Below are 47879 nucleotides of genomic sequence, written 5' to 3'. Positions count from 1 at the left end.
AGCATACTCCTTAACCATATGGAACACCTAGAGTGTGTTAATATTATAATGAGTATTAAACAGTTTTCATATTTAATTGAATATTTAGTTATGTTTTGAAGAGTGTTTATGCAATTAATCGTCATGTTGTTGAGTATTGGCAGAGCATTCTGTTCAAGCGGGGTTAAATGCATTGTTCTGAGCGTGTTAAGTATCTAGGTTTATACTGGTCAAAATTTAATTCTCTTGATATCGTCTTCTCTAATTAGGTTTTTGTGAAGCTTTTTGTTTTGGCTGTGTTTGTAATCTTTTTATGTCATATTTGGATATGAAATTTTAATTTAGTATTGGATTGTTAGAATTAAGGTTAATATATTTCAAATATTATGATATTAATTGTAAGTTGTAGGTGTGATGTTATGTCAAATAGCGAAGGGGAACTGAATTTAGCGAAGATTGAATCTGAGCTTAAGGGAAAAACTCTTTTGGTTTATTGGTATATTTTGAAGTCTGCAAAGTCAACTGTTGGTGTACGTGAGATTCAGCGTAAATTGGGTTTTTCTAGTCCAAGTGTAGCTGCATATCATTTGGATAAGTTGATGTCTCTTGGCTTGGTTGAGAAGACTAGAACTGGTGAGTATTATCTTAGGAGGGAGGTTAAGGTAGGTATTTTACAGTTTTTTGTTAGGCTTGGTAGATTTATGCTGCCTAGATATGTTTTTTATTCAATTTGGTTTACTACAATGCTTGTCTTGTATTTGATTTTTTATGGTCATACTGGGAGTATTCATAATATTGTTGCCATAATTTTTGGTTTAGCTGCTTCACTTGTTTTATGGTTTGAGACTATTAGAATTTGGAGGGAGAGGCCGTTCTAAAATGTAGAATAAAAAGGTTGATTTTTAAATTTTAATGTGAGGTTGTTTGCTTTGAGAAGGCTGCTGATAGTTTATGTGTTAGCTGGACTCTTTTTGGCTTTCCTCTTTATGTTTGCCCCGTTATTCTTGATTTCATATCAGCTTGCAAGCATGGAGAAGAGTCCTCCGGAAGCTTACTCTGAAGTTGAGCAGCCTACTAATGTGTCTAGGCTTCCGGATTTTAAGAGTCTTACTCGAATGTCTGAGTCTATATTTGGTATTGAGGGTGCTAAGCCCTATGACTATATGAATCTATTTTTGATGATTGTGTTTAGTTTGTTTTCTGCTTTTATGATGTTTTTTGCTTTGAGGAGAAGAATTGTATGATAACTGTATTTTCATGATATGTTAAATTTGTTTTTTATAAATTTATTTATAGGTGGTTTTATGATTGATGAAGTTCTGAGTAGAGCTGGGTTGAATGAGGGATATGTTGTCGAGTTGACTAGGCGTTTAATTAGGATTCCTAGTGTTAATCCACCTGGGGATGAATCTGAGGTTGCTTTACTAGTAGGTGAGGAGTTGGAGAAGATTGGATTTGATGTAGATTATGTTGAGCCTTCTCCTAAGCGAGTGAATGTTGTTGCTAGATTGAAGGGTGAGGGTGTTGGGAGGACTCTGCTTTTTAATGGGCATTTAGATGTTGTTCCTCCAGGGGATCTGGATAATTGGCATTTTGATCCCTTTGAAGCGGTAGTTAAAGATGGGAGAATTTATGGTCGTGGAGCTTGTGATATGAAGGGTGCTATTGCAGCTTTTATTGGTGCAGTAAAGTCTATTGTTGATGCAAATGTAGTTTTAAAGGGTGATGTTGTTATTCATGCTGTTGCTGATGAAGAGACTGGTGGTAGATTGGGTACTGGATATTTAGTTGATAGGGGTTATGCTAGGGCTGATGGTGCAGTTGTTGGTGAGGGTTCTGTTTTTAATGGAGTTATTTGTTTAAGGCCTGCTGTTAGGGGGTTGTGTTGGATTGAACTTGAGACTAGGGGGAGAGCGGCTCATGCGAGTAGGCCTTGGGCTGGTGTTAATGCTGTTCTTCATATGGCTATGATTTTAATGGCTTTGAAAGATTTTAGATTTAAATGTCCTCCACATAAATATCTTCCAGCCCCAACAGTTTCACCTGGAACTATTATTAGGGGTGGAGTTAAAACAAATGTTATCCCTGATAGATGTATTGCTCATCTTGATGTTAGGATAAATCCAGGCTTGGATGATAAGCTGGTTTTGGATCAATTGAATAGTTTGCTTGTTGCATTGAAGAGGCAAGATCCTAGTCTTTCAGTTTCAATGAGGATTTTGAATTATGCTCCTCCTGCTGAAATTCCTGAAGATTCAGAGTTAATTCAATGTGCTAGGTGGGCTTTTGGATATGTTACTGGAGGCGAGTTGAAGTTGAGGGCTGGTTATGGCTCTAATGATTCTCAATATTTGATAAATAAAGCAAGTATACCTACTATATGTGGATTTGGACCTGGTGACCATCAGTTAGGTAATGCTCATGGACCTGATGAAAATGTGAGTATAGATATTCTAGGTGTCTTCACTAAGATTTATGCATTATTAACTTACAAGTTTACTTCATCCTAACGTTAATTAGTGCATATTAACGTTATTTTTATTCTTGTTGTTGATTTAAATTTTAATGTCGACGTTATTATTTCGTCTTGTCTATTCTTTTATGTCTATTATGCCTGTTTCATCTATTTTGAAGGTGCATTCTGCTTCTGGATGCATGGGACTATCGAATATTCTTGCTATACGTTTATTTCCTTTAGCTTTTCTAAGCCATACTCTATAGGTGCAATTGTGGGCTAATACGTGTCCTCCTGCTGGTTTATTTGGGTTTCCAAAGAATATTGCTGGATTAGCCATTACTTGATTTGTAACTATTACTGCTAAGTTATATGCATCTGCTAGGGATAGCAGTTGCCTTATGTGTCTATTTAATTTTTGTTGTCTTATGGCTAGGTTTTCTCTTCCTGGGAATTCTCCTCTAAAATGTCCAATTAAGCTGTCAACTATAATTAGTCTTACATCATGTTTCTCAATTATATTTGATGCTTCATCTATGATTAGCATTTGATGGTCACTATTATATGCTCTTGCAAAGACAATTTTTCTTAATACTTCTCTTTCGTCTAGATTAAATCTGTATGCTATTTGGATTATTCTTTCTGGTCTAAAGGTTCCTTCAGTGTCTACATATAGTGCTGCTCCTTCAAGTCCTCCCTCTTCTTTCGGTAGTTGGACTGTTACTGATAATTGATGTGCTATTTGTGTTTTACCTGTTCCAAATTCACCTGTAAACTCTGTTATTGACCCTGTTTCAATACCTCCATCTAACAAGTTGTCTAGTGCTTTGCATCCAGTGGTTATTTTTCCAACACTTAATCTGCGTTTTAAGTATTCATCTGCTGTCATGAAGGTTATGTTTAATAGTTCACGTGCATTTCTACAAATTTGGATTGCAATTTTCTCACTTATTCCTGTTGCTTCGCTAATTAGTCTTGGTGGAGTTACAGCTAGTGTTTCAACGTTACTTACACCTATTTCTCTAAGTTTGGAGGCTATTGTTGGGCCTATTCCATTAACTAGTTCAAGTGGATGTGTCATGTTTCATCAAGTAGTTTCTGAATTAAAATTTATATAAAGAATGGATGTCTATGTGGGGGGAGGCCCCCTCATAATTTATTTGCTAAATGTATTCTACTTTTTTTAGGAATTCTATGAAGAATCTGGTTTTAGGGTTTTCTAGGTTTATTTGGTATAGTTTTATTCTGCCTAGGTCTAGCATTTTGATCCAGTTTATTTCCATTAGTTTTTCTATTGCTCTTGAAACGTCTCTTTCATTTAACATGGTTTCTTTTCTTAGAGCATATTTTGAGAATGTTTTGGTTGGCTGTTTACTCATTGTAGCTAGAACTCTTAGTGTACTTATACTGCAAATGGCTTTTTCAATTTCCTCTCTACTTTTCATTTTATTCCTTCCATGTTATGTGATACTTTGCTTCATTCAAGGATTTATTTCGGGTTAATTTAATTCTTCCTGTTTTATTCATAGCTTGATTCAATTTTTATTTGTTTTCAATTATTTTCTTTATTCTATTTATTATATCGTCAATGTAGTGTAATAGTGTTTCTGTGGTTACACCTGATATTCCAATTTTTGTGAATCCTTTAATTGTTATTATTTCTCTTGTTGCTAGGTCGTCTAGTGCTTCGTATAGGTCTTTTACTGGTTTTATGTTATTTGTTTCGCAGATTACTTGATATGTGCTTTTTATTTCATTGAAATGTACATAGGGGGTTTGATTATTTTTTAGTGTTTTTGCTATTGCGAATAGTAGGTATAGTAGTTTTGGTGGTAGTTCAATTATGTCTTCACTTGTTATGGTTGGGCATAGATTTGAGTGTACTAGTCTTACATGTTCTGCTTTTATTGTTGTTGATCCTTTTTGTTCTGCTATTATTCCTGAGTATAATAGTAGGTCTAGTGCATATCTTGCGTCGCCATTTATTGGTGGTGTTGATGATACGTCTGCTATGAAGTCTATTACTTCTTCGCTTACTGCCCCTGGTTTAAAGGCGATTTTACATCTTTCTATTAGTATGTCTTTTAATTGTTTTGAAGTGTAGGGGTTGAATTTTATTTGTATTCTTCCAAGGCTTGATTTTTCTGCTTCATCTAGCATTTTTGTCCATTTTTGGTCTCTGGCTATGAATATTACTCCTATGATGTTGCTGTATCCCTTTGGGGTTGTTTCATCTAGTCTTGTTAAGTCGTATACTATTTTTTCTCTTCCATATTTTTTACAGTGATAGTCAACTTCATCTACTATGATTAGTCCAATTTTTCCTGTGGAGGTTAGAAATTTTATTATTGCATTTAGTATTTCTTCTGGTCCAAATCCTCTTACTGAAATTTCCGGTGTTAATTGCTCTGCTATTGCATTAAATATTAGAAATCTTGATGGTCCTTGACGTCTAAGATTTATGTAGGCTACTCTTAATTCATTTCTCCATTTCTCTGCTTCTTCTATTAGTATTTCACTGAATCTTTTAGCTGTTGCTGTTTTTCCACTTCCAACTCCACCTACTAGTTGTATACATCTTAAATGACTCTTCCATTTTACGGCTTCACTGAATAGGTTTAATAGGAATTTTAATTGCTCTTCTCTGTGTGGTAGTTTTTTGGGTATATAGCTTGGTGATAGACTGTCACGGTTTATGAATATTTTTTGCATTAAATCACCTAGCTATCTTATTTAGTGTTTTTAAATGTAATTAATTTAATTTTACTTCAAGTATTTGCTTGGATTTCTTATTATTTCAACTGTAATCTTAATCCAGCCTATTTCATTGGCTTTTAGCACAATTTTTTCCCAGTCTATTTTTATGATTAGAATTAATAATGCCATGGAGAGTATAATTGAGATTAATCCTGATAAAATTGGATTTTCACCTGTTATAATGCCTAGTCCTCTACCAATAATCACAGTGGCTCCAACTATTATTGTTTTTCCTAGTAAAACTGCTATGAAGAATTTATATGGATTATACTTTGAAATGCTTAGTGGAACATATAGTATGTCGTCGGGTAATGGTAATGCTGCGAAGAGGAAGATTGCTGTGAATAGGCTTTTCTCAAATAATCTACTAAATTTTTGAATTCTTCTTTTTACTTCTTCTGAGAGGAATATGTTTAGTGTGTAGCCCATTAACATTATAATCATTTTTCCAATTGCTGATCCAAGTCCTCCTAGTAGTATAACTGCTATGATTTCGTTTAATGAAAGCTTTAAAACTGATGAATATTCTACTATTACAAGTAAGTATGGTAGTCCAGCGTAGGGTGTAGCGTTACCGATGAATGAAGCTAGAAATATTCCTATTAGGCCGAGGGTTTTAAAGTAGTTGGTAAGGTCGTTTAAGTTGAATTGTATTGAGTTTATTATTTGAAGGCTACTTAAATTATAGTTTCTATTTAGGTAGTTTTTAAAGGTTAAGAGTAGGATTGTGGAGACTGTTAATGCATCCACTTTTCTATGTTCAGCTAAATTGTCTTTAATTTGAAGTGCTATTGGTATTAGAATTATGGCTTGTGTGATGGATATTATGTTTATTATTGTTGCTATGTTGAGTGTGAGTAGAGTTAGAGTTAACATATTTAGTAGTGTAAGTGATTTTTCTAATCCTATTCTTATTGTAGTTGTTTTGTATCCTGCCGTTAAATCTGCATTATAGTCTTCCATGTGGTTTCTTAGTTGAAGTGTTATTGAATAGATTGAGATTAATATTACTATGTGTATTATTTCTAGGTTTATTTTATCATGTGACAGTAGATATCCATGGATGAATAGTTGGTTTCCGAAGAAGAAGGAATGTGAAATTAGGTCTAGTGGAGGTTTTTCCTTGAATCTTATGGGTGGAGCTGAATATAGGATGGCTAGAATAGTCATTGTTAAGTAGTTTATCTTTGATGTTAGGCTTGGTGGGGTTGTGTATAGTCCTGTTATGAATAGTGCTACTGTTATCGTCCATATAACTTTCTTGTTGACTGTTTTTTCGATGAATATGTTATATTTTCTTAGTTGTGGATTTATTTTATCGCTTTCTATATCGTATGCATTGTTAATCCAGTATGATATTGAGAGGTAGCATGAGGTTGAGATTAATAGTTCAGTTATGTTTTTTGGTGTAACTTTTATTTCTGGGATTGAGTAGAGGAATCCAGTTAGTGTGAAGAAGATATATACTCTCCATTCATGTGGGCGGAATGATTTGAATATATGGTTAAGTGTTTGTTTAATAAGTTTCCTCAACACTAACACCGTATATTTTGTTTTGATGGATTGTTTTTTCCTTGGTGACTTCTAGGTATACGTTTATAATTTTTTCAGTTATTATATCCCAGGAGTATTTTTCTACTGCTATTTTTCTTCCAATAGATCCCATTTTTCTAGCTAGTTTCCTGTTGGATAGTAGTAGTATTATTTTTTCAGCAAGTATTTTTTGGTTGCCGGGTGGTATTAGGAATCCATTTTCTCCATCTTTAATTATTTCTGGTAATCCTCCGACTTTTGTGGCTATAATGGGTTTTCCAGTTGCCATTGCTTCTAATGCAACTATTCCAAAGCTTTCTCTGTATAGACTTGGAATTACTACTACTCTTGCTTTTTGATAGTTTTTTAGCAGTTCTTTTTCTGTTACTTTTCCGAGGAATTTTATTTTTTTCTCCAATTTTAGTTGTTTAGCCTTAATTTGTAGTAGTGGTTTCATGTAGCCGTCTCCAATTATTATTAGTTTTGCTTCTGGTATTTCGTTGATGACTTTGGAGAAGGCTTTTACTAGTATATGGGCTCCTTTTCTATGAACTAGTCTTCCAACGAATAGTATTATGGGTTTGTCTTCTTCGTTTTTAGGTGGAGTGAAGCGTTTTATATTTACTCCGTTTGGAATTATTATGCTCTTAGTTTCATTGCCGAGTAGGTTTTCTATGAAGGTGGCAGCGCATTTGCTTACTGAAATTATTCGGTCTGCCTTTGAGATGAAATATCTTAGGAACATTAATCCTTTACATGAAACTAGATGTAAAATTGATGTTGTAGAGTTTCCAGCTATACTGTGATTTGTCAGTATTTTTGGTATTCCTAGCTTGTCTGCAATATGTAGTGTTAGTAGTGGTGTTGGGGTGAAGGCGTGGTGAATGTGGATTATATCTGGGGAGTTTTCTAGGATGGCTTCCTTTATTTTGCTTAGGCTTGGTGGTGTTAATATGCTTTGTATTGGTGTTATGGCTTCAACTTCAATTATTGGTAGTGTATTTTTATTTTCATTTAATTTCTTGTTGTTTGCTTTAGTTAGTATGATTACTTCAAATCCTTTTTCTATGAGGTGTGTTGATAATTCATATACATGTCTTTGAACGCCGCCTATTGTTAGTGGATGCCATTCTGTAACCATTAGTATCTTCAATTTTTCACCATTTATCATACGGAAAACGAATATATATAAGATTTGAAATCATTTACTTGTTGTGGGGAGATTTTAATGAGTAATGGAGATGTATTTCGTATTGAATGGGTGATGTTTAGGGGGATGTTTAGAGTTTTAATTTTGTCTTTGCTTGAAAAGTCGATGATGAGGGGATATCAAATATTAAAGGTTATTCGTGAGTTGACTGGTAGGAGGCCTAGTATGAGTACTATCCATGATATTTTAACTGAGCTTGAGAGAATGAATCTTATTAATAGTATAATTACTCAAACTAGTGAAAAGTATTATCAAATTACTGATCTTGGTGTTAAGGTATTAAATGAAATTAGGGTTAAATGTAAGTCTAGGATTATGAATTTGTTGAATCTAATTTTCGAAACATAAATAGCTTCTCAGTATATATTATCGATGCAATTTAATTGTGACTTGTTAGGGTGATTGGATGTTTACCTTGTCGCCTTTAAGTTTACGTTTAATTTCAATTATATTGACTACTTTAATCTCCTTAGTTTCATCTTCAGTTATACTTTTTCATGTAACTTATTATTGGATTGGAAGATTGAAGTTTAGGGGTAGGAAGACTGTTTTCAGTGAACTTGATTCTTATCCATTAGTTTCTATTGTTGTTCCAGTTAAGAATGAACCCTTAAATATTATAATTAGATTGTTGAATTCTATTGTTAATCAAAATTATCCTAAGGATAAAATTGAGGTTTTAATTGTTAGTGATGATGAGGAGGATTATTTTAAAGTTATTTCATCTAGGATTTTCGATTTCAGCCGTAGATTTGGATTGTCTGTTAGGGTTTTTAGGCGTGTTGTAGGTGTTGGATTTAAGGCGGGGGCACTAAATTATGCTTTACATAGGAGTAGAGGGAAGTATTTTGTTGTTTTTGATGTGGATGCTGTTCCTGAGCCTAATTATTTGAAAAGTGTTGTTTCATATTTGGAGGCTAATGATGATGTTGATGGATTGGCTGTTAAGTGGTCTTCGTTAAATATGGATTCTTCTCCTATATCTGAGGCTCAAGCCGTATCTCTTGACTTTTTAACTTCAATTTTCTTTGATGGGAGGTCTAAGGTTAATGGTCCAATTATTGCTCCTGGATGTGGATGTGTTTTTAGGAGGCAGATTTTACTTGAAATTGGTGGTTGGGATGAAAATTGCTTGGCTGAGGATGTTGAATTGTCTATTAGGCTTTTAATTAATGGTAGGCGTATTGACTATCTTAATAACACCTTTGTTGAGGTTGAAAATCCAGAGACTTATGAGGCCTTTAAGAGGCAGCAGGCTAGATGGATTTATGGTACTACTCAAGTTTTATCTAGGTATTTCTTTAAAATTATTGTTTCTAAAATTCCTATCATTTGGAAGCTGGATTTGATTTTATATTTACTTCAATATCATGTTTTGTTGGCTAATTTTGCTTTTATTCTTTTGGCTTTAGCTTCAATTATAGTTAAAGTAGATTTATTGTTACCTAGTGTTTATTTTTCACCACTGCTTTTGATCTTATCTACTATTCAAGCTTTTTCATATTATAATACTGCTAGGCGTTTAGGTTTTAAGCCTATTGAGAGTATTGTTGTTATGGGTAGATGTACTGCTATGGCTGCAGTTCTTGCCCCAGTAGTGTTGCTACAGAATTTTAAGCTTTTAGCTGGATTGCGTGAGGGATGGTATATTACTCCTAAGGGTCCACTTGCTAGGAGGATTGAGAGTAGGAGTTTGAGTTGGCTTGAATCTTTATTTGCTACCTTCGGTATTTTAATTGGAGTATTACTTCTTCTGTTTGGCTTACCTATATCTGCATCTTGTATTTTCACCTTTAGTATACCCTATGTTTATGTTAGCTGGAAGACTCGTAGGGGTGTTTGGTGATTTAGGAATCAGGACGGTTATATTCCTAGTATTTTCTTTATTTTTTCTCTTGCTTCTAAAAATTTCTTGTCAATATATTTTAATGGTAGTCTTTTTTCGTCTCTAATTATGTTTTGGATCATTCTAATTAATTGTGACATTTCACTTCTAGCATCTACTTCGTCTGGCGCGAACATTTTATACGTATTTCCTATCATGATTTTTGTTGCTAGATGGATTATTGGTAGTTTGGATTTATCTATAGTTTCATTGATTTCGGAGCAGAAATTTCTTATGGTTTCTTCTTTAACTCTTTTACTGAAGTAATGCCATATACATGTGGAGTCAAATCCTAGGGTATAGCATTTGGTTATAGATTTTATATTTTCAATTGATTTTTCCAGCTTTTCATTTATGTCACTTTTCTCATTTATACATTTTAGATTTAGGGCTAGGAGGATGTAGTCGTCAATTACTTTGTTATAGTCACTGTATACTAGTATTAAGTCACATTTCTCTAAGCACTTTAATTTTTCTTTTCCAATTTCTCTTTCTAATCCTATTGTTTTGAGAAGTTCTTTGACAATGTATACTTCATGTAGGTCGAGTACTCCTGAGCTTTTCATTGCATCGTATAGGAGGAATATTAAACGTGATATGTTATTTTTATTCATTTAAGCACCAGGAACATTAGTGTTGGGTTCCATAAAAACTTTGCTTAACTTAGCTGAACTTTCCTAAATTTAAGCTTATGATTCTAGTTGGGCTATGGAAATTATTTGAAGTTGTTTTTTAATATTGATTGGTGGTTTTAATGACGTTGAATGCTGAGGTTTTAAGGTTTGCTGACGAGATTATGGTGAAGGCTCAGTTGGCTTCATGTCTTGAGGTTAGTGGCTATCCTAAGCCTGGTAATGTTCATAGGCTTAGGGATTTTCCTGATACTAGGTTTGAGCATTTTATTGCGGGTTCCATTGCTATTGGTCCTAGTATGCGTTCTTCAGTTTTGAATGGTTTTAGGGCTGGGTTAAATGGGATTGACTTGGTTGATGTGAATGTTGGTTTATTGATTAAGCGTGCAGTTATGGATGTTAAGTGTTTTCATAGTGGTGGTAATACTCATTTTGGAGTTATAGTTTTATTTGTGCCTCTAGCTGTTTCTGCTGGTATGTGTTTTGCTAGGAAGCGTTTTCTTAGTGAGGGAGGGCTTAGAGAATATTTTGTTGAGATTGCTAAGTCTACAACTGTTGAAGATGCATTGAATTTTTATGAGGCTTTGAAGATCGCTGGAGTTGGTGGTTTAGGTAGGCTTTCTTCTCCTGGAATGCCTGATGTTACTTGTGATGATTTTAGGGATAGGATTGTTAAGAGTAATGTTACTTTGTATGATTTAATGAATTTTTCTTCTAGTTGGGATTCGATTGCATTTGAATTTGTAGGTGGATTGGAGAATGTTTTTGGGATTGGTTATCCCTCTTTCATTAATTTTTATAACATGTTTAAAGATGTTAATGTAGCGGTTGTCCATACATTTCTTAAGCTTCTCTCTTTGAAGCCTGATACTCTTATTGCTAGAAAGTATGGTTTACAGTTTACTTCAGATATTATTGAAGCTTTTAATATTGGCTTACAGTTTTCTAGGAGTGTTTCTAGGAGGGCTGCTAGAATATTGGAGTTAGGTGGATTGAAGAGTCTTGAGGGTAGAGAGGAGCTTTATAGATTGGATGAGGAGTTGGCTGAGATGGGTTTGAATCCAGGTTCTACTGCTGATATTCTTGCAACCTCTATTTTCATTGCTCTCTTACTGGGATTTAAATTATAGTTTAATTTTCCTCCATTTTTATTGTCCCTTTAACTTTAAGTGTACCTATTTCTATTCCTGAGAATAATAGTTTTATGTCTAAGTCTAGTTGAAGCTTCTTCCCCATGAAGAAGCCTAATATTTCAGCTATTCTTATTCCTTTAGATATTTTACTCATTTTCTCACCATATAATTTTGTTGCTTTAAATTTTATTATACCTTTAAACTTTCATCTTTACATAATTTAGGGTAATAGTTTTACTCTTTTCTTCACTGTTATTGATGATGTTGACATGATGATTCTGCATTCTTCACGCAGTCACGTAATGTCTCTTCTACTATTCCTTCTGATGTTGTGTCGTTGTCGTGGATTTTGTGATTTTCAACTATGTATGCTTTTACATCTTCACCTAGTTCGAATATTTGTGGGCATATGGTGGCACATAGTCCACATCCAATGCATGTTACTTTATTTATTGTGACTTTATATTTAGTCATGGAGTCCCACTGTTAACTGTATCTTAAATTTTGATATAAGTTTTATTAACTGTTAGTATTAGGTTGGATGGACAACTTTATAACTGTAAAGCCACTAAGTATTAGAGTGTCGATTGATAGGTTTGCTAGAAAAGAGCTCTTCAGTGTTCCTAGAGGTTTTATTAGGTCTGGGAGGCGGCCTGATATTAGCTTAGCTGCAGGCGATCCTGACTTTAATCAGCCTAGATTTATTGCTGATGCTATTGCTAGGGCAGTTTTGGATGGATATACACATTATACTTTTGATGGTGACCCTGAATTTAAGGAGGCTATTGCAAACTATTATAGTAAGTATGGTGTTAATGTTGACTCTAAATCTCAGATATTGCTAACTTCTGGTGGTTCACCAGCTATTTTTAGGGTTTTAGGCACCTTTGTTAATCCTGGTGATCAAGTGATTATAATGGATCCAACTTTTCAAGCTTATGAGCGTTGTATAAGGTATTTTGGCGGTGAGGTTGTTAGGGCTCCTATGGTTAAGGGTGAAGATGGATATTTTAGGCCTAATATTGATGGTATTAGGAAAGTTATTAGTGAAAAGACTAAGTTGCTTATTATCTGTAATCCTGATAATCCCACTGGATGTGTTTATACTGGGGATGAACTTAGACAGATTGCTGACCTCGCCATTGAACATGACTTTCTAGTTATGTCAGATGAAATTTATACTGAGTTTATTTGGTGTGATAGACCTCATGTAACATTAATGTCCATTTCCGGCATGGAGGATCGCTCTATAATTGTCATGAGTTTCTCTAAAATGTTTGCCTGGACTGGTCTCAGGGTTGGATTTATTATTTCTAGTCCAGAAATTATTAGTTTGATTAAACGTGTTCCCATGGGTGTCTGTCCTATTGCTGTTCCTATTCAGAGGGCTGGAATTATAGCATTAAGGGAAGGATGGAATTTTGTTGATATGATGAGACAAGAGTATTTAAAGCGAATAGAATTTTGTGTTAAGAGATTAAATGAAATACCTGGAATTCATTGTGTAAAGCCTGAAGGAACTTTTTATGTTTTTCCAGACATTTCTGAGATAAATTTAAGTTCTAGAGATTATTGTGAAAAGCTACTTGAGAGTGAAGGTGTTTTAGTTGTTCCTGGTTCAAATTATGGTAGTATGGGTGAGGGTCATATTAGATTGGCACTTGTGAAGCCCATAGAAATCCTTGAGGAGGCTCTTGATAGAGTGGAGAGATTTACAAGGAAGATTGTAGGGTAAAATTAGGCTTAACTTAAAATACTGCCTTTTCCTATTAGTTGTGTCGTATTCTATTGAAAATATTTTCTTTATCTTTTATTCCAAAAGGAATATAAGCTTTTTAGAATTAATTTTACCTATGCTTCCAAATTTGGAGGAGATAGCTAGGAAGAGGAAGATGCTTGGTTTAACTCAAAAGGAATTGGCTAGATTGGCTGGTGTTAGTCAATCTTTTATTGCTAAAATTGAGTCTGGGAAAATTAATCCTTCCTATACTAGGGTTAAGGCTATCTTTGATGTTTTAATTCAATTGGAGAATAAGATGAGTTTTCGTGCTAAGCATATTATGCATGAGAGGGTTGTTGGTGTTCAGAGGGGGGATTCTGTTTCAAGGGCTGTACAATTGATGATGGATTATGGTTATTCTCAACTGCCTGTTTTTGATGGTGATAGGGTTATTGGAAGTATATCTGAGAAGACTATTTTGAATTTAATTGCTTCTGGCAGGGATATAGTTGAAATTTCAAGTGCTCCTATTGAGGAGGTTATGGATGAAGCCTTCCCTCAAGTTGATGAGAATACTCCTTTAACTCTAATTTCAAGTTTACTTCAAGTTTATCCTGCAGTTTTAGTTTTGAGAAGGGGGAGGGTTGTTGGAATAATTACTAAGGCTGATCTTTTGAAAATAATTAAATGATTACTGGCCATGGTTTTTCATTAATTTTTCTCTAATTTCTCTGTATTCCCTCTTTCTTTTAAGTGCTAACATTAATTCTAGGTATAGGTATTGTTTATGGTGGCTTGATTGTAAATTGCCATACTTATCGTATATTCTTATTTTCGCTGACCATGGCTTCTTATTTTGTTCAACAATTAAAATTCCTTCTCTAGGTGGGATTGGTAATAGTCTTCTTAGTTTCCCACTTTTTAATATTTGCTTCCTTGTGAATATAAGTTTGGTCATTATTTTCTTCTTAGTTGTTTTCTCTTTTATTTTCTTCTAACTTATGTTGGCTGAGTATTATTTTTAGTTAAAGTCCATGCTATTATAGTTGTAGCTATACAAATTATTAATGCATATAGGCTTGCAATTCTAGATGGAATTTTAATTAAGTTTGTCATTAACCAGTATGAAAATATGAATGTTAATGCTCCAATAGACCATATGTTTCCATGGGTTATTATTTTTAGTTTTTTAAATTTCATTTTTGCCCATTTACTCTTCTTTGTCAATAGTTTCTGGAATTTTAGGGCATTTCCGTATTCCTTGAATTTAGCTTTATATGTACTTCCATCATTGAAGACTACTTCTACAATATATTTTCCTTTAACCTTTTTTGGATACTCTACTTTGAATACATTTGAGTATAGAATATTGTCTACTATGTATAGTGTTGGAGCCATTTGAAGCATTGTATAGTATATTTTTTTGATTGTTGATTTTGGTTTTCTTTTTTCGTAGATTGCCTCGTATATTTCTGGGTCCATTAATGTTGCTGTTTGATGTACATCTCTGAATATTACTATGTTTTCACTGTCTTTGATTACTTCCTTTGGTCTGAATTCAACTTTATATTTTTTAATTATTTCTTGGAAGTTTAATCCTCTAAGTATGTCTACTAGTGTATTGTATAGTCTCTCTGCATCTTCTCTGTGTAGTTCAATTATTATTTTATCTGTCTTGTATAAAACTCCGCTTTTATTGATTGTTCGCCAATAAATGGCAACTTTATTTTCATCGTGTAGGTCTATTCTTTCTAAGTTTTCTAGTGGAATTGTCTTTGTAGGTATTCTTTCTTCTATCATTAATATTAATGGTATCATTATTGCTTCATATCCAAGATATATTCTTATCTCTCTGGAATTTAGTTCAACTATTGCTTCTTTACCCCAAAATTGTAGGGTCTCCATATTCATGTTCTTTTCACTTGGTATTAGCTGTTCCTATATTATCCTTTGCTTTCTGAAACTGTTAAATATTTGCAGGTTGTATGGAGATTCCATGTGGAGAGAAAATTTCAAGTGTTTCTATATTTGTATTCGGTTTACTAAAATCTATGTAGGCTGAATCCTACCTTCTCCTATCAGTATTGAATTTCTATTTTAAATGTTTAATAGTAGTTGTTTCTATTTGTATTTGGATGGATATGTATCGGATTTTAGGTAGGACGAATTTAAGGGTTTTTGTTATTGGTTTTGGTGGTATTCCTATTAGAGTTCTCAGTGTTGATGGTGCAGTTAAGGTTGTTAGACGTGCTTATGAGCTTGGAGTTAACTTTTATGATACCGCTAGGGGTTATGGGGATAGTGAGCGTAAAATTGGATTGGCTTTAAGTGATGTTAGAGAGGATGTTATTATTGCTACTAAGACTCCTTCAAGGGATTATGATGGTGCTATGAGGGATTTGGAGAAGAGTATGAGTGAGCTGAATGTTGATTATATTGATGTTTGGCAACTTCATAATATTAGTAGATTGGATGTTTTGGAGAGGGTTTTATCTGATGATGGTGCCCTTCAAGCGTTGAGGGATGCTAGGCAGGATGGGAAAATTCGATTTATAGGTATTACTGGTCATAATATTGATGTCTTGTTAAGGGCAATTGAAGCATTTCATTTTGATACTATCCAATTTCCATTTAACTATATTGCTGATGATGCTAAGTATAAGCTTATTCCTAGAGCTAGAGAGTTGAATATTGGTGTTATTATAATGAAACCATTAGCTGGAGGTGAGCTTTCATATCCAATTGCAGCTCTAAGGTATATTTTGAGTCATGATGTCTCTGTGATTATTCCAGGTATGAAGAGTATAGTTGAAGTTGAGGAGAATGTTAAGTCTATTCTTGAGAATCCAGTGTTGAGTGATGAGGAGTCAAGATTAATTGAAGAGGAGCGAAGTAGACTTGACAAGGTTTTCTGTAGAGGTTGTATGTATTGTATGCCATGTCCAAATAATATTCCAATTTCACAGTTACTTAGAATTCAACAGTTTATTAATAGGACTGGTTTCTCAGATCTAGTTTTAAGGATTTATGAGAGGGCTAAGCAAACTGTTCCAAATTGTACTCTCTGTCTTCAATGTGAAGATAAATGTCCCTATGAATTACCTGTAACTAAGCTTATTAGAGAAAGATTCAATTGGTTTGAAGGAGAGTTAAAGTCTAGGGGTCTAATTTAAATTTAATTAAGCTTCCCTTCTCTATATTAAGTGTTAATTTGACAGTGTTCAGTTAAGCTTAATTTACTACCCTTATTATTGTTTGACATACACCATATTCCTCAGCTTTTACATGTATGATGTAGTTGCCCTGCTTTTTCGGTAGTTTCTCTAACTTTACACTCCAATTTCCATTTGAATCTGATATTCCAATGAGTTTTTCTCCCCATGTAGTTGAAACTTGTACTTTAATATTTCCCGCTGGTTTTCCCCTTGAGTCGAAGATTTTCCCTTCAACACTTACTGATATTGGTATTTGATGCAATCTAATCATGTTGGGTTTAGCTGAACAAGTTATAATCATCGAGTATCACTAGTTAATTGTTACTCCCATACTTAAATCTTCCTAATTTTAAATGGATGATTAATTATTTCAATTCATGAATTAACGAAAAGATTATAACTTCATTTACCTTATAATTTTGTTTATCCTTGTGCTCAACATTTCAATTTACAGGCCTGTGAGTGGAATGGTTGAGCTAAGGAAATATGAGGTTGAAGACATTATCTTAAAGACTCTTCTTGTCTTTGAAGTTGAATTTGTTGATGAAGACGGTAATCCTATCCCCAATGTTGAATATATCCTATATTTGCCTGATGGAAGTATTAAGTGTGGTAAGACTGATGAAAATGGTTTGCTCAGGGAGGAAAACATTCCTGAAGGTGACATTATTTTAGAGTTAGCTGATGGAAGATGTATTATACCAGCTAATTTATGAGGGGATTACATGTCGGATATAGTTTATACAGTTCAGAAGGGGGATAACTTATCTAAAATTGCACGTAAATTCTTACTCAGAAGTTGGAAGTCAATTTATTATTATGAGAAGAATAAGGAATTTAGGGAGAAAAGACCTAATCCCAATCTAATTTATCCTGGTGATAAATTGATAATTCCTCCAAGCGATTCTAATCAAATTAAATTTTCAAAGAAGGTTATTCGTAGATCTAGGGAGAAGAAGCCTAGGGTAATAGTTTTGTCTGAATTGAAAATTGAAGGTGCAGTTTCTCCCATTAGTGAATCTATTGTTAATTATTCAGATGAAGTTACAAAGGAGTTTGGTTCAAATGATTTTTCAAGCTATATTTTTCATGAATCAGTTGGTATTGGGAAAGTTGTAATTGACGGTATATCAGGGGTTGACTCTATTTTCTTTTTATCTGATAAACTTGCTAAAAGAAGTATTGAAAAAAGTAGTCGAATACTTCGTACCCTTAGTACTTCTCTAACTATTATTGGTTTTATAGATGGATTGTTATATGTTTACGATATTCTCTCTGGCCTCTACTTAATAGGTAGAGCTGGTAATTTTAATGAAAGACTTGCTTTTCTTGAGGGTTACGTTCTTACACTGGCAGATCTGGCTGAGGGTTATGATCTTGACAAGGAGCCTAGACATAGAATTTGCACTTCTACTTTATTGACTAGTTATAAGGCTGCTAAGAGAGGGGTGAAGGCTGCTAGGAAGGATGTGGAGAATGCTAGTAGAAGTGGTAAGGTTGATTTTAATATGGCTAGGGTTTTCGCTAGAAAGTATCCTACACCACAGGATAAAGTTAACATATTATGGAAGAAGCTTACTGAGAAACAATTAAGTAAAAATGAGTTGGCCATGGCTCCAGGTCCGCCTAGCTTTTTCCCTCGGTGAATTCGATTAAATTTGAGATTAAAATTATTGCTTAATGCACATCACTAAATTTAAATCTTAGACCTGTATATGGTCTTTCCAAGTATCTTGAAATTCACATTAGATTGACAAGTTTAGGTTTGATAATTCATCTAAAATTTTGTTAATTAATTTTTTAGTCTTTCTATTTAACTGTAAGTCTATTCTGCTTCTACCTTCTAATAAATCTCTAAATATTGTTTCAATAATTTTTACTTCCTCTCTGGGGAAGATGTTTTTGCTTTTAATTATTTTGATTATTTTTATTTTTGATGCTGTCGGGTATCCTTTATAACATAAGTAGAATCTTAGGAGTGGGAATAGTATTGATGCTAATTGATGTGAATTTACTTTATCCAATAACTTCTCATTTTTAATTTTATTTAGATGTTTCTCAAGGCTTTCCTTGAATATGATTATTGATGCTAGAATTTCATCACGACTTGGCTCTACAAGAAATTTTGTAATATCTTCTCCATAGAGTAATATGAAGCTTCTTACTAGATTGTAGTATTCACATCCAGCTCCAAGCCATCTATACACATCTATGTCCACATCTATCCAGAGACTTAGAATTCCTGTTCCTCGAATAGTTTTAGGGTGTTTAGCGTTAATTTTCTCGATTATTCTCTTTACTTTTTCTATGATCTCCTTATTTTTAGTAATTACTAGAATGTCTATGTCACTCCATTTGTTAATAAAGTCTTCTTTGCGTGCTATTGATCCAACAATTGCTATACATTTAATTTCATTTAGGTAGGGTTTGATTTGTTTTAGAAAGTTTTTGAGGGCTTTCTTATAGATTTGAGGAAGCCAATCTAATTTTTCATGTATATTAACCATTGCATTTATCATTAATTATCTTAATTTTTCTTAACTTATATAGTCTTTTAAAAATAGCCTTGATATGGTGTTGTTTATTTTGAAGTGTAGGTTTTCTTATCCAGCTGTACTAGTGTGTATTTGAAATTAATTTTTAATTTCGCTTTGAGTAAGATTTAATGGAATTAAATTTAAGGTGTATTTCAATGTTAGTTGAATGTGGATTATTTGAAGATTTCATGTTGAAGTTGAAGAGTAAAATTGTTGAATTGTTAATCATTTTTCTTGTGATGATTTTAGGTGTTGAGTTATGGGTTTACCATTTTTATATGTCTATTCCAAGAGTTGAGGTTTATCCTGGTCTATCTATTGCTTATTATTTTGAGTTTAATCGATTACAGATAGCTATTTTAATATTTATATTTTTGATTTCACCTTCTTTAAGCTTATTTTTAAGTAGGATTGGATTTCTTCTCAATTCTAGAGGAGTTTCTAGGCTTCATAGATTTATCATAAACTTACTGGTTATGCCCATATGTCTTTACTTTCAATTCTATTTTTTGTGGAGTTTTTTGAGTTGGCTTTTAAAGATTTCTCAAAAACCTAGGGGTTGGCTTATATTTTTAGTGGTTTTTATGGGTGGGTTTATGGTTTTGCTTACTTTAACTTTATTTTCATGGATTTCTTCATGGAAACCTTTTTGGAGAAGTGGGGTTTATAGGAATTTCAGAGGATTATTTATCATGTTCATTATATCTATGGCTGTGTTTTCATTTCTTCTTTTTGCAGTTGTATGTGTCTTTTCATGTGAATACCATCTAGCTGATAGACTAGATTTAAGAGAGTTGTATTTAGAGAATCCCTCATTAGCTGATGAGGTTAAGAGAGAAATTATGTTTTATACGTCTTCTGTGATTGTTTTGTTCACTTTCATTTTCATTGTTTTGTTTATGATGTTATTTCAATTCCTTTATGTATGCTTTTATGCTAGTTGACATTCTTTATTGGGATATGTTATTTCTCTGATTTTTAATTTGTTAAGATTTAGCCTAATGAAACTGTTGTAGTTTTCATAGGCATTGATATCTGTTAATAGATTTTTATGCTCTTATTGCTAGGAGGTATGCCGAGGTTGTATGTATGTCCAATCCTAACTTTCTGCTTAGTGGTATTGCATCTATGGATGTATATGCTGAATTTACAAAGTGAAGTTTACCGCCATACCTTGGAATTAATGTCTTCAGATGTGTTATGCACCCCTTTAATGCAAGCCTCGATACCTTCCTATTACCGCTCTTTCGCTCCTACTTTAGTCTTTGGTTTACTAAGTTTCTCAGCTACGTAATCCGTTATACCATGGTGATATGCATAGTCAGCTATTTTTGCTAGAGCTTTTAACCGTATGTTTCTCGCCTTCTCTTTAGGAGAGCCATGTGAGGTAACCTCTGGGAAGTGCTCATTTCTAACATCTAGGATTTCTCCTCTCCTATTCTATGTGGGTTGAACTTTATGAGTTTTCGTTGGTTAGCGATTTAACTCTATTCGTCATTATCTATATTTGGGTGATATTTTGGATGGGGGATACGTGTTTGTAACTGGTGGTGATCGTGGTATTGGACGTGCTATTGTGCTTAAATTTGCTTCTTCAAGTTTTAATGTAGCATTCTCATATTATAGGAATAGGGGTGCTGCTGAGGAGACATTGAAGATTGTTAAGGAATTGGGTGTTGATGGATTCTATATTCAGATGGATGTGGCTGATGTTGATAGTGTTAAGGATGGTTTCAGCAAGGTTTCAAATAGATTTCCATATTTAAATGTACTTGTCAATAATGCTGGAGTAGTTTTCTTTGGAACTATTGATGAAACAAGTGTTGAGGATTGGAATAGGGTTATTGACATAAACTTAACTGGTGTATTTTTGACTACAAAGTTCTTTCTACCCTTATTGAGGAGGGCTTCTTGGGCTAGTATAGTTAACTTGGCAAGTATTGCTGGTCAGACTGGTAATGTTGTTGCCTCTGCCGTTTATTGTGCTTCTAAGGCTGGTGTTATAGGGTTAACTAGGAGGTTGGCTGTTGAATTGGCTCCAAGAATTCGTGTTAATGCTGTTGCTCCAAGTTTTGTTGAGACTGATATGGTTAGAGAGTTTATTGATACTCCTGAGAAGAAGAGGAGGGTTGCAGATTTACATCCACTGCGTGATATTGCTAGGCCTGAGGATGTAGCTGAGGTAGTCTACTTTCTAGCTACTGAGAAGTCCCGCTTTATAACTGGTCAGATACTTGGAGTTAACGGTGGAAGATTTACTTATTAGTTTTAATAACTATTGTTGAGGTTTATGGTCTTGAGTGAACTTTCCAACTTGGAGGTTAGAATTCATACTGCCTTACATGTAGTTAAGGGTGCTGTTAGAAAGGTTTGGGGGCTAAGTGGACTGCCTCCACTTATGTTAAGGGTGGCCATGGCTGCTTAACAGTTCATTTTGATAGGAAGCCCACTGAAGATGAGTTGAGGGAGATTGAACGTCTAGCCAATTTAAAGGTTAGAGAGAATATCCCAGTTATGGTTGTTGAGATGGACAGGTATGAGGCTGAAAAAGTTTTTGGGGATGAAATGTACGATTTATTCCCTATTCCAAGTAATGTTAGGAGGCTTTCAATAGTGGTTATTGAGAATTGGAATATTAATGCTTGTAATAAGAGACATACTAGGACCACTGGTGAGATTGGCGTTATTCACTTGAGGAAGGTTAGGTTTAGGAGGAGTAAGGGGCTTTTAGAGATAAGCTTTGATGTAGTTGATTAACTTAGCCGAAGGTTGCTGAGATCCAGTCTCCAATGTAATGGGCTAAGACTACCACTATTAATGCTGTTAATACATGTTCTCCAACTATTTTCCATACATCTCTCCCTTGCTCCCTAGCCATTTGTAGGCTGAATATGCTTAATAGTAGTAGTCCCCAAACTACACTTACAATAATTGATGTTGTCAACTCGAATATTAGGACTGGTATGACAAATGTTATTGAGAATATGAATTTGAATAGGAAGGTGAATATGGTTGCCTCCCATATCTCCCCTGTGGTGTGTATTGCTTCAGCTTCCTCCGACATGTGTATGCCCAGTGCATCTGAGAACGCATCTGCAACTGCAATGGTTAATATTCCTCCTATTACCGCTAGTTTAGAATGTGTTCCTGAGTGTAGACCCACCATTAAGCCTAGAGTTGTTATGATGCCTGATGTTGACCCAAAGCTCATTCCAACTCTGAATGAATGCTTCATGGTTGAAATCTATCTAAAATATTATGGATATAAGATTTTCCTCTCGAAGCTTTGATCTATTTTATGAGGGTTGAAATGAATATTAATGGTGCAATCGCTATTATTGAGAGGAGTAATACTATTGTCGTTATATAGCTTAATGGCGGTATAATGCACATTATGAAGGTTAGGGCTATCAATATTAATGCATATCTTGCTAAGTCTGTTCCGCTATAGATTTCATTGATTTCATTCTTCCAACTCTCATTTCTAATTGGCTTTGATTTTTTGATTAATATTATTGTCATTATATAGCATGATATTATTGAAATGAATGCCATTGGATTCCCCGGTATTCTTTCAGGTAGTATTAGGATGTAGGTTGATATGTACAGAGCTGATAGGTATATTGCTGTTATGATCATGCCTTTTCTTCCTAGTTTTATTGATTCTAAGCTTTTCCTTCTAGTTAATAGGTGTAGTGTGCTTATTATCATTATGCTTCCTATGATTGAGCCTAGTGCTGTTTCTAGGTTGTTCTTTGAATTTGTGCTTTGGAAACTTGCTCCTATAATCATAATTAAAGTTATCAGTAATGTTTTCTTTTTACTCTTAGCCAGATATTTTCTATGTTTTGGTAAGTAGTCTTTGCTTAGAATTTCATAGGTTAAAATAGGGATTATGAAGGACATTATTGGATGCCAAAATAGGACTAGTGTTAGAAATTCAGCCCATGCTATTCCTAGAATTTTTCCAAACATTGCCCTCCCTGTTTCAATGTAGCCGGCCCATAGGACTTTTGTTATCCATGATTCATATAATCCGAAGATCATTCCCCAATGGTATAGTTGTTTTAGTGATGTTCTCCCTGTTTTTATGGCTAGGTTTAGTAGGAAGATGGTGTGTGATAAATATAGGGGCATTGTTAGTAGTAGTCCCCATGGATCTATAAACCATAGGTGTGATGCACCTGATAGTACTTCTGCATAGAACATTGATAGTGTTCCTATTAGGAGGATTGCCATTATGCTCGCCATTACTATCCATTCCATTTGTTTTTAGATTGGCTTTGATGGAATGACTATTATTTATATTTATGTTGGTTGGACTTTATCATTGTTCCCTTTAACTCTTTTGTTTTCCTCATTTTTATGTCCATGTAATAGTATATGGGTGTTCTTCTATTGGAGGCGGCCCACGTATTTCCATTCTTATCCATGGCTATGCAGCTTACTCCTCCAAATTCTTTTAGTGAGTTTATGTCTTTAATAACTTGTATGCATGCTTCCTTTACGCTTAATCCATTCTTCATATAATCTATTATGCTTTTAGCTGTTGACAGTCTAATTGTTAGTTCTCCTCTGCCTGTGCATGCTGCTCCTCCATATCTATTGTCTGCATAGTTTCCAGCCCCAATTATTGCTGAGTCCCCTATTCTTCCTGACAGTTTTAGTGCTGTGCCACTTGTTGATACTCCTACGCATACATTACCATTTGAGTCTATTGCTATTACATTTACTGTTCCATGATGTTCTAGGGCTAGTTTTTCATACCACTCCCTTAACCTATAATTTTTAATGTATTGTTCAAGGTATTTCTTGTATCTGTTGAAGCTTTCATCTAGCTCTTGAATGGCATCTCTTAGGAATGCATCATAAATTTTTCTTGAACGCTCTGTTAATAGTTCACATTTCTTGAATCCCATTATTTCAGCGAAGAGTTCTGCTCCTTCTCCAATTAATAGGACGTGGGGTGTAACTTCCATTACCTTTCTAGCTATTGATATTGGATTTTATAGTGCTTCACTCCAGCCACTGCACCAGCCTTTAATGTTCTTCCATCCATGATTGATGCATCTAGTTCCACTTCACCCAGCAGGTTTGGTATTCCTCCATAGCCAACAGTTTGCTCTAGTGGATTGTTTTCAACTGCATTTACTGTTGCTTCAACTGCATCTATTGCTGTGCCACCATTTCTTAAGATTTCAGCACCAACATGAAGCGCCCTCCTTGGTATTTCTTGTTCCAATAATTCTTGCTAAAGTCATTGTCGGGCACCATCGATTAAGTAGACTCTCTCAATATTAAACTGTAACGAATATATGTTTCAGTATAATTGTTAAAATATTGTTATTGGTTGAAAAAGATTATGTAGGTGAATTGAGTTTATATTGATGTGGATGGCTTTACAAGTCGCTTTAAATTAGTTTTAGCTTTAATTTCATCTCTCACTTTACTCTTAGCTTATCTTCTTTTCTTTTATGTTTATGTTGTGGATGTTAGGGTTGATGTTTTAATTTTGGGTGATGGTGCTGTTTTTATTGATGGTAGACTTTTTTCATCCAATTGTACTCTGACTTTTAAGTTGGTTAAGTATGGTTTTCTAGGTTTCACGGAGCCCTTAACTTTGAGGGTTAAGGCTAAGCCTGGGGAGGGTTGGATGATTGGTAAAATGCTATTTAATAATAAGTCTTGTGCTGATGGTTTTATTGAAGTTTCAGGTGATGGTGTTCTTCTAGTTGACTTTGATCGAGCTGTCTCTATTGGCTATCCTGGTGATTTGGATTTTGCTGGTTTAGATTTGGATGGTGATGGTGTATTTGACTTTATTATTGAAATTAACTTGTGGAATACTCGTAGTGTTAATGGAACTGTTAATATGACCTTTAATCTTGAACGGGGCATATTATATTATAGTCAGTGTTTATGGGATTTAACTCCAAAATATCCTGAAATTAAGATTTTTGGTTATCCTGAAATTTGGTGTGGTAATAAGCCTTGGAATGAATGTATGGCTTTAGATTCACCTATACCTATCCCTAATAGAGTGTCTAGTTTAAATGACTTCTATGTAACCTTAAATTACTCTTTAAACCATAATCCTGAACTTTCAATTAACCTTGCAGTTGAATCGTGGTTTACGAGGGATAAGTTTAGATTTACAGGTGTTTTTAATGGTGAAGTGGAGGTTATGATTTGGCTTTATTGGCATAATCTTAATCCAGCTGGTTTTAAGGTTGATGAATTAATGGTTCCACTTGAAGTTAATGGTGAAATTGTTAATTACATCTTTGAGGTTTGGTATGCTAATATGACTTGGCATTATATTGCATTTAAAATATCTAAGCCAATTAAATTTGGAGTTGTGAGGTTTAATTATGCTTCATTCATTAGATGGGTTTATGAGTTTATTGGAGAAGAATTTAGAGGCTTATATCTAGAGGATGTGGAGGTGGGAGTGGAGTTTGGTGGATCTGCTATTAAAACTGCAATTATAGACTGGATTTTATATGAATTCTTCATTGAGTACACTGATGAACGCTTATTGAAGAGTTGATACTAATCTAATTGGATGAATGCTTATTTTAATTGGCTTGTAATAAAATATATTAGCTATTTTCTGGAGAATTATTCTTATGAGAATTATTCCTAGGAGAATAGATATTGAGAGAATTCAAAGTGCTGGTCCATGGAAGATGATCTATGGTAGGAGAAAGACTGGGAAGACTTTTCTGGTTGAGAATTTTTTGAGTTATGATCGCTTCTTTTTCGTTAATAGGGATGGAACTTTGATTGATAAGAGGAACTTTGAGAAATATATCTATAGTGAGTTTATTAGATTGTTTAGGGAGTTGATTGATGAGAAATTAATTGTTATTGATGAGTTTCATAGATTGCCTGAGGATTTTCAAGATTTCCTTCATTTTCTAGGTGTTAGAGGGAGGTTGATTTTAATAACTTCGACTTTATGGTTAGCTAAAAAGCTTTTAGGGAAGGGTTCTCCACTATTGGGCTTGGTTTATCCAATTAGAATTGGATTGATTGATGAGAGGGACATTTTATTAGAGTTGTCAAAGGAGTTTAGTGGGAAAACGCTTATCGAGGCTTGTGTATATCTTAGGGAGCCAAGTTTAATTCCCCTTTTTAAGCCACCTATAAGACATTTTGTCCCAAACTTCCTATTTGAGAATAGATTTTTCATTAAGGAGCTTATAGGTGAAATTTTCACTGAGGAGGAGAAGGAGTTAACTAATGTTTATGAGGGAATTTTGAAGGCCATTGCCTCCGGGAGAAATGTAAGCACGAAGATTTCAACCCTCCTTTTTTCGAGGGGATTGATTTCCAAAGACAATCCTGGAGTTCTACAGAAGTATTTGAGTATTTTAGTGGCAATGGGTTTGCTTAGTAGAGTTAAGGTTTATGGGAAGAAGAAATTTAGATATTTCCATGTTTCCCCTATTTTAGACTTACATTTCTACTTGGAGGAGAAATATTCCTATACTGAGCTGGATGTTTCATTGGATTTTATAAGGAGAGTTGTTGAAGTGAAGCTTCCAATTCATGTTGAGCAGTATATTAGGAATCTACTTTCAAAGGTAATGGGTTTAAGTTATCAGAGAATTGAGGAGAGAGATTTTGAAGTTGACATTGCACTTTTTGAGTTTAAGAGGTTGAGGTTAGTTGGAGAGGTTAAATGGAAGGATTATGTTTCGAGAGGTGAAGTTAGAAGGTTGGAGGAGAAGTTGTGTAGATTTAAAGGTGTGCGGAGAATAATTTTTGTGCCAGATATTAATGTTCTGGAGAGGGAGCCTGAGGGAATTGAAGTTTTAGATGTTGATGGAATTGTCGAGTTAATTTCTAGTGAAGGTTAAGGTGGCTATAGATGTCCTGAAGAGTTTTTATCTGATTTTAGGGTTGCTTGACTATTTTTTGAGCTTTTACTTCAAATTGACAGTATGAGTCTCCTTTAGCTATACATTTGATTTCCCTTACTTTTACTCCCTTTCTGAATAGTTGGCTGAACCATCCTGCAATCATTCCCCTTATTAGGTGTGATTCTGGTTTATTCGATTTCTTGAAGAGTTCGCATTCGAATGAGTCGTATACTCTTACTTTTGCTTCACCCAACTCCATATCTATTTCTTCTAATTCTATTCTCCCATATCCTAGGTGTTGAAATAATGTTTTTCCCAGCTTAATTAGCTTTTCAGCATCTTCTCCAGCTATTTTAACATATTCCTTGAATGCCTCTACACTTATATTGTATCCTTCTAGGAATAGTGTTAGCTCGTAGTTTGATCCCAACTGTTCTCTAGCCTTTTTAATTAAACCCCTATATCCTCTCTTTAGGAATATTACTCCTCTTTCTTCACCTACTTTTAATGGGAAGAAGTATGGGTCGAAGACGAATCCATTGAATGTTGGTTTTAACAGTTTTACATTCAAGATGTGTGGATATCTTCTAAGTTCCAATAACATTTCATCAATGTTTACGTCTATGCTTTCAGTTAAGTCGATGAAGACTACTGCATGGCTCGGTCCCTTTATGGTGTATGAGATGGCTAAGTGAATTATTGGAATTCCCTTTAATGCAAAATTCCTTGTGATTGTGTCGAAGACTCCAATCTTATACATTGCACTTGGATCGAATATTAGATGTAATCCAACTACATTTCTATCTGGAGAATAGACGAATAATTGGAAGTTATATGGTGCTAATTCATCTTCACTAATCTTCATTAGATCACCGAATGTAAGTACTGTTTAAATTAAATAAGTCTTGCCTAGACTCAAATTTAACTCAAATTTTACAAGTTACCATGAATTCTAAACTATTTAACGCTTTTTAATTATCATAATCTTATTTTATTAGTTACTTTGGATTTTAAGTTGTGATTCTCTTTTCTCCATAGAGCTTTATAATTTAACTTTTGTAACGTCTTATGATCTTACTATTTGATTTTGAAGTGCTTATAACTGGTTTAACTGGAAAATTTTTAATTGCTTAACTTCATATCTATGATGTGGTGATGCTCTTGGAAGTGAAGGAAATTTTCATTTTAGGATTTCTCTGAGTCCAGAGTACATTTACTACGTTATATCATCATTGGTTGCTACTTCCACATCCTTCATAGCCTCAGTATATGTTGTATTCCTTATTGAAAGGGGGTTAGATTATAGGGGTGTAGCGTTGGTTGACGGCTTATACGTGATTTCCAGCGCCATTCTAGACTATCCAACTGGTGGATTGGCTGACAAGTATGGTAGGGGTAGGATAACTGCCTTAGCCTGCCTATTTTTCGGTCTTGGATTAACAATCTATAGTCTCTCGAGAACCTTGTATCAATTTCTATTGGCTGAATTTTTGGCGGCCATTGGATCAGCTTTTTATAGTGGAGCTTTTCTAGCATGGCTTGTTGATTCGCTTAGAGGGGAGGATAGAGGTGAGAGGCTTCCAGTTATACTTGGTAATGCTGGAGTAATGGCACAGATTGTAAGTATTGTTGGAGCATTTATTGGTGGATTAATGGCTGAATATAGCCTTGAACTTCCCTTCATAGCTGGAGCCTTGTCATGCTTCATAGCTTCATTCTTCGCCTTAACTCTTACCCGTGGTAGAGGGGAGGTGGTTGAGGTTGAGAGGAGGAGTTATGGGGAGGTCTTAATGAGGGGTGTAAATATACTTTTCAAGTGTAGATCTCTAATCCTATTGACTGTAAGCTCCTTCATAGTAAGTCTTTGTAGACCGAGCTTCATTCTAACATGGGCTCCATATATGAGGGATTTGGGTGCTGATAGATGGCTATTAGGCTTGACAGGATCTATATTGATGGCTGCGCTTGGGCTTGGCAATTTCATAGGGGGAAGAATGGCAAGGATTCTCGGCTTCAAGAAAACTGTAATTACATCTATCATGCTGATTTCACTCTCCTATTTGTCTATGACAATTGCCCCTAATCAGTACGCCTTCATACTTGCAAGTATGCTTTTCGAAGTTGGATTAGGAATTCTAAATCCAACTCTTAATACATGGATAAATAATTATATTCCAAGTGAAGAGAGGGCAACTGTAATAAGTCTTAGAAGAACATTAACTCTACCTTTCAATGCCTTGGGGATGGCTGCCATGGGTGTGTTAAGTGACTTGGCTTCACCGAGACTGGCATACACCTTCAGCTCCATAGCTGTCCTAATAGCAATTCCAATCTATATGAAGATGGGGGATGAAGAGACTAGTCAACATTGCCTGGGTGAAGCTGACAAAACTAGACAATAATAAGGTTTAAGTTTTACTTTAGAGGAGCTTTAACAGGGGATAAGCCATTCCATGTCCCTGGCTTAAAAAGGAGGATGACAAATATTATTGCACAGCAACAACACCGCCAACAGAGGTCGATGTTAAAAAGGAGATCTGTAAGTTTCCAGCGTCAGCGATAGATCCCACTAGGCCGCACTCTGAGTGTAGGAGATGGAGGCCGCCCTAACAATCAGTGTCACATAATTGCTTTAAGCTAAGGTACACAGATCAAAGTCACACACTAACACTTTCTAGATCAGGCTCCATTCATTATTAAAGGGTTACCACAAATGAGGACGTGTTCCTGAAGGCTACAATCTTCAGGAGTAATGTGTCCCATGGGTTGGATAGATTAGAGACCATAAAGTCTATGAAGGTCTATCAAACCTGGATCCCTTATTCTCCATAGAACTCTTCTATAAATTTTACTGCGACTTCATGTACATATCTAGCTTTGTTTAATGCTTCTCTTGCCTCTTTTTCACCGAAGATTTGACTTGGAGTTTTTCCTAGAATTTCTATTCCATACATGCTTGGAGCTCTTTTTTGGGCTAGGTCTCTAGATATTTCGGCTAATTCTTCTATTTCTCTTCTAAACCATTCTGGAAATTTTCTTTCATTTGCCTTTAAAATGTCTCCTACGTCATGTACCTTTGGATATTCTATGGCTACTGTTCTTAGGCATGCCTTCAAGGTTAGCTCTACGCTTTCTTGAGAATATCTTACAACTTCTGGATGGTCTCCTCTTTTAAGTGCTGATTCAGCATCGATTAATCTAGATTTAGCTCTTCTCAAGTAATCTTTAACCATTAAATCTAGCTTCATAATTCAATTATTTCCCCCTTCTTTATGTTTGATTTTAAATCCCAGTACCAGCTTCCATCTGGTAGTATTATTCTCTTAGCTCCCATATTCTTCAGCTTCTCTTTTAACTTTTCTAATTTATTTTTCATAAAGTTGTCTCTGTCAAATATTATTATTGCCTCCTCTGTCATGTCTAGATAAAATGGATGATTTATGGATGCTTCTTCTCTAGTTAGGATTATTGGGTCTAGTAGTGGGTATAGCTTCTTTTCTTTCCAAAGCTTTAGTCTAATCTCTTCATCTCCACTAACAGCTTTTCTAAATATTTTTAACCTATCTGAGTATTCTTCTGGTAGATTTTCCATGATGAGCAGTAAATCTATATCGCTTATCTCTTTCATTCTTCCACTAGCTAGGGAGCCGAAAATAACTATTGAAACAATATTACTCCAAAAATTCTCAAATAATCTGACAACAACATGCTCGATTAAGGGCAGATAGTTTTTCTGAGATATTTTATGTCTCCATTTCCATCCAGCTTCTTCCAGCAATTTTATTAGTGGATGTATAGCTCTATATCTGCCACGGGCAGCTCTATCTAAAAAACCCTTCATGTATAGTCTGTGGAGAATTAAATTTACATTAACCTTTCTAAACATGTTTTTTACGTCTTTAACTTCAAACTCTTCAAGTCCAAATCTAAATATAATTTCACTATAGAACTTGTATAATGAATGTTTCATATTTGATATTATTTCAAAATTTGATATTTTAAATTATCGATGAGCAGTTGTGATGGCACTTGACATAATATTATGTATCTGGTATGTTTTATGTTTACTTCTTTAGGTGTAGTTGATGGTTATTTGCTATTTATTATAACTCTAGGTAAAGTGGAAATGAAAAAGAATTAGGGAAATTTCCACTTTGACAATAATCAAATTTATTTTTTGCATTTTCATCTATGATTTTGAGGTGAATTTAATGGAGGTTTTAAAGGTTGTTAAGAGGGATGGTAGAGAGGAGCCCTTTATTAGAGAGAAGCTTGTTACATCTCTAGTTAAGGCTGGTGTTGAAGTTAATGTTGCTAGGGAAATAGCTCAAAGACTGGAAGAAAGAGCTAGAGAGAGGCAAGCTATTACTACTAGAGAGTTAAGGGAGATGGTTTTAGAGGAGTTAAGAAAGTCTAATCCAACGGCGCTTGAAAACTGGCTTCTTTATGATAGAACTGTTAAAAAGAGAAGGTAGATTAACGTCTAGACTTTCTCTTTGTAAGCTTTATTTGCTGAATATAATTGTTCTTTCATGGATGTACAGTACTTAAAGTGATTATGGATGGTTATTAACTTTCACTTCAACTTTTATTTTCTCTGGTTAATTGAGATTATATTCCCTTTAATTTTAATCTTTATATTATAACTCCTCAACTCTTCTTAAGTATTTATTAGTACTTGAAAATATTTAAGTAGCTAATTTTCCATTAGCTCTTGAGATGTTCTCTATGGGTAGAAGAGATTTTAAGGTTAAGCTTTTCCTTTTGGCTAAGAAGTTGGCTGGTATGCCTAAGGATGCTGAGTATGCTATTGTCGTGTATGAGGATGGATATGTATCTCCAATAATTAGTCAAGGATACTTTGCTGGTACAGTTATTCCATTTAAGCATGTGGATCATGGATTTGCAGTTGCAGTTTTGCATACCCATCCAGTTCCACGTACAGCACCATCCATAGTAGACTTAAACTTACTATTTAACATGTCATTGCATAATACTCCAGTTTATTTAGGCATTATTTATAGGGGTGAAGGTGAAGTTACATTAACTTTATATGTTGCCAATAAACCTGTTAATCCTGTTGAGGCTAGAGCAGTGTTAAGTGAATCTTATGTTTATGAGGTTTTAAATGTTAGAGGAGGCTTTAGAGAGGCTTTATCTGATAAGCAAATTTATGAGCAGCATAAATTGCTTCGAAGATTAAATATTTCAGTTGAAAGATATAGGTTTAAGTTCTAATGGTAATCTATCTAATATACTCTATATTGTGCTTTTATTCGTCTTAACTTTCTATTTGTCTTCTTTTTTGCATATTCTAGGCTATTCCACCATGGCTTAAAATTATTCTTCTTATTGTAGGTTAAAATGTAGTATAGCCATATTGGGGTTATTCTTCCATCTGATGGAGCTGTTGTAAAATAGGCGTATTTATCTGTTGGAGGCTTCGGCCTCTTCCACCCCTTATATTCCCCTCTTCTTACAATATGCCAGTAATGTAGGCGTGAGCTACATCCGAAGTGGCAAAAAACTTTACATTTCATTTCTGTTGCGCCTAAATCGTAGGGGTGGCTTATTGTGTTTTTCCAGCCTCCATGTAAAATTAAGTATTTTTCTCCCCTCTTTTTAATTCCATAGTATTTGTGGATTGGTGAACGTGCACTTTTTGGATGTATTTTTTCTTCTAATTCTTCAGGTAACTCTATTATGCTTAGTTTCCTTCTTGCATATGGATGTCGACTGTAGGGATGTCTTCTTTCTCGTGGTGGTGGACCATTTTTAATGGGTATTGGTGTGAAGTGATATCCATGTTTTTCTATATCTCCTATTGGTATGGGTATGTATGGATATCCTAGTCTGAATAGGCCGTTACTTTCATTTGTTCCGTTTTCCCACTGGTCTCCTTTCTCATTTACAGTTCCATTATAGACGTCGAAGCATGCTCCTCTTCCATATCTTGAGTGGCCAGAATATATTATATGTACACCCTTTTTTTCAAGGGCTTTCCTATAGTCTTTTTTACTGGTTATAGTTATGATTATAAATTCTACTTTTTGCTTTTCACTTCTATATTTTGCTATTTTTTCAATGCTTTCAAGGTCTTCGAAGTCTTTAATTGTCTCTGATTTTTTCTCTATTTTGAATCCCTTATCTGCAAGTTTTTCCTTTAAGTATTCTAGTGATGGTTTATAGTATGGTAACCAATATCTCCTTATAATGTTCTCTAATTTTGTTCCAAAATATTCTTTCTTGAGCATCTCTCTTTTTTCTAATAAATCCTTTTCATGAGCATCTAGTCCAAATGCAATTATTATGTATCTCTTCTCATAGTCAATTTTAATGTCTGGAACTTTATACTCCTTCTTATTCAAACTCTACACCTTTACTTTAGCTTTAATTAGAATTGCTCATAGAGTGCTGTCCACTTCCTGGTGGATTTAAATTTCTCTATTTCCTTTTCCTTTTCTTCATCTGATAATTCAAGAAACATTATCGAGTTGAAGTATTTCTCCTCTTCATTTTCCTCCATTGCTAGTAGACTGCGTAGCATTAAGTATGCTTCATCACATACTCTTCTTGGTTGTGGTTTTTCTTCTTCTCCTGGCAGAGTTATTGGTGGTGGTAGAGGCCTCTTATCCTCTAGCATTTCCTCTAGTATTTTAGCGATTTTAATTCGATTTTCAACTTGAATGTCCACTATTGTCTTCATATCCCAAACATATTTTTCAGCATTTTCACTATTCAAACTCTCTAGTAGTGGTGTTAGTGCTAGGTTTTCAATTCCAAGGATTAATGCTTCTGCCTTATTTGCGTCATCCTCATCTTCTGAGTGATGTATTTCAACTATCCTTCTCAGCGTCCTATATGACTCATCAACTATTGATTTTGCTATTTCTTCAACTTCCTCCTCCTCATCAACGTCAAGTTCCCTCAATATGAAGAGCAGATCTTTTATATACACTAGATGCTTTTCTTTCCTCTTAATTAAAGAGTACTCATAGATGTTACCGTCTGGTGCTTTAAGTGTAACCCTATTATTTTCATCTTCAAGCTTAAATTTAACTTGAATATTTTCAGTAGATATAATGATTGACTTGTCTTCCTCATTCTTCACTATCTCTGCATTAGCAATATCCTTGATTCTAAGGCATTTCTCAAGATGATTTAACAATCTTTTCTCATCTTCTCCAGGTATGTTTTCCCAGCAAAATAATGGTACTTCAACCATAAACACACCAACACTAAATCCTAAAATAAAATGACCTTAAAATGTTTGCTTTAAATTTCACTGTCCTTAAATTACATTTTTACGTAATATCTGGTAATTTTTAGTTTTGAAAGAATTTTATATGTATCAAAAATAGAAAACAAGTGATATGTTATGGGTTTTGAAAGAGGAATATCAAAGAGTAAATTGATGTTGTCAATATTTCCTTTTATTCTGCTTCTCTACATTACCTTTGTCTTCCAGTAATGCAGCTATAGGAGAGAAGGCTTCGAGAAATGTTTTGGGTGATGTCTTCATAATGGGAGGTAACACTTTAAGTTTTCAATTATTAATGCTTTCTCAACTGCTTGGTGTGATAGGAATACAGTATAATTGTAATATTTATGCTCAAGTAATTTCTCTGAAACTTCTAGATATCTAGATCTTTCCTCGATTCCTCCCACAATTCCTCAGCTTCACGTCTAATAAACATATATAATCACACTCATTACCACTAACTATAATTCAATAGCCAGCCTATTTAACTTTACATTGAATGGTTTAAAATCAATATTATACTATTCTTGGATTAACCATCATCTTTACTATTTAGTGAGCTTAAAATTCCATGATATTAAGGTTAATATTGCTGGAGTTTGAGGGTGTAGAGGCAGTTTTTAATTTAAGTAACATTTAAATGTAAAAAGGAATATTAAGTAATATTTGGTAGTGTTTATGGAGAAACTATATCGGATAAAGGAAGCATCGGAAATATTGGGAGTACATCCAAAAACGATACAGAGATGGGCGAGGGAAGGGAAGATTAGATGTGTTAGGACAGTAGGAGGTATTAGGAGGATTCCAGAGTCTGAAATAAGGAGATTGCTTGGAGAAGAGGCTAAAAGAGTGGATGAAGTTAGAGAAGTAAGAGCTATATTGTATGCGAGAGTTAGCTCCTATGACCAAGAACAACATGGAGATTTAGACAGACAGCTTGAACTACTCAGAAAATATGCTCAAAAGAAAGGATACAAAGTTGTTAAAGAGATAAAGGATAGAGCTTCTGGGTTAAAGGAATATAGGAAAGGTATTAAGAGAATTTTTGAGTTAGCTGAGAAAGGATTAATTGATAAGGTGATAGTCACTTATCCAGACAGATTAGCGAGGTTTGGTCTTAAGTATATTGAGAGACATCTTAACTATTGTGGTGTTACAATAGAGTACATTAAACCGAAAGAGCATAAAGAGCCAAAAGAAGAGCTTATAGAGGATTTGATAAGCATTATTACGTCTTTTGCAGGAAAGTTGTATGGTATGAGAAGTCATAAAGTCAAGAAGCTTAAAGAAGCTGTTGAGAAGGAGTTAAGAGAAAATGGAAGTGGTTAAAGCTGTCAAGTTCAAATATCAAGGAGATTTTAGTGAGTTGTTTAAAGATTTCAAGGAGATAGTGGAGTTCTGTATTGACAAAGCATTAGAGCTTAATATCACATCTTATGCTAGGTTAAGAAAAGCAATATACAAGGAATGGAAACAAAGATGGTATCCAAAGTATCACACTCATTACTGTCATTCAGCTTGTAAAATTACTACATCGATTTTGAAGAACTTTAGAAAAAGGAAGAAGAAAGGTCTAACTGACAAAGACAAGCCAGAGGTTAGAAGAGATTTCGTAAAACTCGAAGAGATGTTGTTTAGGTTTGAAGGGGACAAAGTTAGAATCGTCACTTCTCCGAGAAATTATGTAACAATTAGCTTGGTCATCGGCGAATACCAACGAAGGTTCATAGAGATATGGGAGAAAGGAGAACTCGACGTTGGGGAGATAATTATCAAACGAGATTACGTAATTGTGCCATTTAAAAAAGATGTTGAAAATAAAGATGCCAAAATAGTGATGACGATAGACATCAACGAGAAAAACGTTACCTACTCGATATTTGAGAATGGAGAAGTTATAAAGACGATAAAGCTGGATATTTATAAGGTAAAGAGAATACACGACGAACATTCAAAGAAGAGAAGTAAAATCCAGAAAAAACTCGCTAAGAAACCTTTTAAGATGAGAAAAATCCTAAGAAAGTACTCTGGGAGGGAGAAAAGAAGAATTGAAGATTTTCTACATAAAGTTTCAGCTATAGTCGTTTCCGAAGCTCTAAAATATAACGCTAAAATCGTAATAGAGAACTTAAAGTACATACGAAACTTTGTGAACAAAAAGAACAAGAATTTGAGGAGAAGGCTGAATAGGTGGAACTTCAGAAAACTCCAGTTCTTTATAGAGTATAAGGCTAAATGGAATAGTCTAAGCTGTGATTACGTCAATCCTCGCAATACTTCAAGCCTCTGCCCGATATGTGGGTCAAAATTATACTCGAATGGGCAGAGGTTGATGAAATGTGATAAATGTGAAATTACGTTTGATAGAGATGTCGTTGCCACTCTGAATTTATTCAAGTCAGGATGTGGGGAGTTCCGTTCCCCCCGAACGCTCCCTGATGAAGTCTGGCTCGTAAAGCCAGATGGAACGGGAGAACTCCTCAAGGTAGTTGAAAATGGTTAAAAATTACTTAAACAACCTTGAGGAGAGAACGGTTAAGTTATTACTGGTATATTTGCTTTTCTAAGTAGGTTTCTGAATAGTGTAATGTTGATTTTTGCTATGATGCATGCCCTTCTAATATCTCCTGTTTCTATGTAGTATTTTAGTGCTGCTTTTATTCTTGGAGGCTGCTTTTCAATGAAATTCCAATCAGCATATTTACGCCTAATCTCTCTTGCCTCCTCATCCTCCTCAATGAAACTCTTAATAACTCTATCTTCATTCATAATCTAATCCTCAACATATAGTAATGTAAACAAAAATATAATCTTAATTCACCATGGAGTTTTCATATCTATTTAAACTATCTAGTTAAAAGATTGAAATAATTGACAATGGAAGTAAAGCCTAGCATTCAATGAATAAGGGTTTTTAACCATATTTACACCAGCATTTATCTTTAAGTTTCTAGGAATCTTTGATGACGTTATATGTTATGTATATTATTGAGAGAAAATGTTTCAAGTTATTTAACTCCTCAAACTCTGTTCTTCTACATTTTCTCTTTTAAGTTGATATGGAAGGTTTAACTTAATAAATACTACTATTATATGGGTTACTTGACATCTTGGTTTAAGTGATTTTTGAAGCTACTTCTTCTAGGAATATTTTTGCTCCATTTGTTTTAGGGAAGTCTAGGAATCTTATTATAAACACTTCCACTCCTAGTTTAATGTACTCTTTAATTTTACTAGCAACTTTTTCTGGATCTCCAATAATATAGTTTTCTTCAAAGCCTTTCTTTATGAAGGGATTTTTCTCAGCTATTTTTAATGCTTCAATTTTATTTTTGCCTATAGCAATCATTGTTGATAATGTTTTAACTATTTCATCAAAGTTTCTATTAACTTTTTCACAATGTCTTTTTAATACTTCAAGTTTATGTTTATAGGTTTTAGGTGAAGCGTTAGGTATATTCCACCAATCAGCATGTTTAGCTACAACTTTTAAGGTTAGTTTTTCTCCTCCACCTCCAATCATTATTGGTGGAGTTGGTTTAGGTTTAGGTTCACATATTGCATCAACAACTTTATAGTATTTACCGTGAAATGTTGCTCTTCCATCAATCCACATCATCTTAATAATTTGAACTGCCTCTTCAAGTTGCTTAATTCTAATCGGTGCAGATGGAAATTCATAGCCATAGGCAATATATTCATCCTTCTTCCATCCAGCACCAATACCCAAAATAAATCTTCCATTTGATAAGAGTTGAATTGTAGCTCCCATCTTGGCTAATAGGGCTGGATTCCTATAATTGTTGCATAGAACAATGTTTCCCCATTTAAGCTTATGATAAATAGCTGAGAAGTAAGCTAATGCTGAAAAGCCTTCTAGAGTTGGAGTTCTTCTATCAACAAAGTCGGCCCAAGGAATAAAGTGGTCGCAAATCCAAGCAGAATCAAAGTAATCTTCAAATTCAGTTAGGAAGCTATGAATTTGATTCACAAATTCTCTGGCACTGCTACTGTCAATAGGGAAGCTAGGGACTCTTAGTCCAAAGCTAACATTCACGTTTAAGTCACCTATAGATAATATGGTTTTCGACTCTTATGATTTTAATGTATTTCTTTTTGATAGTTTATGTTTAAATTCCTAGAGTTACTTAGAACTCTCTTCTTTAAATTTCTAAGAGCTCTAAATTTTAGGCTGTTTATTAAAAAGTGTATGAGCTTTAGTTATTCGCTTTAAATGTTGTTTATGGTGTTTATTAGTTCATAGAACCTACTTATCTTTATGAAGTGTGTTTTTATTGCTGCTATTATTATTGGCTGGTTGTCTCCATTTTTCAGCTTTGTTATTAACTGCTTATCAATTGTTATCTTATACTTTCTTTCAACTTGCTTTACAATTGCTATTTCTAATGCTTTTATGGCGCCTGCTACACCAAAAAAGCTGTATATGGCTTCATAGGTTTCAATTGGATTTTCAATTATACCTTCAACTAGCTTTTTACCCATTTTCTTTGTAACATGGAAATCTAAAACTTTTAGAAGTGTCTCTGCAATTGTATCTGAAAACATTTCGTCAAGGAATTCATGTAAAACTCGTCTCTTAGATTTCTCGCTTATTTGTAATGTTTTTCTAGAAGCATCAATCACATTGCATGTTCTTTCAACCATAATTTTTCAACACTTGAAACAATATAGGCACTTCCATATTTAAGTATATCGATTATCCGATATTCGAAAAAACGTAGAATATGTATTTAAGGGTCATTGCGCATCTCCGTATTACGGCTAAATAATACATCAATGTGGAGATAATGTAATGGAAGTTAAAATAAAGTCAATAGTTATTTTCAAGATTATATTAAAGTTACATGACATGGAAAATCAAGGTTTAAAGCCTAATATTTCAGAATTTCTAAGATATACTAAGTTTAGACCTGAAACCTTCTATAAGCATAAAGCAGTATTAATAACCCTTAAATTAATAGAGGAGGAAAAGTCAAGTCAATTCCCCTTCCATATACGTCTAAAATTAACTGAAAAGGGAAGAAGAATAGCCAAAGCATTAAAGGAAATAGAAGAAATAATATTCTAGTATTCCTCATACTATAATTAAATCATAATGTTATACTGTAGATGAATGGATAAATGAGCCACCATTTTCTTTCAATTCATTAAAGCGATAATAATCATACAATTTGTGATTAAATGAAAGTAATGATTAGCGACAAAATTTAAGCTATTTCTCCAGTAAAACTTATGATTTGTTTAACGTTAAACTTATATTATAAAGGTTAAACTCTATCTATGGTGTATTTATTATGGATAGGTATAGGGTTAAGGTTCATAGGAAGGGTTTAATTGTTATTCCAGCTGAGATTAGAAGGAGACTCGGTATATGTGAGGGTTCATATTTAGAGCTTATTGTTGAGGATGATGAGATAAAGTTAATTGTCCCTAAAAGCCTTAAAGATGCATTTGGTGTTAATGGAGGAAAGGCGTTAGATGTTGTAAAGCTCATTCATGCATCCAGGAGGATGGAGATTGGAAAAGAAATACGTTCTTGACGCTGGAATACCAGCATTATACTTTGCTGGACATAGAGAAGCCAAAAAGTATATTGATGATATCTACATGGGTAAAGCAGAAGCATACATGTGTGAAGTAAATTTAGCTGAATTCCTATACAATTATGCCAAAGTTTTCGGATGGGACTCAGCAACAGTTAAACATAGCCTAATTAGAAGTAGCCCAATAAAAATTGTAAGTTCAAATGAAAACTTAACCCTTAAGGCCGCCAAACTCAAACTAAAACATTACGACTTCCTATCACTGGCAGACTCCTACCTAATTGCACTGGCAAACCAACTAAAAGCAACAATAATAACAACAGATAAAGACATAGAAGACGTCAAGGAAGCGCCAACAATACTATTAACATTCTAACCAATCAGTCAGATAACAAAATAAACAAATTAACTCTTCCAAACAGATTAGCAACCATCCATATACATGTTCAATACTTCTCCTATAAGCTAGAATTTTAGATGGAGATATCCTTAGATTTAATTTTAACTTAATAACATTGTGAGCTGTATTCAAATTTCTAGGTAAGCTTTAACATAGCTTTTCCACCTCTACTTTAGTGAGGTTTAATGTAATATTTCAGAATGAAATATGGATAGTTTCCAACCCTGAAATATGTGGTGAAAGCCCATTGTGAGGGGTACAAGGGTATCAGTTGAGATTATAGTTTGTATGTTAAAATGGCTATACTCTAAAGGAAATGCGTGAAGAATACTCCCTCTCTATCACTCAAAGCCATAGAGATAATTCAAAAAGCGTTAAAGAGAGGAAGCCATTCCTTGTTGAAATCAAAGTCTTCACAACCCTATAAGTGTACCCATAAGCAACACCAGCCTCTCTAGAAAGACCAAGAATACTCCAATTATAATCAGGATGAATTAAAAGCACCCTTATGATTCTAGAAGCCTTAGGAGAAAAAACATTTTGAACAACCAATCAACCCACCAACAAATAATTATCCCTTTTAGGAATAGTATATATAGTTGAGGGATAATTATCTATAAACCCAATCCTTAGATTAATACTTCCATTACCTAAATTCCGATATTACAGCTACTACCGCTATTCCTGGATCCATTTCACAAATTGTCTTTAGCTTCTCTGATGCTTCTCTGCATATTATGAGTGCCTTCGGCCTTACCTTTCTGACTTCAGCGAATATTTTCCTATAAACTATCACCTGCCCAATAGCCATATAACTCAACTCACCCCCAACCTCAATCACATACTAATTACAGTTCCTTTCATAAGCCACAACACCAACGACTTCATAAACTTCCTTAAAGACCTAGACATATAGAATTAAAACATGAGTCAATGTTTACCTTGACACTACTTCTTTCGATAAATGCTTTAACCACGCTAAAAGACATACTTTGACTTTTATATGGGCCTAAATAATGGGAGGAAACTGGTTAAGAGTATAAATTTCTCAACGAATCAAATTGTATTTAAATTTGACTAAATGGCTATAGTCTTCATCTAAAGGTAAATGCTAAATTAACTTTGAATTAAGATGTATATGAAATTATGCAGCAAACATCCTTAACTGAAATCCGAAGACATCTAAATGGTGTATATGAGAGATTGAAGGAACGGTATATAGACACATCAGTGCTTGGACCAGTTAGAGCATATGAAGCAAAAAGCCTATTTGACAAAGAATTGTGGACTCTATTCTGTGCTACAGTAAATTTTCAAATGCCTGTAACTTCAACGCTAATACCCATGCTAAAAGGCTTAATATCTGAAATAGAAAGCAGAGGACTAAAGTTTATAGATCTAGTTAGTGATGAAAATTTGGCAAAAGACATACTTTCGTCTTTTAAATGGCTAAATAGAAACAAAACTGGCTTTAAACACAGATTCTTGAAGATAAGTCATCTTCAATGCCTATTCAACTCTTTAATGAATATGATATCTAACTGGAAGTCGCTTAGAAACTTAACTAAAACAATATATGATAAATCTCTTAGTGGAAAATCTTTAGAGCCAATTGAATTTACAATTAAAAACTTAGCTAAAATGTTGAGAAGTGGAGAATGCCCAAACTACTGTAATACTCCATATTTTAAGGAAAGACGCTCGTGCATATACTTTTCAAGAGTGATACCGGATCCAGAAAGAAATTCGTCTATGAAAAGGCTATGTCTATTCTTTAGATGGATGGTTAGACCATACCCTGATCTAGGCTTATGGACGTTCATAGATAAAGCAAACCTATTAACATCAGTGGACATTGGAGTTATAAGAACAGTGAACCGAGTATTCAAAACAGATGTGAAGTCTCCATCATGGACTACAACTCTAAAAATAACAAGGATTTTTAGGCAGATAGATGAAAGTGATCCAACAAAATACGACTATGTATTTTCAAGGCCAGCCATAATGAAATACTGCACCAAAGATTACATAAAAGCAAAATGCTACTGCTGTCCACTAAATGAAATATGCAAATCAGCCCAAAAACCCAAGATAGTAAAAGCAAAACCATTACGTTCCCCAGTAGAGCAACAAATGCTACAAAGCTTTCTCCAATATGTTGATAGAAAGATGAATATCAAGTTTGATAAAATAGTCACAGAATACCCAATAAACAATTTCAGCATAGATGCAGTCTGCCATCAAACAAACTGTAAATGGTGGATCATAGAGGTTGAAAGTGGAAAGCTCAAGTATGAAGGAATAGGACAAGCAATCTTCTATAGAAGAATGTTTAGAAAAATCATGAAGACAAATCCAAAAGTAATCATAGTCTGCCAAAACGCATCTCAAGAATACAAAGAAGCATGCGAAATAGATCTAGAAATTAAAGTAATAACTCTCAATGAAATTAAAATTTAAAATATTTAACATTTCAACTTTACTTTAATAATATATTGCAAAAGATTACCTGGAGATTAAATTGTCTAGCTGTGTTAAGCCTGTTAGGTTGATGATTAAAGAGGCTGGTGAAGATCTAAGTGAAACTGCATCCTACCGTGAAATTATAAGATACATTTTCATGAGAAGCATGGAGACGTTAATGAGGATGCCAATAGGTGTCAGATAATTATCTGCATTCTCAATAGATCCTCTAGAGTGCATTATATGTTGTGTATTGTATACTAATCTTATTTACTCACAACTATTGATTTATATAGCTATAAATTTCTTCTGCCTTAAAGATAGGCTTTATAGTATTTAGTGATCCTAAAACTCTTGTTCTAGTTTATTTAAAGTTTTAAGAAGTTATTGGGAAGCTAATGGATTTGTTGTTTATAGCTTTAGTTTTGTTGTTTTTGTTAGTGTCAACATGTTGAGTAGCTCATTAAATGTATAAGCCTCGTTTTTCCTTATATCCAACTCATATTTGAATAGTTTAATGTTGTTTTCGGATTTGGCTATTTTTCGTGGAAAGTCCTTTGCGATTAGACAAGCTCCGATACATTCTGATCCAAATTCTACTCTATATTTCTCAAGTTGTTTTAGATCTCTTTGGGAGGCCTTACCGCTTTTAACTTCTATTATTATGAGTTTTGCTTTGCCAATTGGTGTTCGCTCCTTAATTAGAATATCTACATGTCCCTCAGGTAAAGCCTTCTCGCCTAGTACTTCTAAGCTTCTTGGTTGAATTTCTGAAATTTCCATAAGTTCTAGAAACTTTGCCAGATTACTTTCTTGACTCAAATATTTTCTTATCAAAACCTGCAAAATCATTTCTCTAAGCGGATAGATATCAATCATATTCACTCTACTTCTATCCAAAGTAAACCTCGGCGTAAAAACACCATACCTCCCTAAATCAACTCTCCTAAATGAATAATCCTCAACAAGCTCACCTAGCTGAGATGCACATTGAAGAGTGGTCTGATCAGCCTGAAAATGAGTCTTAGCATAACCACCACGCAACAATAAATTTTCAGCAACATAAGCAAACTCAACACGAATCAAAGACTCCCTAAACCAACGAATAGGTTCAAGTAACAAACGAAAGGGAAAATAATAAATCCTCTTAGACCTAAACTCAAGCGGCCTCCATGGAGGGGCTTCTCTAGCTCTTAAAACAGCGACTTTATCCTTAACCCTATAGAGATTGTGAATATTAGCAGCATAAAGAAAAGAAATAAAATCCCCAATATCAATATCACAAAAAGCCCAAACACCATTCACACTATTAGGAAAACCTGCCATACCAAAATTCATACACAAATTCAAGTTCTCCCTATTAGAAACAGCAATCAAAAAATAATTGACCAAAATCACACCCTCCATAAATATCTTAATACTACACGCTTAATATTTTAAACTACATAAAAAATTACATTGAATTTTCCTTATTAAAGAAATACTAAGTTAAATATCAAAATAATTGCTTTTAAGAGCTACACTTTAAAACCGCTGGTAAATTCCTTCAATTTGTCTGCACCTTTATTATTTAGAATTACTTTCCAACAACTTATTCTGATTACATTTTATGACATCTTATCAAAACCCTATTTAACAATAATAGATACTTCATCCTATGAAACATGAATCAATTCCGACTTCAAAAACACTTTACCTCCATATCCTCCACTATCCACTAATTAACAATAAGACGATTAATCATCAAAGTATCTGATTCGACAATTAAGAAATCTTCTAAAAAATAAGACAATCTTAAATAAACCTAACAATATTTATCATCTAATCAACTTGATATATGCTCTACTCTTAATTTCCTTAGGTGGAATTTCATCAGCTACAACATGAATTTCCTAACGAACCAAACTACTCTCACCAATCACCCTCACCCAGAGTATCTCAATTTTCTCATCACTAAGCCCCTTTTCTCTAAAATAATCATAAAACTCATCCTCATACACCCAATCCCTACCAAAATATCCAAAAACTTCCCTCACAAGCCTCCACAACTCACCAAGCTCCATAGAATTTAACACCCCAACTACTTTATACATTCTATAAATTAATGACATAAAACCTATCTAAATCCTCCATAAGGTCAATCATTAAATTGACACTACTCCATAAACAAATATACATCGCATTTTCCCTCATTTTTAAAATAGAGGTTAACATGATTTTATTATAAGGTATCAGCAAGAATCCACTATTATCTAATTAGCTTGATAAAAGCTTTTCTTATAATCTTCTTAGGTGGTAACCCATCTGCCACAACATGAAAGCTTAGTCTAACTAAACCACTTTTCCCAATAACCCTTACCCACAAAATCTTTATCTCCTCATCCTCGAATCCTCTCTTTCTAAAGTAATCAAAAAACTCGTCTTTATACACTTCGTCTCTGCCAAAATGATTAAATAATTCCCTTACAAGTTTTTTTAATTCCTTCAAACTCACCGGCTTAATCTTTTTACTCAAATACATCCCCTCATATTTTGATATTGAAATTCTATTTAAATTCATTTTACATACATTTCTTGAAAATTTCTTTAAATTTTCTAATTCTCCATTCCTTCGGCATTCTTCTAGGTATCATATCTTTTTGCTTCTTAGCTTCTATTATCTCTTCATCACTCAAACTTCTACCCCTAAACTTAAGATAAATCTCATACTGCCTCCTAAGCCGTTCTTCCTTCCAAGTCCCAGGCAAAACACCATACTCCTTAACCATAATATCAATAGCCTCAGACCTATCCATATAAGCACGCCACAACACTGTGAATCGCCCATCTTTACTTAATTGAATTCTCTCTGGATATATTTCCACAAACCTTTTTTTAACCTGTTTTTCATGTAATATGTTCAGAAGAGCAACCTCTTCATCTATTAGATTCGGGTGATTTCCTTCAACAACCTCTAATATATCACTCGCCAAATCTTCATCTTCAATTCTATCCATTATTTTTCCTAAAGCCATCCTCCTTTTCGATCCAAGTATTTCTTTTAATATTTCTTTTTGCTCCTCTGTAAGTTGGTCGGTGACGTCTATTCCTCTAGCCCATGAAATTCTCATCAAAACCCTACGCCTCTTAACTCTTAGACTAGTGGTGCCCTCCTCGGTTAGAGTTGCTTGGAAATGGTATTTCCTAAGCTTCGGGTCAGTATAGACTCGCGGATCAAGTGAGGGATTAGTAATCGTCTTCGGTCCAAAGGGTACTCCAGCTCTGCGTAGAATTCTAGTTGTAGTTGCATCGAGATAGGTTACATAAACATTCTTATTTTCATCGTATTTCGGCGGCCTAGAAAATGTGACTCCAAGCTTTTTAAGTAAGCTTCTAAAGTAATAGTGGAGCATTGGATCCTTGTTTACATAGCTTGCTTTATACTGTCTCCCACTAGTTCGAAGTGAAATTGCCCCTTCATTTAACATATGAGTTTTCAACTTAACAATTATAGGCGACTTCAAGTTTACTGGAAATCTTCTCATAAAAACTTTATATTTTTCAAGTTGATCTGGAGTTAAACCCCATCCTGCACATAAGTCTAAGAGAGTTTTAACTTTTAATTTAACAATTTTTCTTTTTCCAAAGGGAAGATACTCAATTTCACAAACTTCTTTAAGGCATCTCTTAAGATTGTCAACATTTATTTCTATCCATGCATTTAGTGGTTCATCATACCAGTGATAGAGAAACTTATCCGTCTCATCCATTAAAGCCTTAAGCTTCTCTCTAAACTTCTCCTCCAACATTTTCCTCAAATCTTTAGAGCCAAGCAGCTCACCCTTCTCGAGAAATATTTTTTCAAGTAGTTCAAGCTCCCTAAGCCTCCTCCTCTTAGCCATCAAAGACGCTTTATACTGACCCAAAACCTCCACCAATCAACTCTACACTACCATCCTCATCAACAAAAACAGCCCTAAACAAATCCCCTCTACCAACCACACCCCTCAAATGTCTAGGCGGAATCTGCCAACAACCAGTCCCAGCCAAACCATTATCATAATCTATGAAGGCTCGATGTAAATGCCCTATGACAAGCCAATCAACACCCCTAAAAACCCTATAGTCAAGCATTAACCTCTTAACAACCTCTAGTTTCTCTCTTGGATTCTCAATTAATTTATGGCCATGAAAAGCCAATAGAACACTATCGTCAGGCAACTTAACCAAAAGCTCATCTTTAGCCATCCTATAAAACCTATAAAAATCAAGTAGAAGCATACTCCTCAAATCTCCATTACCATACTCCTCTTCTCTTCCAGTATAGATTAATGAGGGCGGCTTATCTTGAAAAGCAAGCTCATCTAAAGCCACTAGAAAACTATTCAAGCCACCATCACAACACCCACCAACCAAATGAACTGTACAGCCAACCTCACGAATACTATTAAAGAATAATCGTATAGGCTGAATTGAAGGTCTACCAAATCTAAAATCAAAGACATCACCAAGCAAAACAAGGTGATCCAGCCTCCAATCACGCAGAAACCTAAGAAATTCCTCAAACCTAGACTCAACACTCCAAATATGAAGATCAGAAACAATAACAGCACGCTCACCCTCACCAACAATTAAATCATACAACTCACCCTCAACCATAGAGCCACCATCAGCCAAACACTCCAACTGAGCCAAGTTATGCCTAACCCTCAACCCCAAATCCTCAAGCAACCCCCTACCACCAACACCACCACAACCAGAACAACCACACCTCAAATACCGCCTAGAAACATCAACCACCCCACCATGCAAATACAGTTTAAATTGCTTAGCATCCAAATAATAACTTAAGCCAGCAACACTAAGCCTCTCAACACCCCTAAAAACATCACAAACAAACCTAAAGGAATCAGGACGCAAACCACCAATAACAAGTAAATCATCAACCCTACCATTAAGCTCATCAGCATACCTATAAAGAACATTACGGGCATAAACATCAAACCTAAAACACTGCAAATACTCAGAAGCATGCAAAGCAAAATTCCTAAAACCCATACGCTCTAAAACATCCAAACAAAACTTAATCTGACTAGGCATGTTACCCTTAATTAAAGCGACAACAGGAACACCCAACCCACAAAGCCTATAAGTTAACTCTAAACCCTTAACCAAATTAACCCAACTATGATAAAGCGGCATATCCAAGTAGACAGGAACATCCCAACCAACAACACCATCAAAACCACCAGCCACCACAACCCTCCCAAACAAATCAAAAACATCAC

General features: G+C 34.4%; 57 protein-coding genes and 1 pseudogene. 26 read left to right on the top strand and 32 right to left on the bottom strand.

Annotated features, from left to right (window positions below):
- The first annotated feature begins 398 nt into the window (after positions 1-398).
- The 3 genes from ACW8TM_RS07875 to ACW8TM_RS07865 are packed head-to-tail and all read left to right on the top strand — an operon-like array spanning position 399 to position 2489.
- Entirely contained in the window at positions 399-857 is a 459-nt protein-coding gene (locus ACW8TM_RS07875; RefSeq protein ID WP_491532743.1) for a helix-turn-helix domain-containing protein, read from the top strand.
- A gap of 51 nt (positions 858-908) precedes the next feature.
- On the top strand, positions 909-1223 hold the full coding sequence (locus ACW8TM_RS07870; RefSeq protein WP_491532742.1) for a hypothetical protein: 315 nt from the start codon (positions 909-911) through the stop codon (positions 1221-1223).
- A gap of 60 nt (positions 1224-1283) precedes the next feature.
- Positions 1284-2489, top strand: a complete 1206-nt coding sequence (locus ACW8TM_RS07865; protein ID WP_491532741.1) for a M20 family metallopeptidase — start codon at positions 1284-1286, stop codon at positions 2487-2489.
- Positions 2490-2570: 81 nt separating this feature from the next.
- Here the strand turns inward: ACW8TM_RS07865 and radA are convergent, their stop codons facing one another.
- The 5 genes from radA to ACW8TM_RS07840 all read right to left on the bottom strand — a co-directional run bounded on the left by radA (position 2571) and on the right by ACW8TM_RS07840 (position 7877).
- Entirely contained in the window at positions 2571-3515 is a 945-nt protein-coding gene (gene radA / locus ACW8TM_RS07860) for a DNA repair and recombination protein RadA (RefSeq protein WP_491532740.1), read from the bottom strand.
- An 82-nt stretch (positions 3516-3597) separates the two neighbouring features.
- On the bottom strand, positions 3598-3879 hold the full coding sequence (locus ACW8TM_RS07855; RefSeq protein ID WP_491532739.1) for a hypothetical protein: 282 nt from the start codon (positions 3877-3879) through the stop codon (positions 3598-3600).
- Between the two features lie 97 nt (positions 3880-3976).
- Entirely contained in the window at positions 3977-5146 is a 1170-nt protein-coding gene (locus tag ACW8TM_RS07850; RefSeq protein WP_491532738.1) for a Cdc6/Cdc18 family protein, read from the bottom strand.
- Positions 5147-5197: 51 nt separating this feature from the next.
- Positions 5198-6724: a UbiA family prenyltransferase gene (locus ACW8TM_RS07845; RefSeq protein ID WP_491532737.1), complete on the bottom strand. Its 1527-nt coding sequence runs from the start codon at positions 6722-6724 to the stop codon at positions 5198-5200.
- Positions 6708-7877, bottom strand: a complete 1170-nt coding sequence (locus ACW8TM_RS07840) for a glycosyltransferase family 4 protein (RefSeq protein ID WP_491532736.1) — start codon at positions 7875-7877, stop codon at positions 6708-6710. Before ACW8TM_RS07840 ends, ACW8TM_RS07845 begins: the two co-directional genes overlap by 17 nt.
- A gap of 75 nt (positions 7878-7952) precedes the next feature.
- On the opposite strand from ACW8TM_RS07840, the gene ACW8TM_RS07835 reads away from it, so the two are divergent.
- Both ACW8TM_RS07835 and ACW8TM_RS07830 read left to right on the top strand, forming a co-directional pair.
- Positions 7953-8282 (top strand): PadR family transcriptional regulator, encoded by a 330-nt coding sequence (locus ACW8TM_RS07835; protein ID WP_491532735.1) that lies wholly within the window; start codon positions 7953-7955, stop codon positions 8280-8282.
- A gap of 58 nt (positions 8283-8340) precedes the next feature.
- Positions 8341-9780, top strand: coding sequence for a glycosyltransferase family 2 protein (locus ACW8TM_RS07830; protein WP_491532734.1), 1440 nt, complete (start codon positions 8341-8343; stop codon positions 9778-9780).
- A gap of 17 nt (positions 9781-9797) precedes the next feature.
- On the opposite strand, the gene ACW8TM_RS07825 is transcribed toward ACW8TM_RS07830, so the two are convergent.
- Entirely contained in the window at positions 9798-10433 is a 636-nt protein-coding gene (locus ACW8TM_RS07825; protein WP_491532733.1) for an apurinic/apyrimidinic endonuclease family protein, read from the bottom strand.
- Between the two features lie 140 nt (positions 10434-10573).
- On the opposite strand from ACW8TM_RS07825, the gene ACW8TM_RS07820 reads away from it, so the two are divergent.
- On the top strand, positions 10574-11581 hold the full coding sequence (locus ACW8TM_RS07820) for a triphosphoribosyl-dephospho-CoA synthase (RefSeq protein WP_491532732.1): 1008 nt from the start codon (positions 10574-10576) through the stop codon (positions 11579-11581).
- 1 nt (position 11582) lies between these two features.
- Here the strand turns inward: ACW8TM_RS07820 and ACW8TM_RS07815 are convergent, their stop codons facing one another.
- Both ACW8TM_RS07815 and ACW8TM_RS07810 read right to left on the bottom strand, forming a co-directional pair.
- Positions 11583-11738, bottom strand: coding sequence for a hypothetical protein (locus tag ACW8TM_RS07815; protein ID WP_491532731.1), 156 nt, complete (start codon positions 11736-11738; stop codon positions 11583-11585).
- A gap of 98 nt (positions 11739-11836) precedes the next feature.
- On the bottom strand, positions 11837-12058 hold the full coding sequence (locus ACW8TM_RS07810) for a ferredoxin (protein WP_491532730.1): 222 nt from the start codon (positions 12056-12058) through the stop codon (positions 11837-11839).
- Between the two features lie 67 nt (positions 12059-12125).
- Between ACW8TM_RS07810 and ACW8TM_RS07805 the strand changes: the two genes are divergently transcribed.
- Together ACW8TM_RS07805 and ACW8TM_RS07800 are read left to right on the top strand one after the other, a co-directional pair.
- Positions 12126-13319 carry a pyridoxal phosphate-dependent aminotransferase gene (locus ACW8TM_RS07805; protein ID WP_491532729.1) on the top strand — a complete coding sequence of 398 codons (1194 nt, stop codon included), beginning with the start codon at positions 12126-12128 and terminating at the stop codon, positions 13317-13319.
- A gap of 118 nt (positions 13320-13437) precedes the next feature.
- Positions 13438-13995 carry a CBS domain-containing protein gene (locus ACW8TM_RS07800; RefSeq protein WP_491532728.1) on the top strand — a complete coding sequence of 186 codons (558 nt, stop codon included), beginning with the start codon at positions 13438-13440 and terminating at the stop codon, positions 13993-13995.
- On the opposite strand, the gene ACW8TM_RS07795 is transcribed toward ACW8TM_RS07800, so the two are convergent.
- Positions 13996-14262 carry a hypothetical protein gene (locus ACW8TM_RS07795; protein ID WP_491532727.1) on the bottom strand — a complete coding sequence of 89 codons (267 nt, stop codon included), beginning with the start codon at positions 14260-14262 and terminating at the stop codon, positions 13996-13998.
- Positions 14263-14303: 41 nt separating this feature from the next.
- A complete protein-coding gene (locus ACW8TM_RS07790) occupies positions 14304-15215 on the bottom strand; it encodes a hypothetical protein (RefSeq protein ID WP_491532726.1) in 912 nt (303 codons plus the stop codon).
- 230 nt (positions 15216-15445) lie between these two features.
- Here ACW8TM_RS07790 and ACW8TM_RS07785 point away from each other — a divergent pair, with 230 nt between their 5' ends.
- Entirely contained in the window at positions 15446-16477 is a 1032-nt protein-coding gene (locus tag ACW8TM_RS07785; RefSeq protein ID WP_491532725.1) for an aldo/keto reductase, read from the top strand.
- Between the two features lie 58 nt (positions 16478-16535).
- On the opposite strand, the gene ACW8TM_RS07780 is transcribed toward ACW8TM_RS07785, so the two are convergent.
- On the bottom strand, positions 16536-16820 hold the full coding sequence (locus ACW8TM_RS07780; protein ID WP_491532724.1) for a hypothetical protein: 285 nt from the start codon (positions 16818-16820) through the stop codon (positions 16536-16538).
- 166 nt (positions 16821-16986) lie between these two features.
- Between ACW8TM_RS07780 and ACW8TM_RS07775 the strand changes: the two genes are divergently transcribed.
- Positions 16987-17235, top strand: coding sequence for a hypothetical protein (locus ACW8TM_RS07775; protein ID WP_491532723.1), 249 nt, complete (start codon positions 16987-16989; stop codon positions 17233-17235).
- Between the two features lie 9 nt (positions 17236-17244).
- Positions 17245-18165, top strand: a complete 921-nt coding sequence (locus ACW8TM_RS07770) for a LysM peptidoglycan-binding domain-containing protein (protein ID WP_491532722.1) — start codon at positions 17245-17247, stop codon at positions 18163-18165.
- A gap of 99 nt (positions 18166-18264) precedes the next feature.
- Here ACW8TM_RS07770 and ACW8TM_RS07765 read toward each other — a convergent pair whose 3' ends face one another.
- Positions 18265-19038 carry a nucleotidyltransferase domain-containing protein gene (locus tag ACW8TM_RS07765; protein WP_491532721.1) on the bottom strand — a complete coding sequence of 258 codons (774 nt, stop codon included), beginning with the start codon at positions 19036-19038 and terminating at the stop codon, positions 18265-18267.
- A 173-nt stretch (positions 19039-19211) separates the two neighbouring features.
- Between ACW8TM_RS07765 and ACW8TM_RS07760 the strand changes: the two genes are divergently transcribed.
- From ACW8TM_RS07760 to ACW8TM_RS07750, 3 genes and pseudogenes are all read left to right on the top strand, one after another.
- Positions 19212-20000, top strand: coding sequence for a hypothetical protein (locus ACW8TM_RS07760; RefSeq protein WP_491532720.1), 789 nt, complete (start codon positions 19212-19214; stop codon positions 19998-20000).
- A 575-nt stretch (positions 20001-20575) separates the two neighbouring features.
- Complete coding sequence (locus ACW8TM_RS07755) at positions 20576-21322, top strand: SDR family NAD(P)-dependent oxidoreductase (protein WP_491532719.1); 747 nt, start codon at positions 20576-20578, stop codon at positions 21320-21322.
- Between the two features lie 24 nt (positions 21323-21346).
- Positions 21347-21813: pseudogene (locus tag ACW8TM_RS07750) on the top strand (alanyl-tRNA editing protein).
- A 1-nt stretch (position 21814) separates the two neighbouring features.
- Here ACW8TM_RS07750 and ACW8TM_RS07745 read toward each other — a convergent pair.
- From ACW8TM_RS07745 to ACW8TM_RS07730, 4 genes are read right to left on the bottom strand one after another with little or no spacing between them, the layout of a single operon-like run.
- Entirely contained in the window at positions 21815-22291 is a 477-nt protein-coding gene (locus ACW8TM_RS07745; protein WP_491532718.1) for a VIT1/CCC1 transporter family protein, read from the bottom strand.
- A 56-nt stretch (positions 22292-22347) separates the two neighbouring features.
- Entirely contained in the window at positions 22348-23307 is a 960-nt protein-coding gene (locus ACW8TM_RS07740) for an AF_0692 family protein (protein ID WP_491532717.1), read from the bottom strand.
- Between the two features lie 47 nt (positions 23308-23354).
- The gene (locus ACW8TM_RS07735) at positions 23355-24035 is read right to left on the bottom strand and encodes an isoaspartyl peptidase/L-asparaginase (protein WP_491532716.1); all 681 of its coding nucleotides are present in this window, start codon (positions 24033-24035) and stop codon (positions 23355-23357) included.
- A gap of 11 nt (positions 24036-24046) precedes the next feature.
- Positions 24047-24298: an isoaspartyl peptidase/L-asparaginase gene (locus ACW8TM_RS07730; RefSeq protein ID WP_491532715.1), complete on the bottom strand. Its 252-nt coding sequence runs from the start codon at positions 24296-24298 to the stop codon at positions 24047-24049.
- A 147-nt stretch (positions 24299-24445) separates the two neighbouring features.
- Here ACW8TM_RS07730 and ACW8TM_RS07725 point away from each other — a divergent pair, with 147 nt between their 5' ends.
- Both ACW8TM_RS07725 and ACW8TM_RS07720 read left to right on the top strand, forming a co-directional pair.
- Positions 24446-25606 carry a GH12 family glycosyl hydrolase domain-containing protein gene (locus ACW8TM_RS07725; RefSeq protein ID WP_491532714.1) on the top strand — a complete coding sequence of 387 codons (1161 nt, stop codon included), beginning with the start codon at positions 24446-24448 and terminating at the stop codon, positions 25604-25606.
- Positions 25607-25685: 79 nt separating this feature from the next.
- Positions 25686-26921 carry an AAA family ATPase gene (locus tag ACW8TM_RS07720; protein WP_491532713.1) on the top strand — a complete coding sequence of 412 codons (1236 nt, stop codon included), beginning with the start codon at positions 25686-25688 and terminating at the stop codon, positions 26919-26921.
- Between the two features lie 37 nt (positions 26922-26958).
- Here the strand turns inward: ACW8TM_RS07720 and ACW8TM_RS07715 are convergent, their stop codons facing one another.
- Entirely contained in the window at positions 26959-27789 is an 831-nt protein-coding gene (locus ACW8TM_RS07715; protein WP_491532712.1) for a V4R domain-containing protein, read from the bottom strand.
- A 367-nt stretch (positions 27790-28156) separates the two neighbouring features.
- On the opposite strand from ACW8TM_RS07715, the gene ACW8TM_RS07710 reads away from it, so the two are divergent.
- Positions 28157-29326 carry an MFS transporter gene (locus ACW8TM_RS07710; RefSeq protein WP_491532711.1) on the top strand — a complete coding sequence of 390 codons (1170 nt, stop codon included), beginning with the start codon at positions 28157-28159 and terminating at the stop codon, positions 29324-29326.
- Between the two features lie 417 nt (positions 29327-29743).
- On the opposite strand, the gene ACW8TM_RS07705 is transcribed toward ACW8TM_RS07710, so the two are convergent.
- Positions 29744-30172: a HEPN domain-containing protein gene (locus ACW8TM_RS07705; RefSeq protein ID WP_491532710.1), complete on the bottom strand. Its 429-nt coding sequence runs from the start codon at positions 30170-30172 to the stop codon at positions 29744-29746.
- Complete coding sequence (locus ACW8TM_RS07700) at positions 30169-30810, bottom strand: nucleotidyltransferase domain-containing protein (RefSeq protein WP_491532709.1); 642 nt, start codon at positions 30808-30810, stop codon at positions 30169-30171. The genes ACW8TM_RS07705 and ACW8TM_RS07700 overlap by 4 nt, the downstream gene beginning before the upstream one ends.
- Before the next feature lie 325 nt (positions 30811-31135).
- Between ACW8TM_RS07700 and ACW8TM_RS07695 the strand changes: the two genes are divergently transcribed.
- Both ACW8TM_RS07695 and ACW8TM_RS07690 read left to right on the top strand, forming a co-directional pair.
- Positions 31136-31399, top strand: a complete 264-nt coding sequence (locus ACW8TM_RS07695; RefSeq protein WP_491532708.1) for an ATP cone domain-containing protein — start codon at positions 31136-31138, stop codon at positions 31397-31399.
- A 253-nt stretch (positions 31400-31652) separates the two neighbouring features.
- Complete coding sequence (locus ACW8TM_RS07690) at positions 31653-32162, top strand: hypothetical protein (RefSeq protein WP_491532707.1); 510 nt, start codon at positions 31653-31655, stop codon at positions 32160-32162.
- 11 nt (positions 32163-32173) lie between these two features.
- On the opposite strand, the gene ACW8TM_RS07685 is transcribed toward ACW8TM_RS07690, so the two are convergent.
- From ACW8TM_RS07685 to ACW8TM_RS07675, 3 genes are all read right to left on the bottom strand, one after another.
- Positions 32174-33292, bottom strand: a complete 1119-nt coding sequence (locus ACW8TM_RS07685) for a hypothetical protein (RefSeq protein ID WP_491532706.1) — start codon at positions 33290-33292, stop codon at positions 32174-32176.
- Positions 33293-33318: 26 nt separating this feature from the next.
- Positions 33319-34149 (bottom strand): hypothetical protein, encoded by an 831-nt coding sequence (locus ACW8TM_RS07680; protein WP_491532705.1) that lies wholly within the window; start codon positions 34147-34149, stop codon positions 33319-33321.
- Positions 34150-34442: 293 nt separating this feature from the next.
- Positions 34443-34592: a HEPN domain-containing protein gene (locus tag ACW8TM_RS07675; RefSeq protein WP_491532704.1), complete on the bottom strand. Its 150-nt coding sequence runs from the start codon at positions 34590-34592 to the stop codon at positions 34443-34445.
- Between the two features lie 271 nt (positions 34593-34863).
- Here ACW8TM_RS07675 and ACW8TM_RS07670 point away from each other — a divergent pair, with 271 nt between their 5' ends.
- Entirely contained in the window at positions 34864-35514 is a 651-nt protein-coding gene (locus tag ACW8TM_RS07670) for an IS607 family transposase (protein WP_491532703.1), read from the top strand.
- A complete protein-coding gene (locus ACW8TM_RS07665) occupies positions 35501-36688 on the top strand; it encodes an RNA-guided endonuclease InsQ/TnpB family protein (protein ID WP_491532702.1) in 1188 nt (395 codons plus the stop codon). The genes ACW8TM_RS07670 and ACW8TM_RS07665 overlap by 14 nt, the downstream gene beginning before the upstream one ends.
- Positions 36689-36720: 32 nt before the next feature.
- Here the strand turns inward: ACW8TM_RS07665 and ACW8TM_RS07660 are convergent, their stop codons facing one another.
- The 3 genes from ACW8TM_RS07660 to ACW8TM_RS07650 all read right to left on the bottom strand — a co-directional run bounded on the left by ACW8TM_RS07660 (position 36721) and on the right by ACW8TM_RS07650 (position 38850).
- Positions 36721-36954, bottom strand: a complete 234-nt coding sequence (locus ACW8TM_RS07660) for a hypothetical protein (protein WP_491532701.1) — start codon at positions 36952-36954, stop codon at positions 36721-36723.
- A 346-nt stretch (positions 36955-37300) separates the two neighbouring features.
- Positions 37301-38242 carry an LLM class flavin-dependent oxidoreductase gene (locus ACW8TM_RS07655; RefSeq protein WP_491532700.1) on the bottom strand — a complete coding sequence of 314 codons (942 nt, stop codon included), beginning with the start codon at positions 38240-38242 and terminating at the stop codon, positions 37301-37303.
- Between the two features lie 173 nt (positions 38243-38415).
- Complete coding sequence (locus ACW8TM_RS07650) at positions 38416-38850, bottom strand: hypothetical protein (protein WP_491532699.1); 435 nt, start codon at positions 38848-38850, stop codon at positions 38416-38418.
- A gap of 148 nt (positions 38851-38998) precedes the next feature.
- Between ACW8TM_RS07650 and ACW8TM_RS07645 the strand changes: the two genes are divergently transcribed.
- From ACW8TM_RS07645 to ACW8TM_RS07635, 3 genes are all read left to right on the top strand, one after another.
- Positions 38999-39274 (top strand): hypothetical protein, encoded by a 276-nt coding sequence (locus ACW8TM_RS07645; protein ID WP_491532698.1) that lies wholly within the window; start codon positions 38999-39001, stop codon positions 39272-39274.
- A gap of 226 nt (positions 39275-39500) precedes the next feature.
- On the top strand, positions 39501-39746 hold the full coding sequence (locus ACW8TM_RS07640; protein ID WP_491532697.1) for an AbrB/MazE/SpoVT family DNA-binding domain-containing protein: 246 nt from the start codon (positions 39501-39503) through the stop codon (positions 39744-39746).
- Positions 39724-40125, top strand: coding sequence for a type II toxin-antitoxin system VapC family toxin (locus ACW8TM_RS07635; protein WP_491532696.1), 402 nt, complete (start codon positions 39724-39726; stop codon positions 40123-40125). The genes ACW8TM_RS07640 and ACW8TM_RS07635 overlap by 23 nt, the downstream gene beginning before the upstream one ends.
- A gap of 369 nt (positions 40126-40494) precedes the next feature.
- Here ACW8TM_RS07635 and ACW8TM_RS07630 read toward each other — a convergent pair whose 3' ends face one another.
- Positions 40495-40701 carry a hypothetical protein gene (locus ACW8TM_RS07630; protein WP_491532695.1) on the bottom strand — a complete coding sequence of 69 codons (207 nt, stop codon included), beginning with the start codon at positions 40699-40701 and terminating at the stop codon, positions 40495-40497.
- A 94-nt stretch (positions 40702-40795) separates the two neighbouring features.
- A complete protein-coding gene (locus ACW8TM_RS07625; protein ID WP_491532694.1) occupies positions 40796-40969 on the bottom strand; it encodes a hypothetical protein in 174 nt (57 codons plus the stop codon).
- A 383-nt stretch (positions 40970-41352) separates the two neighbouring features.
- Here ACW8TM_RS07625 and ACW8TM_RS07620 point away from each other — a divergent pair, with 383 nt between their 5' ends.
- Entirely contained in the window at positions 41353-42609 is a 1257-nt protein-coding gene (locus ACW8TM_RS07620; protein WP_491532693.1) for a DUF2400 family protein, read from the top strand.
- A gap of 61 nt (positions 42610-42670) precedes the next feature.
- Positions 42671-42817 (top strand): hypothetical protein, encoded by a 147-nt coding sequence (locus ACW8TM_RS07615; RefSeq protein ID WP_491532692.1) that lies wholly within the window; start codon positions 42671-42673, stop codon positions 42815-42817.
- 206 nt (positions 42818-43023) lie between these two features.
- Here ACW8TM_RS07615 and ACW8TM_RS07610 read toward each other — a convergent pair whose 3' ends face one another.
- The 5 genes from ACW8TM_RS07610 to ACW8TM_RS07590 all read right to left on the bottom strand — a co-directional run.
- A complete protein-coding gene (locus ACW8TM_RS07610; RefSeq protein WP_491532691.1) occupies positions 43024-44004 on the bottom strand; it encodes a PDDEXK family nuclease in 981 nt (326 codons plus the stop codon).
- Positions 44005-44504: 500 nt separating this feature from the next.
- On the bottom strand, positions 44505-44675 hold the full coding sequence (locus ACW8TM_RS07605; RefSeq protein WP_491532690.1) for a hypothetical protein: 171 nt from the start codon (positions 44673-44675) through the stop codon (positions 44505-44507).
- 185 nt (positions 44676-44860) lie between these two features.
- Positions 44861-45127 (bottom strand): hypothetical protein, encoded by a 267-nt coding sequence (locus ACW8TM_RS07600; protein ID WP_491532689.1) that lies wholly within the window; start codon positions 45125-45127, stop codon positions 44861-44863.
- 46 nt (positions 45128-45173) lie between these two features.
- On the bottom strand, positions 45174-46517 hold the full coding sequence (locus ACW8TM_RS07595; protein WP_491532688.1) for a hypothetical protein: 1344 nt from the start codon (positions 46515-46517) through the stop codon (positions 45174-45176).
- The coding region (locus ACW8TM_RS07590) for a metallophosphoesterase family protein (protein ID WP_491532687.1) at positions 46504-47879 on the bottom strand (1376 nt) is incomplete at its 5' end. The genes ACW8TM_RS07595 and ACW8TM_RS07590, both read right to left, overlap by 14 nt.

Source organism: Candidatus Culexmicrobium sp. (genome assembly GCF_058356305.1).
Note: the sequence above shows the minus strand (reverse complement) of the source record. Positions and strands in the feature narration are given on the sequence as shown.

What these genes read in the sequence shown, in the direction of transcription:
- ACW8TM_RS07705 (WP_491532710.1), bottom strand. Translation starts at nt 30,172, where the DNA reads ATGAAGCTAGATTTAATGGTTAAAGATTACTTGAGAAGAGCTAAATCT.
- ACW8TM_RS07745 (WP_491532718.1), bottom strand. Translation starts at nt 22,291, where the DNA reads ATGAAGCATTCATTCAGAGTTGGAATGAGCTTTGGGTCAACATCAGGC.
- radA (WP_491532740.1), bottom strand. Translation starts at nt 3,515, where the DNA reads ATGACACATCCACTTGAACTAGTTAATGGAATAGGCCCAACAATAGCC.
- ACW8TM_RS07700 (WP_491532709.1), bottom strand. Translation starts at nt 30,810, where the DNA reads ATGTTTAGAAAGGTTAATGTAAATTTAATTCTCCACAGACTATACATG.
- ACW8TM_RS07715 (WP_491532712.1), bottom strand. Translation starts at nt 27,789, where the DNA reads ATGAAGATTAGTGAAGATGAATTAGCACCATATAACTTCCAATTATTC.
- ACW8TM_RS07805 (WP_491532729.1), top strand. Translation starts at nt 12,126, where the DNA reads ATGGACAACTTTATAACTGTAAAGCCACTAAGTATTAGAGTGTCGATT.
- ACW8TM_RS07605 (WP_491532690.1), bottom strand. Translation starts at nt 44,675, where the DNA reads ATGGAGCTTGGTGAGTTGTGGAGGCTTGTGAGGGAAGTTTTTGGATAT.
- ACW8TM_RS07790 (WP_491532726.1), bottom strand. Translation starts at nt 15,215, where the DNA reads ATGAATATGGAGACCCTACAATTTTGGGGTAAAGAAGCAATAGTTGAA.
- ACW8TM_RS07660 (WP_491532701.1), bottom strand. Translation starts at nt 36,954, where the DNA reads ATGAATGAAGATAGAGTTATTAAGAGTTTCATTGAGGAGGATGAGGAG.
- ACW8TM_RS07760 (WP_491532720.1), top strand. Translation starts at nt 19,212, where the DNA reads ATGTTAGTTGAATGTGGATTATTTGAAGATTTCATGTTGAAGTTGAAG.
- ACW8TM_RS07735 (WP_491532716.1), bottom strand. Translation starts at nt 24,035, where the DNA reads ATGGAAGTTACACCCCACGTCCTATTAATTGGAGAAGGAGCAGAACTC.
- ACW8TM_RS07695 (WP_491532708.1), top strand. Translation starts at nt 31,136, where the DNA reads ATGGAGGTTTTAAAGGTTGTTAAGAGGGATGGTAGAGAGGAGCCCTTT.
- ACW8TM_RS07680 (WP_491532705.1), bottom strand. Translation starts at nt 34,149, where the DNA reads ATGGTTGAAGTACCATTATTTTGCTGGGAAAACATACCTGGAGAAGAT.
- ACW8TM_RS07800 (WP_491532728.1), top strand. Translation starts at nt 13,438, where the DNA reads ATGCTTCCAAATTTGGAGGAGATAGCTAGGAAGAGGAAGATGCTTGGT.
- ACW8TM_RS07720 (WP_491532713.1), top strand. Translation starts at nt 25,686, where the DNA reads ATGAGAATTATTCCTAGGAGAATAGATATTGAGAGAATTCAAAGTGCT.
- ACW8TM_RS07820 (WP_491532732.1), top strand. Translation starts at nt 10,574, where the DNA reads ATGACGTTGAATGCTGAGGTTTTAAGGTTTGCTGACGAGATTATGGTG.
- ACW8TM_RS07875 (WP_491532743.1), top strand. Translation starts at nt 399, where the DNA reads ATGTCAAATAGCGAAGGGGAACTGAATTTAGCGAAGATTGAATCTGAG.
- ACW8TM_RS07850 (WP_491532738.1), bottom strand. Translation starts at nt 5,146, where the DNA reads ATGCAAAAAATATTCATAAACCGTGACAGTCTATCACCAAGCTATATA.
- ACW8TM_RS07810 (WP_491532730.1), bottom strand. Translation starts at nt 12,058, where the DNA reads ATGACTAAATATAAAGTCACAATAAATAAAGTAACATGCATTGGATGT.
- ACW8TM_RS07665 (WP_491532702.1), top strand. Translation starts at nt 35,501, where the DNA reads ATGGAAGTGGTTAAAGCTGTCAAGTTCAAATATCAAGGAGATTTTAGT.
- ACW8TM_RS07835 (WP_491532735.1), top strand. Translation starts at nt 7,953, where the DNA reads ATGAGTAATGGAGATGTATTTCGTATTGAATGGGTGATGTTTAGGGGG.
- ACW8TM_RS07865 (WP_491532741.1), top strand. Translation starts at nt 1,284, where the DNA reads ATGATTGATGAAGTTCTGAGTAGAGCTGGGTTGAATGAGGGATATGTT.
- ACW8TM_RS07815 (WP_491532731.1), bottom strand. Translation starts at nt 11,738, where the DNA reads ATGAGTAAAATATCTAAAGGAATAAGAATAGCTGAAATATTAGGCTTC.
- ACW8TM_RS07785 (WP_491532725.1), top strand. Translation starts at nt 15,446, where the DNA reads ATGTATCGGATTTTAGGTAGGACGAATTTAAGGGTTTTTGTTATTGGT.
- ACW8TM_RS07690 (WP_491532707.1), top strand. Translation starts at nt 31,653, where the DNA reads ATGGGTAGAAGAGATTTTAAGGTTAAGCTTTTCCTTTTGGCTAAGAAG.
- ACW8TM_RS07830 (WP_491532734.1), top strand. Translation starts at nt 8,341, where the DNA reads ATGTTTACCTTGTCGCCTTTAAGTTTACGTTTAATTTCAATTATATTG.
- ACW8TM_RS07855 (WP_491532739.1), bottom strand. Translation starts at nt 3,879, where the DNA reads ATGAAAAGTAGAGAGGAAATTGAAAAAGCCATTTGCAGTATAAGTACA.
- ACW8TM_RS07795 (WP_491532727.1), bottom strand. Translation starts at nt 14,262, where the DNA reads ATGACCAAACTTATATTCACAAGGAAGCAAATATTAAAAAGTGGGAAA.
- ACW8TM_RS07780 (WP_491532724.1), bottom strand. Translation starts at nt 16,820, where the DNA reads ATGATTATAACTTGTTCAGCTAAACCCAACATGATTAGATTGCATCAA.
- ACW8TM_RS07765 (WP_491532721.1), bottom strand. Translation starts at nt 19,038, where the DNA reads ATGATAAATGCAATGGTTAATATACATGAAAAATTAGATTGGCTTCCT.
- ACW8TM_RS07640 (WP_491532697.1), top strand. Translation starts at nt 39,501, where the DNA reads ATGGATAGGTATAGGGTTAAGGTTCATAGGAAGGGTTTAATTGTTATT.
- ACW8TM_RS07740 (WP_491532717.1), bottom strand. Translation starts at nt 23,307, where the DNA reads ATGGCGAGCATAATGGCAATCCTCCTAATAGGAACACTATCAATGTTC.
- ACW8TM_RS07825 (WP_491532733.1), bottom strand. Translation starts at nt 10,433, where the DNA reads ATGAATAAAAATAACATATCACGTTTAATATTCCTCCTATACGATGCA.
- ACW8TM_RS07775 (WP_491532723.1), top strand. Translation starts at nt 16,987, where the DNA reads ATGGTTGAGCTAAGGAAATATGAGGTTGAAGACATTATCTTAAAGACT.
- ACW8TM_RS07645 (WP_491532698.1), top strand. Translation starts at nt 38,999, where the DNA reads ATGGAAGTTAAAATAAAGTCAATAGTTATTTTCAAGATTATATTAAAG.
- ACW8TM_RS07670 (WP_491532703.1), top strand. Translation starts at nt 34,864, where the DNA reads ATGGAGAAACTATATCGGATAAAGGAAGCATCGGAAATATTGGGAGTA.
- ACW8TM_RS07650 (WP_491532699.1), bottom strand. Translation starts at nt 38,850, where the DNA reads ATGGTTGAAAGAACATGCAATGTGATTGATGCTTCTAGAAAAACATTA.
- ACW8TM_RS07770 (WP_491532722.1), top strand. Translation starts at nt 17,245, where the DNA reads ATGTCGGATATAGTTTATACAGTTCAGAAGGGGGATAACTTATCTAAA.